Source organism: Lactonifactor sp. BIOML-A5 (assembly GCF_009677585.1).
In the GTDB taxonomy this organism is placed as follows: domain Bacteria; phylum Bacillota; class Clostridia; order Lachnospirales; family Lachnospiraceae; genus Lactonifactor.
This window is the reverse complement of sequence record NZ_WKYV01000008.1, coordinates 1-57,671: the sequence shown is the minus strand read 5'-3', so window position 1 is coordinate 57,671 and position 57,671 is coordinate 1. Positions and strand designations below refer to the sequence as shown.

The window sequence follows — 57,671 nt, the reverse complement described above, 5'->3', positions numbered from 1 at the left end:
CGGACATGTGATTGAAGATCTTCAGGGGAAGATTGATATGATTGTGGATGGAGGTATGGTAGGGATTGGCCTGGAGTCCACCATTGTGGACTGCACGGAAGAGGTACCTGTTATCTTAAGACCGGGTTATATTAACCAGGAGATGATTGAAAAGATTGTCGGCAGAGTAAAGATGGACAAAGGACTTCTGATTACAGATGAAACCGTAAAGCCCAAAGCCCCGGGGATGAAATACCGGCATTATGCCCCTAAGGCTGAGCTTACGATTGTTGAGGGTGAAAGTACTCTGGTGGTTCGCAGAATTAATGAGTTAACTGACGAATTCCGGAGACAAGGTGCAAGAGTGGGAATTATCGGGACAGATGAAACTGCCGGTCAGTATCGGGCGGATGTGGTGAAAAGCATTGGCACAAGAAAAGAAGAAGAAAGCATTGCTCTGCATTTATTTGGCATTTTGCGGGAATTTGATGAGGCAGATGTGGACTTTATATTTTCTGAATCATTCCGGACGCCCCAGATGGGACAGGCAATTATGAACCGGCTGCTGAAAGCTGCCGGTCACCGAATCATTTATGTGTAAGGAGCAAGGCGAATGAAGCAATATCTGAAAATTATCTTCGTGGATTCTAGTGATACCACACGGAGTCCTATGGCGGAGGTAGTATTAAAATCTATGAAAATGGATTACCCTATTTCCATACACTCCAGAGGACTTGTAGTCCTTTTTCCGGAACCTATGAATCAGAAGGCAGAGGCGATTCTAATCAGCAATGGATATGGTTCACAGAAACATATGTCAAAACCGCTGACACAGGATGATATTGGAGATGGATCCGGTGTGCTGCTTCTGACGATGGAAGACAGTCAGAAAGAAAAGGTGTTTCAGGAATACAGTAATTTAAAGCATGTGTATACAGTGCGTGAGTTTCTGGGACACAGCGGGGATTTGAGGGCACTTTATGGAGCTCCGCTCATCGAGTACGGTTTATTTTATGAAGTACTCAAAGGGTTGATGGAGGAACTGGTAATAAAACTAAGTGAGGAGGAAATACTAGAATGATAGCTTTAGGATGTGACCATGGAGGTTACGAATTAAAACAGGAAATTATCAAATATCTCAAAGAGAAGGAGATCCCTTTTAAGGATTTCGGCTGTGACAGTACAGAGGCAGTAGACTACCCTGTATATGCCAGAAAAGTGGGACGTGCCATCTTAGACGGAACATGTGAGAAAGGAATTATTATCTGCGGAACGGGGATTGGGATTTCAATCGCAGCCAACAAGATGCCCGGAATCCGGGCGGCCCTATGTACAGACTGTTTCTGTGCGGAAGCTACCAGGCAGCATAACGATGCCAATGTTCTTGCTCTGGGCGGAAGGGTAGTAGGCCCGGGCCTTGCTGTAAAAATTGTAGATACATTTTTAAATACTGAATTTTCCCATGCAGAGAGACATCAGAGGAGAATTGACTTAATTGAATCCGAAGAGGAATAATTAATAAGCATTTCTATAGACAAAGGAGGAAGCGTTGTGGCAAAGGTAATGGTGATGGAACACCCTTTAATTCAGCATAAGATTGGTATTATCCGCAGGTCTGGCACCAGTTCAAAGGAATTCCGGGAACTGGTTGGAGAAGTAGCTATGTTTATGGCCTATGAGGCAACCCGGGATCTGAAGCTTCGGGAGATTGAGATAGAGACTCCCCTGGCAAAGACAAAGGCTATGGAGCTGGCGGGAAAGAAACTGGCGGTTGTACCGATTTTAAGGGCAGGACTTGGAATGGTGGAGGGGATGCTTGCCATGATACCCGCAGCAAAGGTGGGACACATCGGTCTGTACCGGGATCCGGATACGCTGGAACCGGTAGAGTATTACTGCAAGCTTCCGGCAGATTCCAGCGAGCGGGAGGTCTTTGTAGTGGATCCTATGCTGGCAACCGGCGGTTCCGCTGTGGCTGCCATTGCCATGTTAAAGGAGAAAGGCGTTAAAAATATCCGCTTTCTCTGTCTTATAGCTGCGCCGGAGGGGCTAAAGAAACTGCAGGAAACCCATCCGGATGTTGATATCTATGTAGGTGCCCTGGACGATCACCTGAATGAACACGGCTACATAGTGCCGGGACTGGGAGATGCCGGGGATCGTATATTTGGCACGAAATAAGCAGGGAGGGCTAAGATGCAGGGCAAAAGAACAGATTATATCTCGTGGGATGAATATTTTATGGGGGTAGCCAAACTGGCCGGGATGCGCTCAAAGGACCCCAATTCTCAGGTGGGGTGCTGCATTGTCAGCGCGGACAATAAAATATTGTCCATGGGCTATAACGGCTTTCCCAGAGGATGCTCAGACGACGAATTTCCATGGGACAGGGAGGGAGAACCCTCAGATACAAAATACCTCTATGTTACCCACAGTGAACTGAATGCCATCCTGAACTACCGGGGGGGAAGCCTGGAAGGGTCTAAGCTGTATGTGTCCTTATTCCCGTGCAATGAGTGCGCCAAGGCCATTATCCAGGCAGGAATTAAAACGGTGGTATATGACAATGACAAATATGCAGATACCCCCTCCGTCGTTGGGTCAAAGCGAATGATGGATGCCGCGGGTGTGCGATATTATAAATACAGCAGAACCGGACGGGAGATCCGTTTTACCGTCTAGTTAAGAGAAGTGCCTGCGGGCACATGAGTGGGAATCAGCTATTTTCAATGGAAACAGAAATTGAAAATAGCTGTTTCCTTGTTTTTCATAAGGAGGTGAACGCATGCAGATAGATATGCCCAAAAAGGTTGAATCCATCATAGAAACACTCAGCAGCCATGGATATGAGGCTTATGCCGTGGGGGGGTGTGTGCGGGATACGATTCTTGGGAGAACTCCGGATGATTGGGATATCACCACCTCGGCCAGGCCTGAGGAGGTTAAAAAAATATTTGGAAGAACGGTAGATACAGGGCTGGTACACGGCACAGTGACGGTTATGATAGGAAAAGAAGGCTTTGAGGTGACAACCTACCGGATTGACGGAGCATATGAAGACAACAGGCATCCCCTGGAGGTGACTTTTACTCCCAGTCTGACAGAAGATTTAAAGCGCCGTGATTTTACTATAAATGCTATGGCCTATAATCACCGGGACGGGCTGATAGATATCTTTGATGGGATTGGAGACTTAGAAAAAAAGAGAATCCGCTGTGTGGGAGAACCTTTGGAACGGTTTCAGGAAGATGCCCTGCGCATGCTGAGGGCCGTCAGGTTTTCTGCTCAGCTGGGGTTTTCTATAGAGTCCGGAACAAGAGAAGGGGTTAAACTTCTGGCGCCCAACCTGAAGGCAATCAGCGCGGAGAGAATACAGACGGAACTGGTAAAACTTATCGTATCAGACCATCCGGATCTGCTGCGGGAAGCCTTTGCCACAGGGATGACAAAGCAGTTCTTACCGGAATTCGACAGTATGATGGAAACAGCTCAGAATAATCCTCATCACAAGTATTCGGTGGGGGAACATGTGATCCGCTCCATGGAGTATGTGGAAAATATAAAAATATTAAGGCTTACGATGCTTCTTCATGATGTGGGAAAGCCTATGGTTAAAACGACAGATGAGGAAGGAATCGATCATTTTAAGACCCACAATGCAGTGGGAGAAAAGCTTGCCGGAGAGATCCTCCGCCGTCTGAAATTCGATAATGATACCATTGCAAAAGTAAGCAGACTGGTAAAATGGCACGATTACTGGGTGCAGCCCAAATATCACGCAGTGCGCAGGGCTGTGAACAAAGTCGGGGAGGAACTGTACCCTTACTTATTAAAAGTGCAGAGGGCAGACGCTTTGGCCCAAAGCAATTATCAGCAGGAAGAAAAGCTGAGACGTCTGGATGAAGTAGAAGAGATGTACCAGCATATAATAGAAGAAAAACAATGCGTATCCCTGAAGGATCTGGCAGTGACAGGCAGGGATCTGATACAGTGCGGTATGAAGCCCGGAAAGGCGATTGGGGAAGAGCTGAACCGGCTCCTTGAACTTGTGTTGGAGAAGCCAGAAAGGAACCAGAGAGACTTCCTTCTTCAGGTAATGAGGGAAGACCTAAAAAGGGACAGGTCAAACTGAATATGGGACACCCTGAAGTCAAAAGGGGACGTGTTCTTTGTAAAAGGAACACGTCCCCTTTTGGCATTTTTGCGCTCTGGGGTTCATAAAATAAAAAGGACGCAAAATAAAGGGGGATGAACATAAGTGTATGACCGTGGGTTAAGTATATTGGAGCAGTATGATTTAACAGCGACTAATACATACCGGGGGAGAGGATCCCTCATCTGTAATACCCAGCAGGGACTTGTGCTGATCAAGGAGTTCCAGGGGTCTGCGAAAAAGCTGGTGCAGCAGGAAGTTCTGCAGAGACAGCTGGAGACAGGCGAACTGTTGATTGACACTGTGTACGCAAATCAGGAAGGGCAGCTGGTGTCCTTTGATAAGGATAATATCCCATATTATCTCAGGCGCTGGTATGAGGGCAGGGAATGCGATACAAAGGCAAAAGAGGATATACTGAGGAGCATTAAAGCTCTGGCTAGTTTACATAAAATTATGCACATGCCTGTGGAGGAGAATTATGTAAAGGAATCCCTGCTTCAGGAATACGGGAGACATAATGCTGAATTGAGAAAGATCCAGAAGTTTATCCGCAGCAAACGCCAGAAGAACAGATTTGAGCTCCGCTATTTGGAGAGTGTGGGATGGTATCTGGCTCAGGGGGAGGAAGTGATCCGCCAGCTGATTGCGTCTGATTATGATACCCTTAGGAAAGATGCAATGTCCAGGGGGGATATCTGCCACGGGGAATTTAACCAGCATAACGTACTGTTCGTGAATCAGAAAATTGCGGTTACGAATTTTGACAAGTGGAATTACGACATCCAGACAGCAGATCTCTACCAGTTTATGAGAAAAATTCTGGAAAAGCATAATTGGAATAAGGAACTGGGAACACTTATGCTGGAGGAATACAATAAGGAAAGACCCTTGTCCGGCATGGAGCTGGATAATCTGAGGCTGCGGTTTGCATATCCTGAAAAATTCTGGAAGCTGGCCAATTATTATTACAATCACAAGAAGGCCTGGGTCTCCCAAAAAAGCGAGGAAAAACTGGATACACTTATCGCTCAGAAGGGCGTTTGGCTGGGATTTTTAGATGAAATGTGCAAAATGCGGGGAAAAAACTAGGCATTATTACCTGAATCTGCTATAATAGAAAAAACATTATTGCAGGGAGGTACAAGAATATGGACTACAAAAAATTGTATGAAGAATGGCTGGATAATCCGTATTTCGATGATAAAACGAAAGCAGAATTGAAAGCAATTGCTGAAGATGAAAATGAAATTAAAGAACGTTTTTATATGGATCTGGAGTTTGGTACCGCAGGGCTTCGCGGGGTGATTGGTGCTGGTACAAACCGCATGAATATATATGTGGTGAGGAAGACCACACAAGGGCTGGCAAACTATATTGAATCTGTGGGGGCGAAAGGAAAAGGTGTGGCGATTGCCCATGATTCCCGCCGCATGTCCCCGGAGTTCGCGAAAGAAGCTGCCCTTTGCCTTGCTGCTAATGGAATTAAGGCTTATATTTTTGAATCCCTGCGGCCGACTCCGGAGCTTTCTTATGCAGTGCGCAAACTGGGGTGTGTAGCCGGTATTAATATTACAGCCAGCCATAACCCTCCGGAATATAATGGATATAAAGTATACTGGGAGGACGGCGCACAGATTACGCCTCCCCATGACTCCGGGATTATGGACGAAGTGAAAAAGGTTACGGATTACAGTAATGTAAAGACCATGGACGAAAAGGAAGCCATAAAAGCAGGTGTTTACGAGGTAATCGGCAAAGAGATAGACGATGCATACATGGAGGAGCTGAAGAGCCAGGTACTGCATATGGATGCCATTTCAAAGATGGCCGGGGAGCTTAAGATTGTGTACAGCCCTCTTCACGGAACCGGAAACATTCCTGTGAGACGGGTATTAAAGGAACTGGGCTTTGACAATGTATATGTGGTAAAAGAGCAGGAACTTCCGGACGGAGAATTTCCAACGGTGAGCTATCCCAATCCGGAGGCTGAGGAAGCCTTTGAGCTGGGATTGAAGCTGGCAAAGGAAGTGGATGCTGATATCGTTTTGGCTACAGACCCTGATGCAGACCGTCTGGGCGTGCGGGTAAAGGACAGCAGAACCGGAGAATATCACACACTCACAGGAAATATGTCCGGCTGTCTATTGGCGGAATATGAGATTAGCCAGAAGAAAGAACTCCAGGGCCTTCCCGATGACGGCGCACTGATTAAGACCATTGTTACCACCAATATGGCCAATGCAATTGCCAGACATTATGATATCCGTTTAATTGAAGTCCTTACAGGATTCAAATATATCGGCCAGCAGATTCTGGGCTTTGAGAAAAATAAAAGAGGAACGTATCTGTTCGGTTTTGAGGAGAGCTACGGCTGCCTTATAGGAACCTATGCCAGAGACAAGGATGCCATTGTAGCTACCATGGCTCTTTGTGAGGCTGCCGCTTACTATAAGACACAGGGCAAAACCCTCTGGGATGCCATGATAGATATGTATGAGAAATATGGATATTATAAGGATGATATCCAGTCCGTCACCTTAAAGGGAATCGAGGGACTGGCGAAGATCCAGTCCATCCTGGACACACTGAGGAAGGAGCCGCCCACAGAAATCGGTGGATATCAGGTAGTATCAGCGAGAGACTATAAGAGAGATACCATCACAGATCTGGAGACGGGGGAAGTTACCCCTACCGGCCTTCCAAGTTCTAATGTTCTCTACTATGACCTCACAGACGATGCGTGGGTATGCGTACGGCCTTCCGGAACCGAGCCAAAGGTTAAGTTCTATTATGGAATCAAGGGAACCTCTCTGGCCGATGCCGACGAAAAATCACAGGCTCTTGGAAAAGCCGTACTGGAAATGGTTGACAAAATGCTGTAGGAGACAAGCCTTTTATGGATAAACGATATTCATTCACAGATTTCAGAGAAATCATCCGCAGACTGCGGGCCCCTGACGGCTGTCCCTGGGACAGGGAACAGACCCATGAGAGCCTGATTCCGTGTATGCTGGAGGAGGCGCAGGAGGCAGTGGAGGGGATTCGTCTGCTGGAGGAGACAAAGGATGCGGACAACCTCTGCGAAGAACTTGGGGATGTGCTGCTTCAAGTGATGATGCACAGCCAGATCGCTGAGGAAGAGGGGCTGTTTACCATTGATGACGTGATACAGGGAATCAGTGAGAAGATGATCCGCCGCCATCCTCATGTCTTTGGCCGGGGCACAGCCAATTCTTCTGCCGAGGTGCTGCAGACCTGGGAAGAGATAAAAAAGAGAGAGAAAGAGGAAAAAGCCCGGAAAAACGCGGAAAAAAAGCTGTGAAAGAGCCGCTAAAATGCCTAAAAAACTTGACAAACACAGGGAAAGAGGTTATAACTATCAATAGAGTTATTAGAACTTCACGCTTGTTTTTGGGGCGTAGCCACTGATGCAGAGTAAGCATTGGGATATGGCATCGAAATTTATTGTAGACAAATCAATAGGAGGAAATACTCATGAACAAAACTGAATTGGTAGCGGCTATCGCTGAAAAAACTGAATTATCCAAGAAAGACGCAGAGGCGGCATTAAAAGCGTTCGTAGATGTAGTTTCTGATGAATTAAAAAAAGGTGAAAAGGTTCAATTAGTAGGTTTTGGTACTTTTGAAGTATCAGAGAGAGCTGCCAGGGAAGGAAGAAATCCTCAGACAGGAAAAACCATGAAGATCGAAGCTTCCAAATCTCCTAAGTTCAAAGCAGGAAAAGCATTAAAAGACTTAGTTAATGAAAAATAAGTATTGAGTGAATAAGGGGACTGATTCGTCAGTCCCTTTTTATATACCCCGGGGCTGGTGCCGACAGGCCCGAAGGCGGAAAAGGAAAGGAAGAGCAGACAATGAGATTGGATAAATTTTTAAAAGTTTCCCGGTTAATTAAAAGGCGTACCGTTGCCAACGAAGCATGCGATGCGGGACGTGTTCTGGTAAACGGCAAACCAGCCAAGGCATCTACAAAGGTTAAGCCTGGAGATATCCTGGAGATCCAGTTTGGAAGCAATGTTGTAAAAGCGGAGATACTGGAGGTAAAAGAGACCGTGAAAAAGGAAGATGCGGATAAAATGTTCCGCTATCTCTAGAGATATACAGTACTAATACAGCCCAATCCCCCATATAATGATGGAAGAAAGTATAGATGGAGGAAGCTGTATTGTGGATGAGAAGCAACCGACAATGCTCCATGGTTTCATACTGAAAAACCGCCAGACAGGCAATGTTACAGGCGTCAGGGATGTGGTATCCTTCGATATGAATGAGATTTTATTAGATACACAGCAGGGAATGCTGACGATCAAGGGAAAGGACCTCCATGTTACGAGACTGAATCTGGAAAAGCAGGAGGTAGACCTGGAGGGGACCATAGACAGTCTGACCTATACTGAGGGAGGAATCCACGGCCAGAAAGCAGGGGAGAATCTGCTGAAACGGCTGTTCAAATAAGCGCCTATGAGCGAGTATATGAATCAGGAGCTTATTTTATTTGCCAGCTCTGTCTGGGCAGGAGTTCTGATGGTGGCAGCTTATGATGTACTGCGGATTTTCCGGAGAGTCTGCGCTCACCCTGCCCTGTGGATCAGTATAGAAGACATCCTGTACTGGACGGCCGGCGGTGTTTTTCTGTTTTCCAGAATGTATGAGGAAAATGACGGTGTCATACGCCTGTACGCCCTTGCAGGCATTCTTCTGGGAGTTATTTTATATCATTACAGTGTCAGCGAAATATTAGTAAAATACATATCATTTTTTTTAAATAAAATAAAAGGTTTCCTTAAAATACCTCTGAAATTGACAGCACGATGGATAAAAAGGTTGAAATTTCCACTGTCACGAGGTAAAATTTTAGTATTGAACTATTTGTCAGCAAGGAAAGTCAGGAAGAAAAATGATGAGAGAACGGACAAAAAAAAGAATGCAGTCAAAAAAGAAAAAAAGAAAAGGCGTCCGAAACCGGATAGCCATGATTAGTATAACCTTTGTCGTGTGTGTTCTTCTTGGGGCACTCCTCTACGAAGGCGCGGCTCTGAAAAAAAAGGTTGCCGGCAACGAGGCGAAAAAGGTGGCGATTTCTGAAGAAATAAAGAAGGAAGAAGAGCGTACAAAAGAGATAGAAGAGACAAAAGAATACATGCAGTCAGATGAATACGCGGAAAAAGTCGCAAGAGATAAACTGGGATTGGTTAAGAACAATGAGATCGTATTCAAAGAGGAAAAGTAGCCGGCTCAGTAAATACCATATTTTGTCTAAAAGTTTTTAAGCACAGAGTAGTGTTTTTGACAAAGATTAAAGGAAAAAACATCTATAATACACCTTTGATAGCGAATGCTAATTCAGGGGAGGTAATCATAGATGCAGGAATGGATTATTGCCATGCTCGTAATCAGCGCGCTACTGATTATCCGGGACATGGCAAAAACTATTTTTTCAGGAATGAAAAAAAGTGCGGCAACCATTGTATATGACCAGCATCCACAGAAAGAGAAAATGGAACGATATGCAACCTCTTTTCAGCGTTTAGCTAATAGTTTTTACGGTATGCCTTACCGTAAAGATTATCTGAGCAATGGAGAAATAGAAGAACTGATTGGAGAAGTGGAACAGAACTTCTGCGAGAAATGCCATCTGCACCATGTGTGCTGGCAGAAGCAGTATCTGCAGACCCAGCAGAGAATATACAATCTTCTGAGAATCATGGAAGAAGGAGATGAGGAAAAAATCAGACGGGGGAAGGTAGAGCTCATGGGTATCTGTGTGAATCAGGGAAAGCTTGGGGACGAGCTGTACCGGATGATATCCAGGGAGCGGCAGAACCTGGTCTGGAGCAACAAACTTATTGAAAACCGCCTGGCAGTAGCGGAACAGCTCAGTGAGATGGCGCGGATCATGCAGCTTATGTCCAGAGATATGTTTGAGGTGACTGATGTACTGCCGGAATTCAAGGATGATCTGGAGCGGAGGCTGAAGAAGAAAAATATTGTGCTGAAAAGTATCTGGATGCTGGAGCTTCCGGATGGAAAACAGCAGTATTTTATGCGGCTTCGAAGCAGGGGAGGTCAGTGCATCCCGGTGAATGAGGCAGCGGCACAGCTCTCAAAGGAATGCGGATGTTCTATGGTGGCGCGCAAGGACAGCCGATCTCTGATCAACGGGGAATTTACTACATACAGTTTTGTGGAGGATGTTAATTTTAAGGTACTGTATGGTGCGGCCAAGATAACCAAGGATAAAGAGAGTGTATCCGGGGACAATTATATGTGTACTATGGAGGATACCGGCCAGTTTTTTATGTGTCTTTCGGATGGTATGGGTTCCGGTCTGGAGGCCTGTCAGGAGAGTGAGATGGTAGTGGACCTTCTGGAGGAGTTTGTAGATGCGGGATTCACAGGAGAGACGGCTGCAAAAATGGTAAACTCAGCCCTGGTTCTTCAGGGCAAAAACGGGCATTTCTCCACGGTAGACATCTGTGTGATGGATTTGTATTCCGGTATGGGGCATTTCCTGAAGGCCGGAGCGGCAACAACATTCATCAAACGCAACAACTGGGTAGAGGCGATTTCATCCACCAGCCTGGGACTGGGTCTGGTGCAGCAGATCGACTTCGAAACTACCACAAAGAAATTATACGACGGGGATTTTTTGATTATGGTGACCGACGGGGTGCTGGACGCGCTGCCCCTGGACCGCCAGGAAGAAGTAATGAAAGAAATTATACTGCAGACCCGGGGAAATGCCCCCAAAGAATTGGGGCGGGGGATTCTCGAGCGGGTGTTGGGATATAGTGAATACCGGGCAGTGGACGATATGACCGTACTGGTGGCCGGTATCTGGAAAAAGTAGGAGACAAAGGATGGAAAATAAGGTATTTGCTTATATCAGGCAATATCATATGATAGAGGAAGGGGACCGCATTGTGGCAGGAGTCTCCGGCGGGGCAGATTCGGTATGCCTTCTTGCGCTGTTAAAAGAATATCAGAAACAGGCGGACTTTGCGCTTGGTGTGGTCCATGTGAATCATCAGATTCGGGGATCGGAGGCAAAGAGAGATGCCAAATACGTGGACAGGCTCTGCAGGCAGTGGAAGATTCCCTGCATAGAGTATTCTTATCCGGTGGAGCAAATGGCAAAGGAAGGGCATATGACACTGGAGGAAGCGGGGAGAAAGGCCCGCTATGATGCGTTTCAGAGATTTATGGAGGAATGGAATGGAGATAAGGTGGCCTTGGCACACCATCAGAACGATGTGGCTGAGACATTTCTTTATCATTTGGCCAGAGGCAGTGGGATTCGGGGCCTGTGCGGGATACGACCTGTGCGGGAGCGGATTATCCGGCCTCTTCTTGGCGTGGAGAGAAAAGAAATTGAGAATTATCTGGAGCAGAAAGGCATAGAGTATCTTACAGACAGTACCAATCTGAGTCTGGATTATACAAGAAACAAGATACGCCATCAGGTTTTGCCGGTACTGGTTCATGATATTAACGAGCAGACAGTTTCACATATTGCCCGGACAGCCGGGATGCTTTTGGAAGCAGATAATTATCTGGATGAGCTGGCAGGGAAACTGAAAGAGGAATATGTAAGAGAAGAAAAGGGAAGAATTAGAGTCAGCAAAGAACTTTTTCAGGAAAGAGAGATCCTTCAGCAATATGTGCTTCGCAGGACACTGGGAGAACTGGCGGGGGGATTGAAGGACATAGGGGCAGACCATATCAAAAGTCTCATGGACCTTGCAAAAAGCGGCCCTGGAAAACGGGTTTCCCTCCCCGGAAGAATCCAGGGAGAAATGGAGTACCAGGCGCTTTGGCTGGCAAAGGAAGAGGCAGAGCTTCCCGGGACGCCCCGGCCTGCCTGGAGCTGGAGAAGGTTTTCCTACGAAAATCAGCCAATTCCGGAAAAAAAGTATACGAAATGGTTTGATTATGATAAAATAGAAGATAGTCTAAACGTACGGACGCGCAGACCAGGAGATTATCTCGTGATCAATGCCTCCGGCGGAAGGAAAAAAATAAAGGATTACCTTATTGACTGCAAGGTGCCCCGCAGAGAAAGGGAGGAGCTTCTTCTGCTTGCGGACGGCTCACATATTCTGTGGGTGGTGGGTTACCGGATCAGTGAATACTATAAAGTTACCCAAGAGACAAAAAATGTTTTAGAAGTACGGGTAGAAGGAGGAAATCAACATGAGTGAAAAAGTTCACGTGCTGCTCAGCGAGGAGGAAGTAGAGAAAAGAATACGGGAAATCGGAGAGCAGATCAGCAGGGACTACGAGGGCAGAAGCGTACATCTAATCTGTGTGCTGAAAGGCGGCGTATTTTTCACCTGTGAACTGGCAAAGAGACTCAAAGTACCGGTCAGCCTGGACTTTATGTCCGTGTCCAGCTATGGTGACGACACGAAATCCAGCGGAGTAGTGAGGATTGTAAAAGATCTGGATGAGCCGCTGGAGGGCAAGGATGTATTAATTGTGGAGGACATTATTGACTCCGGAAGAACGCTGAGCTATCTGATGGAGGTTCTGCGCCAGAGAGGACCAAAAAGCCTGAAGCTCTGTACGCTCCTGGATAAGCCGGAGCGCAGAGTGCGGGACGTGCAGGTGGATTACGTGTGCTTCAATATCCCGGACGAGTTCGTTGTGGGATACGGCCTGGATTATGCACAGAAATACAGAAATCTTCCATATATAGGTGTGGTAGAACTTTAGGGAAAAGGAGAGCAGGAAGTGAATAAGCAAACAAGAGGGTTAGGATTCTATCTGGTCCTTGGAGTTCTGATTATCGGGGCCTGGTGGTTCATTACCAATCAGGTGACAACGAATAATTCTTATACGTATCAGGATTTTGTGAAAGATGTAGACAGCCAAAATATAACAAAAGTAGCCATTCATCCCAACAATGCAGTGCCCACAGGACAGGTAGTGCTGGAATTAAAGGGAGGAGAACAGAGACAGTTTTATGTGAGCGATGTGGTAAAGGTAGAGGAATATCTGGAAGGGTCCTATATTGTGCCGACCCTGTACGATGTCCCCGGGGATAATGTGTTCATGTCATCTATTCTGCCCCTGCTGCTGACCGGAGGTCTGGTAATCTTTATGATTATGATGATGAACCGCCAGATGTCAGGAGGCGGCAGCAACGCCAAGATGATGAACTTTGGTAAGAGCCGTGCCAAGATGTCCGTGGACGCAGAGAAAAAAGTCACCTTTGCCAATGTAGCAGGACTTCAGGAAGAAAAAGAGGACTTAGTCGAGATAGTGGATTTCCTTAAAAATCCACAGAAGTATACAAAGGTGGGCGCCAGGATTCCCAAAGGGGTTCTTCTGGTTGGACCGCCGGGTACAGGTAAGACACTCCTCGCCAAGGCAGTAGCGGGAGAGGCGGGAGTTCCGTTTTTCAGCATCTCCGGGTCTGACTTTGTAGAGATGTTTGTGGGAGTGGGCGCTTCCCGTGTGAGAGATTTATTCGAAGAAGGAAAGAAGAATGCCCCATGTATTATTTTTATAGACGAGATTGATGCAGTGGCCAGACGCAGGGGCACAGGAATGGGCGGCGGCCATGACGAGAGGGAACAGACCCTCAACCAGCTGCTTGTGGAAATGGACGGCTTTGGGGTGAATGAGGGAATTATTGTAATGTCAGCCACAAACCGTGTGGACATTCTGGATCCCGCTATTCTGAGGCCAGGACGATTTGACCGAAAGGTTGGAGTGGGAAAACCAGATATTAAAGGCAGAGAAGAGATTCTTCATGTCCATGCCAAAGGGAAGCCTCTGGGAGACGACGTAAATCTGAAAGAGATTGCCCAGACTACTGCAGGATTTACCGGTGCGGATCTGGAAAACCTTATCAATGAAGCGGCTATTTTGGCGGCAAAAAAGGAACGGGCCTATATTGTGCAGGCGGATTTGAAGGAATCCTTTGTAAAGGTAGGAATCGGTTCTGAAAAGAAGAGCCGGATCATTTCTGAAAAAGAGAAACGGATTACAGCATATCACGAGGCAGGGCATGCCATATTGTTCCACCTCCTGCCGGATGTGGGGCCTGTCCACACCATCTCAATCATTCCTACCGGAATGGGGGCCGCCGGATATACCATGCCCCTTCCGGAAAAAGATGAGATGTTTAATACCAAGAATCAGATGCTGCAGCATATTGTTGTGGATCTGGGAGGGCGTGTGGCAGAGGAACTGGTATTTAAGGATGTGACTACAGGGGCCTCCCAGGATATCAAACAGGCAACAAAACTGGCCCGGGCTATGGTAACCAAGTATGGTATGTCCGAAAAAGTGGGACTTATCAATTATGGGGAAGACGATGAAGAAGTCTTTATCGGCAGAGATTTGGCCCATACCAGGGGCTACGGAGAAAATGTAGCTACCACTATTGATAGCGAAGTGAAGCGTATTATTGATGAAGCTTACGAGAAAGCAAAAACATTAATCCAGAGTCATGAGGATGTTCTTCATAAATGCGTGGATTTATTATTGGATAAAGAAAAAATCGGAAGAGAAGAGTTTGAAGCGCTGTTTGAAGAGAAGGCTATGGCTTAGAAGGTTTTTTACTGACAGAAAAGGGTTTTTGTATATTTTTTAGCAGGAGGCGGAAGAGGGAAATGGGACGGTGTAAAAAAACGCCCAAAAATGAACTGAAATATCAGTGAAGATTGTGCACACTTTTCCCTTGCCGCTTGCTATAATAATAACTGTAAAAACCCCCCAATACATTATATAGTTTTTGCTACACCCCATAAGAAGAAATACCTTCTCCAAAAAAGACAGCGTTCGGTAGCTGTCTTTTTTACGTTTGAAAATAGTTGTATTGGAGGATGTCAGCGTATAAAATGAAAAGAGGCATTTCCATCATTGAATAAAGGGGACGGAATATGATGCAACATGGAAATTATCAGGAAGTTCGTAAGATTCAGCAGTATGTATCAAATATGCGGCCGCTGTTTAACAAGGCTGCTTTATATAGCGACAGAACACAGAATTACAGAGAACCCTATGAGCCGGATCCGGGTGATACGGTAACGATCCGGTTTAGAACCCTGGAAAATAATGTGGACGGAGTCTACATTGTCCGGGGGGAACAGAAAACACTTATGGACTATGCGTATACAGAGTGCGGGTTTGATTTTTATGAGACACAGTTACAGGTAGATGAAGAACCCATCTATTACTATTTTGAAATAACCTCAGGCAGGATCCGCTGCTATTTCAGTGAGCAGGGATTGGCAAAGGAACAGCCCATTTACACCCAGTTTTCCATTGTCCCGGGATTCCATACCCCACAGTGGGCAAAAGGGGCTGTGATGTATCAAATTTATGTGGATCGCTTCTTCAACGGGGATCCCTCCAATGATGTGGAGACGGGAGAGTACTTCTACATCGGTGCCAAAAGCCAGAAGGTGCTGGATTGGTACGAAACACCTCAGCCCATGGACATTCACAGGTTTTACGGCGGTGATATTCAGGGCATTTGGGATAAACTGGATTACCTCCAGGAGCTGGGGGTGGATGTCCTGTATCTGAATCCCATATTTGTCTCCCCGTCCAATCATAAGTACGATTGCCAGGACTATGACTACATCGACCCCCATTATGGAAAAATTGTGGAAGACGGCGGCGAATTGCTGGCAGACTGGGATCGGGAAAATGCTCACGCCGGCAAATATATCAAAAGGGTCACAGACAAAAAGAACCTGGAGGCCAGCAACCAGTTTTTTGCGGAATTTGTGGAGGAGGTGCACCGGAGAGGAATGCGCATTATCCTGGATGGGGTCTTCAATCACTGCGGTTCCTTTAATAAATGGCTGGACAGAGAGCGGATTTATGAGTATGCGGAAGGATATGACAAGGGGGCTTATGTGGATGCATTCAGCCCGTACAGGAGCTTTTTCCACTTTTACAATGAAAATGCATGGCCTTACAACGATTCTTATGACGGATGGTGGGGGCATGACACCCTCCCGAAACTGAACTATGAACGATCGGATAAGCTTTATGAATATATTATGGAGGTTGCCAGGAAATGGGTATCTCCGCCCTATAATGTGGACGGATGGCGGCTGGATGTTGCTGCGGATCTGGGACACAGCAACGAATACAACCACAGATTCTGGAAGGATTTCCGAAAGAATGTGAAAGAGGCCAATCCCGACGCCATTATCTTGGCAGAGCATTACGGAGAGGCCGGAGAGTGGCTTCACGGAGATGAGTGGGATACCATAATGAATTATGATGCCTTCATGGAGCCCATCACCTGGTTTTTGACAGGGATGGAGAAGCACAGCGATGAGTATAACGGAGGCCTTTACGGAAACAGCGATGCGTTTAAGAATGCTATGACATATCATTTATCCAGAATGACAGAGCCGACTCTGGAGGTGGCAATGAATGAGTTATCCAATCATGACCACTCCAGGTTTCTTACCAGGACCAACAAAAAAGTGGGAAGAGTTGCACAGCTGGGCCCCCGGGCAGCAGAGGAGGGGGTAAGCAAAGCCGTCTTCAGGGAGGCCATTGTCATGCAGATGACATGGCCCGGAGCACCGACGATCTACTACGGTGATGAGGTGGGGCTCTGTGGATTTACAGATCCGGATAACAGAAGAACTTACCCCTGGGGAAGAGAAGATATGGAACTGCTGGAATTCTATAAAGGTATGATTCAGATACACAAAGGCAGTGAGTCTCTGCTCCACGGCTCCTTAAAATATCTTCACAACGATTATCAGAGACTTACCTATGGAAGATTCACCAGGCATTACAAGATGGTGATCAGCGTCAATAACCGGCAGGAATCGGCCTTCCTGACGATTCCTGTATGGCAGCTGGGGTCTGAAAGAGCGGGTGTGGATATCTACGAGCGGATAGCTCTTACCACTGCAGAGGGATATACCTTTGACAAAACCGTATACCAGAGTAATAATGGTATGCTTGAGATTGAACTTCCCCCGGTATCTGCGGTAGTACTCCGGAAAATACCGTCAAATAAAAGCTGAATTCCCCGGGAAAACAGAGGAAAAGTACTTGCATTCTCAAATGGATTGTGGTAAAATCGGATCTTGTCAGAAGCAATAACCATTGGTTTTCTTTGGAAAATCAATGCATGGATGGATTCCCGAGTGGCCAAAGGGGGCAGACTGTAAATCTGTTGGCAACGCCTTCGAAGGTTCGAATCCTTCTCCATCCACTGGATTGTTTATCCACTGCCGCAGTGGCGGAACTGGCAGACGCACAGGACTTAAAATCCTGCGAGGGTTAAACTTCGTACCGGTTCGATTCCGGTCTGCGGCACTAAAGTAAGGGAAACGTGAATTAGCAGCGTTTCCTTTATTTTATTTCAGGCTTAACGCAGTAAAGTCTTCAAACGCTTAGAGCAAAGCGTTTGAAGACTTTTTTATTTAAATATTTAAAACCTTTATGATATTATGGCAGTTATATAGGTAAAGGGAATAAGGAGGGATGTTTTATGGATGACGGCCAGATGATTGAGCAGATCCGGCAGGGCAGTAAAGAATACCTGAATACCATTGCTGAAAAGTACTACGATGACATATACCGCTTCTGCTGCTATCAGACCGGCAGCCCGGATCAGTCTTATGATCTTGCCCAGGAGACCTTCCTCCGATTCATACGGTATGTGGATCATTACCGCCACAAGAATCTGAAGGGGTACCTTCTTGCCATTGCCATGAATGTATGCAGAGACTATTTTCATTGTGAGAAAAAGAGGAGGTCAGTGCTTTGGGACTCGCTTCTGAATCCGGAGGGAGAGTGTATAGGCGGGGACGCTGCCAGTGAGAGGGTCTTGAGGGCTGAGCGGATAGGAAAAGTACGGGAGGCATTGTTGCGTCTGCCGCCTATGCAGCGGGAGGTAATTGTTCTGCACTGCTGCAGCGGGCTTACCTACAGGGAAATCGGAGCCGTCACAGGGGCAGGGACATCCACCGTAAAATCCCGGATGAAGCAGGGAACCGAGAAATTGAAAAAAATGCTGAGAAAGGAGGATTTTTATGGGGAATGACAAAATAAAGCTGCCGGAACTCCCGGTGGATCCCATAAGGAAAAAGGAGTCCCTTTACAAAATACAGGAGGCAGCCGCCTATAAGAGACTGGTGTACTGTCCCTCTTGGCTGGAGATTCTGAAAAGTCAGCTTTCCTATATATCCAGAGGGTATTGGATTGGCCAGGGAGCTTTTGCGGGAGTAGGGATAGTCTTATTTCTTCTGTTGGGAAATCTTTCCCGGGAGGATGCTCCCTATCTGTTCTACGCTTCCGTTCTTGCAGCAAGCATAGGCATAGTGACCGTGATGGAACTTGGCAGAAGCCAGTCTTTTCAGATGGGAGAGCTGGAAGAGAGCTGCTATTTTAACCTGGGACAGCTCTGGGCAATTAAAATGATACTATCAGGGAGTATAAACGTTGCTATTCTTACAGGAGTGATAGGGGGGCTTTCCAGAAAAACAGACTTTGGAATATTGGCCCTGTGCCTGTATATTCTTGTCCCCTTTGTGATCTCCCACGGGTGCTACCTGCTTCTGCTGTTCTGGGGCAGAAACATGGGGAAAAAGTGGCCTCAGATTACGGCTGCGGTCTTTATGGGTCTGGCAGCCATGATCCCCGGGGCGTTCCCGGGTGTATACCGACAGATGTATCTGCCGGTATGGGGGGGAGTGTTTCTCATGGGAGTGGTTCTTCTGGGGCTGGAGCTGCATTCTCTGTTTAAGAAACTGTCTGTGGGAGGAGAGAAAATATGCTGGAGTTAAAGCTGGATCGGGTGACAAAACAGTATAAGGAGAAAATGGCAGTAGATCACATCAGTGTTTCGTTTGCAAATGGGGTATACGGTCTGCTGGGAGAAAACGGTGCGGGAAAAACGACACTGCTGCGAATGATATGCAGTCTTCTCCCTTCCGGGGAGGGAGAAATCGTCTGCAACGGGATTCCTATACAGAATATGGGGAGGGAATACAGACGCCTTTTGGGATATCTGCCGCAGGAATTCGGGTATTACCCGGAGTTTACCCCATGGCGGTACCTTATGTACCTTGCATCGCTGAAGGCTCTGCCCAAGGCTATGGCCCAAGAGAGGTGCCGGGAACTCTTAAAGCTGGTAGGGCTTGAAGGAGAGGAAAGGCAGAAGATTAAAACCTTTTCCGGAGGAATGGTGAGAAGACTGGGAATCGCTCAGGCACTGCTCAACGATCCGGAGATTCTGATTCTGGATGAGCCTACCTCCGGGCTGGATCCCAGAGAACGCATCCGCTTCCGGAACATTATCAGCTCCCTTGGAAAAAACAGAATTGTGATTTTGTCTACCCATATTGTGGCAGATGTAGCCTATATCGCAGACGAGATTCTCCTTATGAAAAAGGGTAAGATTATCGGGAGAGGCAGCCCGGAAGAGTTGGTAAAGAGGATGTATGGCTGTGTATGGGAATGTATGATCCCCGGGGACAAAGTGGAAGAGTATACAGAAAGGTATCCGGTAAGCAATCTTAAAAATGTGGATAACCAGGTAAGACTCCGCATGCTTTCGGTGGATAAGCCCTGTGAAAATGCAGTACCGGCGGAACCGGGTCTGGAAGATGTTTATCTGTATGTTACAGAAGAGGGAAGGGGAGCGCATGAAGATATTGCAGACAGAAATATATAAGATTTGTACCAGAAAGATATTATACCTGGGACTCTTTGCGGGGCTTCTGTTTTTGGGGTTTTATTTTTGGACAGGTGTTCTGGGAGGTGAGTATGTATATGAGGACGGCATCTGTTACCGAAGGATGGAGGCCATTGAAAAGAACCTGGAGGCAGCCAAAAACTATGAAGGTCCCCTAACCCGCGAAAAGGCTGAGGATATCATTGATACTTTTGGGTGGACAGAATATGCAGACAATCTAAAGACAGATCCGGAGACAGGTGACACCAAAAAAGGGTATTATGAGAATGCCTGCAACCGGTTTGTGACAGAGTCCCTTTCTACCCGAAGATGGGGCTCCGAATTCCCTGCGCTGGTGAGGGCACAGGATGTTCCGGAAATCAGTGCGCTGATGGATGGGGGATTGGAGTATGCATATGGGGATGTATGGGGAAGTGATTTTCTTGAAATGCATATGATGGCCAGACTGATTCTGGCTGTGTTGACGGTGATTGCGGCAGCACCGGTATTTTCAGAAGAGTATGCCCTTGGAACCGTAAATGTGCTGATGACAACAGAGTATGGGCGGGGAAAAAATGCCGTCTGTAAGGCAGGGGCCGTGCTGGGACTTACGGGTATTCTTTATCTGGCGGTGTCCGGGGCACTTTTTGCCCTTTTCGCAGGAGTTTACGGCACAGAGGGATTAAGGGCAAGCGGGGAATTGGTTTTCCCTGATTTATACTATATGGGAGCCTCCAGGGGAACGGCAGGGGGACTTCTTTTAAGATATTTGCTGGCGGGGTTTCTGGCCAACATCGGGACAGGAGGGATTACACTTTTTATATCGTCCCGGTGCCGGCAGACGTTTAAATCCCTCCTGTGGTCCCTTTTCTTTTATGTGCTTCCTCTGATAATGTACAGTATTATATTAACTATGCTGGGTCCCTCCAGAACCGTAATCCTTCTCCGGGGAATCATTGGTTCCCTGACACTTTTTATGCCTATGGCGGAACTGTCCAGCGCATCGGCTGTGTTCCGGTGGAGTGAATACGGAATTGTGGCTGTTGTAACCGTATTCTGTGTGCTGAAAGGGTGCCGACGCTACAGCAGATATCAGATCACTTGAATTGCCGGTAGAATTCTTTTAACTCTGTTTTTGTGTCCAATGGAAGCTGGCTTTTTTTGATACCCAGGACTGCACCTTCCAGGGCGTAAAGTCTTTGGATACAGGCAGAATCATCAATGGCCTTAATCTTCAGCCATGCCTGCCGGCTGCCGGTTTCTCTTAGCTGCTCCGGTGTGGTAATGCCTACTTCTTCCAGCTGTGCCTCCACGGCTGGGCCGATGTTGGGAAGTTTAGATAGTTCACCCATAATCATCCTCCTTTCTTACTTGGCAGTTAAATTTATATCGCAGAAGCTCTGCAGGATCCTTGAGAAGAAATTCTCCCTGCCCCTGGCCAGATAGTGCCAGAGACTAAAGGCAACGGCAAAGGAGCCGAGAAGGCAGGCGATGATATCCTGCATGGTATCATTTACCCCTGTGGTAAATACATTCTGGGGGTCATTGTGTAGAATAAAGTTAATAACGTATTCAAAAATTTCCCAGAAGCAGGCTACAGCCAGAGAAAAACAGAGGGAAAACAGGCTGGTGAGAGGGGCATCCTCTCTCTCCAGCTTTTTTCTTGGCTTAAAGATGTAGAAAATACAGCACCCGATAAGCGTAAAAACGATACCGGATAAAAAGTGTACAAACTTATCATAGCCGGGTACAAGGTGGTAGCCGTTTAAAATCATGCCGATTCCAAAAGCAAGGGTAGAGAAGGCGTAGATAGCAAAGTGTATAATATAGGTCGGGCGAAGGCGAAATACCTTGTTAAATACAAAAGGTATGAAGGCAAAGGCGCAGAAAGAGAAGGCCAGCATTACGTAATAGGATGTAGAATTTATTATATTATAGATTCCTGTCAGGATACCCGCCAGGATAATGGCGGCCCCATAATAGCCGCAGATTTTTTTGTAGCGTTCATTTACATCAATGGTATTCATTTATAACCTCCGATTTATGCAGATACTGTGAGACGTCCGGCCGGAATGTCGGCCAGAACCTCGTGTTCCCCGTAACTGGTCACCAGCTCCTGCAGATGCCGGATGGATGGGGTCAGGAATTTATCTTTGTGGTATACAAAGCTGAAGGACCGGTTCCAGTCCTGGCGGGCATTGACAAATATGTATACCTTATTTTCCCGAAGCTCTGACTCCAGCAGGCGGGGTGAGATTACGGTAAGACAGTTGTTAATTAAAACCGCTTTCCGGATGGAATCCGGAGAGTGCTCCTCAAAGACAGTATGGATCTTTATCTTGTGTTTTTCAAGGTATTTTTCGAAAAGCTCTCTGGTGCCGCTTCCCGGCTCCCGCATAACGAATTCCTGGCCCTCCAGTTCATGGATAGATACGGAGGCCCTGCCTGCAAAGGGGTGCTCATTGCTGCAGGCCAAAACCAGACGGTCTTTGATGAGAGGAATAGACACCAGATCATGGTGCTTTACCTGTCCTTCCACAATGGCCACATCCAGCTCCATATTCAGTAATTTCTGTTCAATGTCCTGCGTATTATCTACACAGGCAAAAATATTTATTTCAGGATGCTCCTCCCGAAAGTCTTTTACAAGAGGGGACAGGATACTGCCCCCAATGGTGAGAGTGGCTCCGATCCTGAGTTTTTCTTTCAGATTGTCCGGTGCCATATTATCTTCCATCAGGTCAAACTGGGAGACGACTTGTTTTGCGTATCCGTAGAGGAGTTTACCTGCCTCTGTAATATACAGCCGTTTCGACAGACGCTCAAACAGAAGGGTGGTGTAGTGCTCCTCCAGCTCGCGGATAGCCTGGCTGACAGAGGGCTGAGTGATAAAAAGCGCCTCTGCCGCTGCACTCATCTTTCCTTTTTCTGCCACTTCTATAAATACTTTCAGATGTCTGATTGTCATAAATGGCCTCCTTATCCAATACAATAACATATAGGTAATGCCTATGTTTTATATAGTATTATATTAGTTTACCTATGATAAATCAAGTGTTATCATAGGAATAGATAAAAAAGCCGGAATGCAGTCGGCAGAATCACTGGAACTGCAAAATAAAAGAAAAGAGGCGTATTTTCGTGAAAGTATTAATTATTGGCGGGGTAGCAGCCGGTACAAAGGTTGCGGCAAAATTAAAACGATTGGACAGAAGTGCTGAGGTTACGATTTTAACAATGAGCAAAGAGATCTCTTATGCAGGCTGCGGCCTTCCTTATTATGTGGGAAATGTCATCCAGGACAGGGATTTGCTGATTGCAAATACACCGGATAGCTTTGCAAAGCTTACAGGAACGGAAGTCCTGACAGGGATTGAAGTGACTGGTTTAGACAGAGATAAGAAGTGTGTGACTGGGGTAAATGTGGACACCGGTGAAGTAAAAGTGTATACATATGATAAACTGGTGATTTCCACAGGAGCGTCCCCCGTAAAACCTCCTATTGAGGGGATTGACCTGGAGAATGTATTTTTTATGCGTACACCGGAGGATGCGGATGCTTTAAAAGCTGCAGTGGACGGAGGAAGCATTAAGCGCGCGGTAGTAGCCGGAGGCGGCTTTATCGGGCTTGAGGTGGCAGAGAATCTGAAGGAAAAAGGGGTAAAGGTATCTGTCATTGATATGGCAGAGCATATTATGCCGGGATTTGATCCGGAGATTACAGAGTACGTGGAGGACCATCTGGCAGATGAGGGAATTATGGCATTTACCAATACAAAGCTGGAGGCCATTGTGGGCACAGATAAGGTGGAAAAGGTACAGACCAGCCGCAAGGCTATGAAGGCAGACGCTATTGTTATGTCTCTGGGAATCCGGGCAAACACAGGCTTTCTGGCAGACACAGGAATTGAGATGATGCCAAACCGCACCATTAAGGTGAATGAGTATCTGCAGACAAACGATGAGAATATCTATGCGCTGGGTGACTGTGCCATGGTCTGCAACCGTCTGACAAAGGCGGCCGCCTGGTCTCCTATGGGTTCCTCCGCAAATATTGAAGGAAGAATCGCAGCTAAAAACATTGCCGGAGAAAAGGTTGCCTATCCGGGGGTTCTTGGAACAGGAATTGTAAAACTTCCGGGGCTGAATGCAGGGCGGACAGGACTGTCCGAGACAGACGCGGCAAAAGCCGGATTCCAACCGGTCAGCGTAATGGCAGTAGTGGATGACAAAGCTCACTATTATCCGGGTGCTTCCAGCTTCATCGTCAAATTAGTGGCAGATGCGAAGTCCAGAAAGTTCTTGGGCATCCAGTGCCTGGGAACCGGCGCCGTGGATAAGATGGTGGATATTGCTGTGATGGCATTAAGCATGAATGCAGCAGTAGATGATTTGGAGCATCTTGACTTTGCTTATGCACCGCCGTTTTCAACTGCCATTCATCCCTTTGAACATACCGTAAATGTTCTTCTTAACAAGATGGAAGGTGAATTCGATACCTTTACACCGGTGCAGTACAGAGAGGGAGCAGCCGACGGATATCAGGTGATTGATGTTTCCATTCAGCCGTCGCTGGAGAACGCAGTCTATGTTGATCTTTCCAGTGTGAACGGAGAACTTCCTCAGTTTGGAAAAGACGATAAACTGCTTCTGGTCTGCTCCAAAGGAAAGAGAGCATATATGCTTCAGAACCGCCTGAAATACTATGGATATACTAATACCAAGGCACTTGAGGGAGGAACTATTTTTAACGGGTCAGATTTTTAAGAGAAATTCTTTTAAAAAGGGTATCTATTTAGAGGTCGCTGTATTAATATTAATATAGAATAAATGTAAAAATAGGAGGAAATACAGAATGGCAACATTAACAATTAGCCCGGAAGAGGAAAAAAGAGTAAAAGGTCTGGGGTTTTTAAGCAACAAAGGCACAGATAACTTTTCAGGAAGAATTATCACAAAAAATGGAAAGATCACAGCAGAGCAGCAGATCTGTCTGGGAGAGGCGGCAAAATTATTTGGAAATGGAAATGTGGTGTATACCACCCGGCTGACGGTAGAAATACAGGGGATTCCATTTGATAAGATTGAAGAGTTTCGGGCCTACATTGCAAAGGCCGGACTGGAAACCGGAGGAACCGGCTCCAAAGTACGTCCGGTAGTATCCTGCAAGGGTACTACCTGCCAATACGGGTTAATTGATACATACGCAATTTCAGAAGAGATCCATGAGAAGTTCTATAAAGGCTATGAAAAAGTAAAACTGCCGCACAAGTTTAAAATAGCTGTAGGCGGATGTCCTAACAACTGCGTAAAGCCGGATCTGAACGATCTTGGAATCGTGGGTCAGCTGATTCCAAACTATGATGAAGATTGCTGCAACGGCTGTAAAAAATGTCCGGTGGAGAAAGTCTGTCCTCCCCAGGCAGCTAAGGTTGTAGACGGGGTACTGGAAATCGACGAAGAGAAATGTACAAACTGCGGCCTCTGTGTAGGAAAGTGCAACTTTGATGCCATTGAAGACGGCAAAGTCGGATACAAAATCTACCTGGGAGGGAGATGGGGCAAACGGATTGCTCTGGGACAGCCGCTGTCAAAAGTATTTACCTCCAAAGAAGAATTAATGGAAATAATAGAAAAAGTAATTCTCCTGTATCGGGAGCAGGGTAAAACCGGGGAACGGTTTGCTTCCACCATTGAAAGGCTTGGCTTTGAGAACGTGGAAGAACAGCTTATGGGGAATGGGCTTATGGAAAGAAAGCAGGAAATCCTGGATGCAAAACTTCATCTGGTAGGAGGAGCAACCTGCTAAAAATCAAAAAGGGACAGGGCGGTCTTGAAAAGGGACACCCTGAGTGCAAAAGGGGACGTGTACTTTCTAGGAAGAACACGTCCCCTTTTTATACCTTTTCCTGGGCCGCCTTGGTCCCCTCGGCAATTCTATCTTTGCCACATCATTGGTAAAGTCTACAAACGGCTTCCTGGAAAATATCCACACCAGGAAGATACAGAGTCCAAACAGAGCCAGAACTTCCCACCAGGTATAGATATGCTCCAATAAATCGGTGGCCTGCTTAAAACTGGAGTAAACCAAACCATGAAACAAATAGATAGACATGGTACGGTTGCCCAGACAGGAACACAAGATTTTTCTGTCCGGGATCAGGAACATGAGAAGATATGTAAGGGCAAATGATATCCCATAGCAGAGCAGGCGGATGCACATTCCGTCCATATCTGACAATTCCAGATATTCATAATTATATCTTCCGTAGAATATCTTGGGGGATAGATTACGGTGTATTGGATCTGCATACAGGTATACACATCCAAGGCACAAAAGCAGACCCGCCAGGACTTTTGTTATTTTGCTTCTGTATTTTGAAAGCCATTCCCTGTTAAAATGAATTCCTGCCAGGAAGAAGGGGTAGAATACCACAATCCGGGGTATAGACAGGAAGTTGTCATCCATGCTGCTGCACCCCATCAAAAGGCCTGCCAGGATGGCAAAGGGAATATGGATGGCAGCGGGAATCCTGCGGATATATGGCGTTATAAACCGCCAGACAAACAGTGCCATAAGATACCACAGTGAAAATTTAGGATATAACAGGTATAGCTTTGTCTCTTTATGTATGATCAGTGTGTATAAAAGGTAATACATGACTTCATATACCAGATAAGGAATGATAAGCCTTTGAATCAGTCTTCCAAGAGATGCCTGCTTCTTGGAAAAGTATCCGGATACAAAGATAAAGGCTGGCATATGAAAGGATACGATGAACCATTTCAGCTCGTATAAAAAGGGGTTGGAATCGTATCCCTCTTCTATAAAGTGTCCTACTACCACAAGAAAAATAAGCAGGGCTTTATAGTTATCTAAGAGAAAATCTCTTGTTTTGGGGGTATTCATTGCTTGCTCCTTGTTAAACTTAGATATTTCTGGCTGTGCTAAAAGTAATCTTACTACGGGTTTATTACTTTTGCAAGCGCAGTTATGTAAAAAAATGGATGGGGGATCTGACGGAAATTCATGGTAAAAAAGTTGCATAATTCACTCAGATGTGAAAAAATAAGGGTAGATATAGACAGGGGGGATAGTATGCCGGATTTTATAGAAAATGTAAGGCTGAGCGATGACGGGAAAGCTGTTGTCATTTTGGATCAGACACAGCTCCCTAACCGGAAGGTTTACCTGCGGCTGGAAACTGCCGAAGACATATACGATGCGATCTATCTTTTAAAGGTCAGAGGTGCGCCTGCCATAGGGATCTGCGGTGCATACGGTATGTATTGCCTGGCTCTGCAGATGCGGGGGAAGGATAAGCCGGAATTCGTCAGGGAGTTTGACAGATACAAGAAGTATCTGATGGCTTCCCGCCCTACTGCTGTTAATCTAAGCTGGGGCCTGAACCGTATGGAAGCGGTAATTAAGAAGCACAGGGAGGAAAATACGGAAGAGATCTGCAGGCATCTGAGAGAGGAAGCCCTGGCGATTCAGAGAGAGGACGTGGAAATGTGCCGGTCTATTTCAGAATATGGCCTGAGTCTCATTCGGGACGGGGATGGGATTCTGACGCACTGTAATGCAGGTCCTCTGGCAACCTCCAGGTATGGTACCGCTCTGGGACCTCTCCTTTTGGGAAGAGAGAAAGGGATGAACTTCAGAGTATTTGCAGATGAGACAAGACCCCTGCTGCAGGGGGCCAGGCTGACGTGCTATGAACTGCAGAATGCGGGGGTGGATGTGACGCTGATCTGTGATAATATGGCAGGAACGGTTATGAAAAACGGCTGGGTCCAGGCTTGTTTTGTGGGCTGTGACCGGGTGGCGGCCAATGGGGACACCGCTAATAAGATAGGTACCAGCCAGGTGGCAATCCTCGCAGCCTATTACAAGATACCCTTTTATGTGCTGGGTCCGACCTCTACCATTGATTTAGAATGCCCGTCCGGCGACAGCATACCCGTAGAAATTCGAGACGGCCGTGAGATAAAGGACAAATTTTATCGGGAGTCAATGGCACCCCTTTCGGTGAAATGCTACAATCCGGCGTTTGACATAACGGATCACAGACTGATTTCAGGAATAGTCACAGAATACGGGATCTGCAGGCCGCCTTATACAGACAGTCTGCGGATGATTTTCCAGAAAAAAGGAGAGACAAGATGAAGATACGCTTTTATAATGTAAGAATTCTGACCATGGCTGACGATTTCCAGGTTACCCGGGGCGAAGTACAGATAAAGGGAAACCGGATCGCTTATGTGGGGGAGGAGAAACACAGAGAGGAAGAATGGGACCGGGAAATAGACGGAAACGGAAATCTCATTATGCCCGGCTTTAAAGATGCACATACCCATTCTGCCATGACGTTTCTGCGTTCCTATGCAGATGATATGCCGCTTCTGGATTGGCTGAATAAGCAGGTATTTCCCATGGAGGCCAAATTAACACCAGAGGATATCTACCATTTGTCAAAGCTGGCTATTATGGAATACCTGACCAGCGGGATCACGGCTAATTTTGATATGTATCTGACGCCGGACACTATTGCTGAGGCATCTGTGGACTGTGGTTTCCGTACAGTCATGACAGGAGGAATGAATGACTTCAGCCAGTCTCTGGAGGAAATAGAAGAGTGGTATCACATGTATAATCATTACCATTCTCTCATTTCTTTCCGGCTGGGATTTCATGCAGAGTATACTACATCCGAAAAGCTTCTGGCAGGGCTGGCAAAACTCTCTCATAAATATAAGGCGCCTGTGTATACCCACAATTCTGAAAGCCTGTCGGAGGTACAGCAGTGTCTTGATAGAAACCACATGACTCCCACCCAATACCTGGACAGTCTGGGGCTCTTTGACTATGGGGGAGGAGGGTACCATTGTGTTCATATGACAGAAGAAGATTTAAGAATCTTTAAAAAGCGGGGGTTGTATGTTATAACCAATCCAGGATCCAACGTGAAGCTGGCCAGCGGGATTCCCCCGGTAAAGAGAATGCTGGATATGGGGATCCCTTTGGCCATAGGAACAGACGGTCCGGCCAGCAACAACTGCCTGGACATGTTCCGGGAGATGTTTCTCACCACAGGTCTGGCAAAGATACGGGAGAGGGATGCGTCGGTGGTGGATGCCAACCAGGTATTGTATATGGCTACTGTTGGAGGCGCCAGGGCCATGGGGCTTGGGGAGTGTGACACACTGGAGGAAGGAAAGCTGGCAGATTTAATTCTTGTGGATCTTCATCAGCCCAATATGCAGCCTCTCAACTGCATCACCAAAAACCTGGTATACAGCGGAAGCAAACAGAATATTAAGCTGACTATGGTAAACGGACGGATTTTATATGAGGACGGATGTTTTAATATCGGCACAGATGCGGAGGAAGTTTATAAAAAAGCAAACGAAATTATTGCCAGAATACAGTAAATTTGCTATAATACATTCCTGAGACTAAATGAAAAGATTATGCTGCCCGTATCTATCGCCGGATAGATGCAGGTATAGGAGCATCAGACACGGATTCCAGCAGGCCAGAGGGAATCCGGGACTGGTGCTTTTTCTGTTGGCAGGGCGGCCACGCATAATCCGGAATAAGAAAGGGAGAGAATGATGAAACAAAAAGCAGAATGGGGACCGGGAGCCTTTTGGAAATATGTGTCCTTTAATATTTTAAGCATGATAGGTCTGTCATGCTTTGTCTTTGTGGATACTTTATGTATTGCAAACGGAGTGGGAAGCGACGGCCTGGCAGCCCTTAACCTTGTAATACCTGTGTATTCACTGGTAAACGGCGTGGGTCTGATGCTGGGCATGGGAGGCGCCACCTTGTATTCCATGGAGCAGGGGATGGGGCAGGGCCAAAAAGCCAATATTGCCTTTACCAGAGCCTGCAGGACAGCGCTTATCCTGGGGATACTTTTTACGGTATCCGGCGTAGCTTTTACGAAGCCTCTGGGGATACTTTTAGGGGCAGAAGGGAAGGTAATGGAATGCCTGATCCCTTATATGAGGACGCTTCTGGCTTTCTCTGTCCCCTTCCTGTTTAACAATGTTCTGGTGTGCTTTGTGAGAAATGACAGAAATCCCAGGCTGGCTATGGCGGCGATGCTGACAGGCAGTTTCAGCAACATACTATTGGATACTCTTTTTATCTTTGGTTTCGGATGGGGGATGTTCGGAGCAGCATTTGCAACAGGGCTGGCTCCCCTGTTCAGCATGCTGGTGGCATCTGCCCATATCTGGAAGGGTAAGAATCAATTCCGCCTGGAGAAGTGCCGGTTCCAGGGAAAAGCTCTGGTGAAGCTGATGTCCCTGGGCGGCGCTTCCTTTGTGACAGAGATATCCTCCGGGATTGTAATACTTTTATTTAATTATGTGATTCTGAATCTGACAGGAAGTGTAGGAGTTGCCGCCTACGGGGTGATTGCAAATCTGGCCATTATAGTTATGTCCATATTTAATGGGATTGCCCAGGGGATCCAGCCTTTGGTCAGCCGCGGCTACGGGAGCGGGGATATCAAAGCAGTCTTTTCCTATGTTAGGCGTGCATTGATTCTGGCCGGGATTCTGGGCGTCCTCTGCTGTCTGCCGGGAATCCTTTTCACCCATGAGCTGATAGGAATTTTTAATGGGGGAGGGGATGCAGCTTTCGAAGGGATTGCGGCGAAAGGAATGCCGGTTTATTTTACCGCCTTTCTGACAATGGGACTCAATATTGTGGCAGCAGCAGTCCTGGCTTCCGTTGACCGGGCGCGGGAATCCCTCTCCATTGCTCTGCTGCGGGGGATTGTCCTTAACGCGGTACTTGTATTTCTGCTGCCGGGCTTTTGGGGTATGCAGGGGATCTGGCTGGTAGTGCCTATTGCAGAGAGCGGGACCATTTTATTGAGTTTTTATTACATTTTTAAATATTGGAAATACAGCTGTCTTGTCAGCTGTAAAAACATGTGATATACTATCGCCAATATGATAATATATGGGAGGATAAGTATGAATGAGAAGATAGCTGCTGTTGAGCGGCTGAAAAAAGAGAAAGATGCTGTTATATTGGCGCACTATTACGTGAGAGACGAGGTACAGGAGGTGGCTGACTATATTGGAGACTCCTACTATCTAAGTGAGATTGCCACAAAAGTAAAAGAGAAAACAATCGTACTGTGCGGCGTATCCTTTATGGGGGAGAGCGCGAAGATCCTGAATCCGGATAAGGTTGTACTGCTTCCGGATGCCCATGCGGACTGCCCGATGGCTCATATGGCTACAGTAGAAAAGATCGGGGAGATGCGTGAGAAATACCAGGATTTGGCGGTGGTATGCTATGTGAATTCTACAGCGGAACTGAAAACGCATGCGGACGTCTGTGTGACGTCTTCCAATGCCCTGAAAATCGTGAGGGCACTGCCAAATAAAAATATCTATTTTATTCCCGATGAGAATCTTGGCCGGTATATTGCAGGTCAGCTTCCGGAAAAAAATTTTATATTTAACGACGGCTATTGCCATGTACATACTGCCATCCGGAGAGAAGATCTGGAAAGGATTAAGGCGTCAAGGCCTAAGGCAAAGATCCTGGTGCATCCGGAATGCAGAGAAGAGATCACAGAACTGGCAGATTATGTGGGAAGTACGTCAGGGATAATACAGTATGCCACTGAGAGCGATGGGGAGGAATTCATCATAGGGACGGAGATGGGCGTGATGTATGAGCTTCAGAAACGGAACCCGAACAAGAGATTCTATGCTGCCGGCAACACGCAGATATGTCCGAATATGAAGAAGATAACACTTGAAAAGATTATCGGAGCACTGGAAAGCGGACAGCCCCGGATAGAACTTGAGGAGGAATTTGGGAGGAAAGCACACGCGCCGTTGATCCGTATGCTGGAACTGGCCAAATAGTTAGGAGACCGTATGGAAGAGAAGTATGATGTCATCATAGTGGGGACTGGGGTGGCAGGCTGTTTTGCGGCGCTGCACCTGCCGGATGACAAAAGTATATTGATGATAACCAAAGGGGAATTAGAAGAGAGTGATTCCTTTCTGGCGCAGGGGGGGATCTGTGTCCAAAAAGAGGAGGAGGACTACGAAAGCTTTATGGAGGATACCCTCCGGGCAGGGCATTATGAGAACCGCCGGGAATCTGTGGAGGTTATGATTCGTTCCTCCAGAGATGTGATCCGGGAACTGATGGAATATGGCGTTGAATTTGCACAGAAGGACGGAAGCCTTCTCTATACAAGAGAAGGTGCTCATTCTACCAACCGTATCCTTTATCACGATGATATAACCGGGAAAGAGATTACCTCCCATCTTTTAAACCAGGTAAGAAAAAGGAAAAATATCACAGTACTCACCAGAACGACTATGATGGATATTCTTGCCAGAGAGAACCGCTGTGAGGGAATCCTGATGAAAACCAGCACGGGAGACCTTCGTCCTGTTATGGCCCGGGATGTACTGTGGGCTACGGGAGGTATCGGGGGAATCTATGACAATTCCACAAACTATCCCCATCTCACCGGTGATGCCCTGGGGATCGCTCTTCGCAGGGGAGTAGATCTGGAGCATGTGAATTATGTACAGATACACCCTACAACCCTATATTCTCAAAAAAAAGGACGTCGGTTCCTGATCTCTGAATCTGTAAGGGGGGAAGGCGCGGTTCTCTATAACAAAAAGGGTGAGCGGTTTGTTAATGAGCTGCTGCCGCGGGATCTTCTCACCAAAGAGATTCTGAAACAGATGAAAAAGGACAGAACTCAGCATGTGTGGCTGTCCATGATGACAATAACCAGGCACGATGTGTGGAAGAGGTTCCCCAATATCTGCCAGAAGTGCAGGGAAGAGGGCTATGAGGTGACAAAAGAATGGATTCCGGTTGTGCCTTCTCAGCATTATTTCATGGGAGGCGTGGATGTGGACCTGTCCAGCCGTACTTCTATGAAGCATCTCTATGCAGCCGGCGAGACCAGCTGCAACGGGGTCCATGGCGCCAACCGGCTGGCCAGCAATTCCCTGCTGGAAAGCCTTGTCTTTGCCAAACGGGCAGCCTGTGCAATTCTATCGGGAACCGAAGAAAATTCTCAGGTACAGGGATGCCGGGACTGGACAGAGCTGGAGCGTAGGTACGGGATACAGAAAAAGGATTATGAGAATGAGGAACATTATTTCGGAGGCCTGAAAAAGGCGATTCTGGAAGAGATAGAAAAGAAGAACAGAGAGGTAGAAGAGAATGAATCCAATCACAACCAAGCTAAATGTGGATAACCTGCTGCTCCAGGCACTGGCAGAGGACATATCCAGCGAAGACGTAACCACCAATGCAGTTATGAGGGAGGCAAAGCAGGGAACTGCGCAGCTCATATGCAAACAAGACGGTGTGATTGCAGGAATGGATATATTTAAGCGGGTATTCCAGCTTTTGGACGAGTCTGTCAAAGTGACTATGTACTGTAAAGACGGAGATGAGGTAAAGGATAAAGATCTCCTGGCTGTTGTGGAGGGGGACATCCGTGCCATTCTGTCCGGGGAGAGGACCGCCCTTAATTTCCTGCAGCGGATGAGCGGGATCGCCACCTATACAAGGAGTGTGGCTGAGCTTTTAAAAGGGACCGGGACGAAGCTGCTGGATACCAGAAAGACAACACCTAATATGCGTATTTTTGAAAAATACGCGGTAAAAATAGGAGGAGGATATAACCACCGATATAATCTCTCGGACGGCGTTCTCATCAAAGACAATCATATCGGGGCCGCGGGAGGCGTTGCCAGAGCCGTACAGATGGCAAAGGAATATGCGCCGTTTGTCCGCAAGATAGAGATAGAGGTTGAAAACCTGGAAATGATGCAGGAGGCGCTGGATGCGGGGGCGGATATTATCATGCTGGATAATATGCCTCCCGAGATGATGAAAAAGGCTGTGGAGATGGCAGCAGGGAGAGCAGAGACAGAATGTTCCGGCAATGTTACCAGGGAAAACATTAAAAAGATAACAGATATAGGGGTAGACTATGTATCCAGCGGAGCTTTGACCCACTCTGCTCCCATCCTGGACGTTTCTCTCAAAAATCTTCATGCATTATAAACAGCAGGCAGCAAAGCCAACGTATAGAAACATAAAAAAGAAAGGAAGTTTCTATGACTGGGGAAGAAAGACGCAGTGAAATATTGCAGGCAATACAGGAAGCGGATGTGCCGATCTCCGGTACCGCTCTGGCGAAAAGGTTCCATGTGAGCCGGCAGGTGGTAGTACAGGACATTGCCCTCCTTCGGGCTGCCAATTATGATATCTTCTCAACTACGAAAGGATATCTGATTCATATGCCTGTGTCCGTTACCAGGGTGGTGGAGGTCTGCCATGCGGATGAGGAGATTGAAGATGAACTGAATACCATTGTAGATCTGGGAGGAAAGGTAATTGATGTCTTTATCAGACACGAGGTATATGGTTCCCTGAGGGCGCCCATTGGGGTAAGCTCCCGGAGAAACGTACAGGAGTTCGTATCCGGCATCTCCGGCGGGAAGTCAAGTCCGCTGAAAAACCTTACTTCCGGCAAACACTGGCATACCATAGAGGCAGACAGCAGGGAGACACTGGATATGATAGAAGAAGAGCTGAGAAAAAAGAAGTATCTCATTGAGGAAGACCGCAGATAAAAAGAAATTGCATTCTGACTGTATTGTGCCTATAATGTAAAAAAGCAAAGATGATTCAGAATTTGGAGGGATACCTATGGGCATGAATCAAACCCCTGCTTCCGAACGGATCCACATCGGATTCTTCGGGCGGAGAAATGCAGGAAAATCTAGTGTAATCAATGCAGTGACAGGGCAGAATCTGGCAATCGTCTCTCAGGTAAGGGGAACCACTACAGACCCTGTATATAAAACCATGGAGCTCCTTCCCATGGGACCGGTTATGGTAATAGACACTCCGGGGATTGATGACGAAGGTGACCTGGGAGCGCTTCGCGTAAAGCGGAGCTATCAGGTGCTGAATAAGACCGACGTGGCAGTCCTGGTGGTGGACGGATGCCTTGGAAAGACAAGGGAAGATGAGGCTCTGATTGAGAGGTTTAGAAAAAAGGGAATCCCCTTTATTGTGGCCTATAATAAGGCGGACCAGTGTGAGGAACCTGCCCCGGTCAAAGAAAATGAGATCTGGGTCAGTGCCAAAGAAGGAAGCAATATCCATGAATTGAAGGAGATGATTGCCAGACAGGGGAGCAAGGAGGACAAAGAGAGAAGGATTGTGGGGGATCTCATAAAGCCTTCGGACTTTATTGTTCTTGTTGTGCCTATAGACAAGGCGGCTCCCAAGGGGCGGCTGATCCTGCCCCAGCAGCAGACGATCCGTGATATTCTGGAATCTGATGCAGTTTCTATTGTAGTAAAGGAAAATGAATTGAAAAATACCCTGAACCAGCTGGGAAAGAAGCCGGCTCTTGTCATTACGGACAGTCAGGTGTTTAGCCGGGTGTCTGAGGATACCCCTGAGGATATTCTGTTAACCTCATTCTCCATCCTGTTTGCCCGGTATAAGGGCAGCCTTAAGGACAATGTGGAGGGGGCAAAATGCCTGGAGACGCTGAGGGACGGGGATAAGATACTGATCAGTGAGGGGTGTACCCACCACAGGCAGTGCAATGATATCGGCACTGTTAAGATCCCTGGCTGGATCCGGAAGTATACGGGAAAGAGTCTGGAATTTGAGTTTACGTCGGGGACAGAGTTTCAGGAGGAACTGGGAGAGTACAGACTGATTGTCCACTGCGGAGGATGCATGCTGAATGAAAGAGAAATGAAGTACCGCATGTCCTGTGCCAGGGATCAGAAGGTTCCCATGACAAATTATGGGATTCTGATTGCGTACATAAAGGGGATTCTGAAACGAAGTCTTCAGCCTTTTCCGGAAATATGAAAAAACGACAATATTTGACATTCAGGTGTAATTTCGTGAGGTAGTATTCCGTATTATTTTATAAGGACCTCTTCAGCGGCTGTATGCGCAGAAGAAAAGAGACAAAAGAGGGGGAATACTATGGAAGGAAAGCAGACAGAGATTTGGAGCAGGATAGGGTCCAATCTGAGAAACTGCAGGCAGGACCAGGGGCTTACCCAGGAAGAGCTGGGAAACAGGCTCGGGGTTACCAGAAACTATATCTGCAGCCTGGAGAAGGGAAAGTGCAATCCAACAGTTGAGAAGATATGGAAGATTTCTAAGATCCTGGATGTAAGTATGGAAACCATACTCCGGGAGACAGAAGACGCAGTTGAGGATTGACAAAGTATGGATCGACTGCTATTATGAAACAGAACAAGGGCGTTCTTTCTGGGGAAAGAGTGCCTTTTTTCTGTATGAAAAGAGATAGGCCCTGTGGCAATGAAACAGAGAGGAGTGTATAAGATGGCGAAATATACAAAAAAGGAAATCATGGAACTGGTGGAGCAAGAGGATGTGGAGTTTATCCGTCTCCAGTTTACAGATATGTTCGGGATGTTTAAAAATGTAGCAATTACCTCCAGTCAGCTGAAAAAAGCCCTGGACAATCAATGCATGTTTGACGGATCTTCCATCGATGGATTTGTGCGCATTGAGGAATCGGATATGTATCTGTATCCGGATCTGGATACTCTGGAAATTTTTCCCTGGAGGCCCCAGCAGGGCAAAGTAGCCCGGCTGATCTGTGATATTTACCGCCCTGACGGAACCCCTTTTGAGGGAGATCCCCGGTATATTCTCAAGAGGACGTTAAAGGAGGCGGCGTCAATGGGGTATACGTTTAATGCCGGACCTGAGTGCGAATTCTTCCTGTATCACTCAGACGATGACGGACTGCCCACCACACTCAGCCACGAAAAGGCCGGCTATTTTGATATGGCTCCATTGGATCTGGGTGAGAATGCCAGACGGGATATGGTTCTGACGCTGGAAGAGATGGGCTTTGAGATAGAGGCATCCCACCATGAGGTAGCTCCGGCACAGCATGAGATTGATTTCCGGTATGACGAAGCCCTCTCCACAGCAGATAATATCATGACCTTTAAACTGGCTGTAAAAACAATTGCCAAACGCCATGGGCTCCATGCCACATTTATGCCCAAGCCGAAGTATGGAATGAATGGGTCCGGAATGCATATAAATATGTCTCTGTCTAAAGCGGGAAAGAATGCATTTGCGGATCCGGCTGACGCAATGGGCTTGAGTGAGGACGCCTATTACTTTATTGGGGGAATTATCCGACATATGAAAGGGATGACAGCTATCACCAATCCCCTGGTGAACTCCTACAAAAGGCTGGTGCCGGGCTATGAAGCTCCGGTTTATATCGCCTGGTCGGCTACAAACAGAAGCCCGCTTATCCGTATTCCTGCAGCGAGGGGGGAGGAGACAAGAATAGAACTGAGAAGCCCGGATCCCACGGCAAATCCGTATCTTGCACTGGCAGTCTGTCTGGCAGCAGGATTGGATGGAATTAAGAATAAGATGAAGCCACCCAGAAGCGTGGATAAGAATATATTCCGTATGTCTGTGGACGAGAAGGAAGAGGAGGGGATCGATTCTCTCCCCTCCAATCTGAGAGAGGCCGTCAGGGAGCTGGAAAAGGATGAATTCATCCGGGGGGTCCTTGGAGAACATCTGGCGAAACGCTACATTCAGGCGAAAAAAGCAGAGTGGCAGGATTACACCATACAGGTAACTGACTGGGAGGTAGATCATTATCTCAGCAAATTCTGATGCTTCCTATCGCAATTGGTACTATTTAATGGTAGAATAGACAGGAGGCGTAAGAATGAGCAATATGATTGTACTTTTTCCAAAACAGGAAGACGGAAAAAATATAAGGAATCTGCTCGTACGCCATGGATATGAGGTGACGGCGGTGTGCACAACAGGTGCACAGGCCCTGAATCATGCCAATACCCTGAATGATGGAATTGTGGTATGCGGATACCGTTATGCGGATATGCTTTATACAGAGCTGGCAGAATGTCTGCCCAGGCATTTTGAGATGCTGCTGGTGGCTTCCCCCCGGGTTTTAAGTCAATGGGATCCCAATGGGATTGTCTCAGTGGCGATGCCTCTGAAGGTGCATGAGCTGCTGGAAACCGTGGATATGATGGAGAGGAACATCAGCAGGTGGAGGAAAAGACGCCCCTCCATGCCTAAGGCAAGGCGTCCGGAGGAACAGGCGGTAATAGACGAAGCCAAAAAGCTTCTGATAGAGCGGAACCATATGACAGAGGAGGAGGCACACCGTTATATCCAGAAGTGCAGTATGGACAGCGGCACAAATATGGCAGAGATGGCACAGATGGTGCTGAGCATGATGAAGTAATTAATGGAGGAAACCGATATGAAATTCACAAAGATGCATGGCATCGGGAATGACTATGTGTATGTAAATTGCCTGGAGGAAAAGGTAGAGGATCCGGGAAGGGTGGCAAGGCTTGTCAGTGACAGGCACTTTGGCATTGGCTCTGACGGCCTGATATTAATAAAACCTTCAAAGAATGCAGATTTTGAGATGGATATGTATAATGCAGACGGTTCCCAGGGAGCTATGTGCGGCAACGGGATCCGCTGTGTGGCCAAGTATGTCTATGACTATGGACTTACCCATAAGACAAACATCAGCATTGATACAAAGAGCGGGGTGAAATATCTGGATCTGACCATAGAAAATGGAAAAGTTAGCCTGGTGAAAGTAAATATGGGAAGGCCTGAATTTAAGGCGTCTCAGATTCCCATACACAGTGACCGGGAACAGGTGATACGACAGCCCATTGACGTGGATGGCAGGGAGTATTATATTACCGGTGTTTCTATGGGAAATCCTCATGCTGTAGTCTACATGGACGACATTAAGAACCTGGAGATTGAAAGAATCGGCCCTGCATTTGAGCACCACCCTGCATTTCCGGATCGGATTAATACAGAGTTTGTGCATGTCCTGGATCGAAGCTCCGTCGAGATGCGGGTCTGGGAGCGGGGCGCAGGGGAGACGCTGGCATGTGGAACCGGAGCCTGCGCAGTGGCTGTTGCCTCTATAGTAAACGGTTATACGGACGAGGAGGTTACTGTGAAGCTTCTGGGGGGAGATCTCAGGATATACTGGGACAGAAAAGAAGATCTGGTGTATATGACGGGGCCTGCGGCCGTGGTATTTGAAGGAGAAATTTTACTGTAGCTGCCCTATTGCCAGAAGAAGGAGTTTATATTAGAATAGGAACAGAAACAGTTACCTAGGAGGAAATATATGTTTAAGATTAATGATAATTATTTGAAACTGCCGGGCAGTTATTTGTTTTCTACCATTGCCAAAAAAGTGAATGCTTTCACAGAGGCCAATCCGGATAAAAAGATTATCCGTCTGGGAATTGGAGATGTTACCCAGCCTCTGGCTCCGGCTATTATCGGCAAACTGCATGACGCAGTGGAAGATATGGCACATGCAGAGACGTTTCACGGATATGCGCCGGACCTGGGATATGAGTTCCTGAGAAGTGCAATTGCCAGGAATGACTATGCAGACAGGGGCTGTGACATTGGTGCGGATGAAATCTTCGTGTCTGACGGGGCAAAATGCGACTCCAGCAATATACAGGAAATTTTTGCGCTGGATAATAAAATTGCAGTCTGTGATCCTGTGTATCCGGTTTATGTTGACTCCAACGTAATGGCAGGGAGAACAGGAACCTATGATCCAAAGGCGGAGACGTGGAGCGATGTAATCTACATGCCATGTACGGCTGAGAACGATTTTGCCCCCCAATTGCCGGGAGAGACGCCGGATCTTATCTATCTCTGCTACCCCAATAATCCCACGGGATCTACGATAACAAAAGCACAGCTTCAGGAGTGGGTAGATTATGCCAATAAAGTTGGGGCTGTGATTATTTATGATGCCGCTTATGAGGCATACATTTCAGAGCCGGATGTTCCCCACTCTATCTATGAATGTGAAGGGGCAAGAACCTGCGCCATCGAGCTTAGAAGCTTCTCTAAGAATGCCGGATTTACAGGAGTCCGTCTGGGATTCACCGTAATCCCCAAAGATTTGAAGTGCGGGGATGTGGCACTACACTCTCTGTGGGCAAGACGTCATGGCACTAAGTACAACGGGGCTCCCTATATTGTACAGCGCGCCGGAGAAGCGGTATACTCACCGGAGGGTAAAGCCCAGTTAAAGGAACAAGTTGCCTATTATATGAATAATGCCAAAGTGATCTATGAAGGCCTGAAATCCGCAGGCTACACCGTGTCCGGAGGCGTTAACGCTCCCTATATCTGGCTGAAGACGCCGGATGGAATGACATCATGGGAATTCTTTGATCATCTTCTGGAAAAGGCCAACGTAGTGGGCACGCCAGGCTCTGGCTTTGGTCCAAGCGGAGAGGGATACTTCCGTCTTACTGCATTTGGAAACTATGAAAATACGGTGGAAGCTGTTGAGAGAATAAAAGCATTATAGAAAAGTAGATAACGGGGTCGGACTGCATACTTTTAGCCTGCGGTCCGGCCCGTTATGTTTATGGAAAAGGGGGATAACGATGTATTGTCAGCATTGCGGAAAAGAACTGCCGGAGGGTTCGGCCTTCTGCAGTTACTGCGGAGCTTCCCTGGAGGCCGGAGGTGGGCGGAAGCCGGAGAAGAAGAAAATAGCAGCAGTTGGTATCGTTGCCGGCGCAGCAGTTTTTCTGGTCATTTTGTTTTGCGTAATCCTGGGCGGAAAAAAGGAAAAAGGCCCCGGGCCGGCTGAAGAACCCAAAACAGCCCAAAAGATACAGGCAGAAAAACAGGCAGCAGAGGAGAAGGAGACAGAGAACGCGAAGGAGACTGCCAAAGAGAAAGAACCTGCGGTTACACTGGGAACCTTTGTGTTACAAAGGGGGAACCGCACAGCTGCTCTGGGAGATATGGAGCTGATTCTCTACGAGGAGGATCAGGAGGTCTGGAGCACACAGGGAACCGTTGGGAACAGGCTGATGATGACGGAGGAGGGTCTGTATTATGCCAGGGAGCAGACCGGCAGTTCTCTTGAATACTATGATTTTGAAGAGAGAACGCAGTCCGTGATTCTTGGGAATTATATGGGGATGGAGCCAGTCGGACTGATAGGCAGCAAGTTATATGTTAAGGCCGCAGGGAAAAATGATATGGATGACCATATAATCGTAGAGAAGGATTTGCGTGAAGGTACCGTCAGGGAGCTGGCCTTTCCTGACATGTGGGGGGATTTCAGTATACTCACATGTGGGGACAGGCTGTACTATCTGGGAGGCAGGACGGATGTGAGCGCATCCCCTCTCTACGAGGGAGATCCTGCTACAGGGAATGCGGTTATCCTGGAGCAGCAGGCAGCAGGCGGCCCGTTTGTCTGGGAGGGCAAGCTTTATTATGTACACTGCAATGAACCGGGGTATGACACGGAGAGTATCTTTGAACTCACAGAGAAAGAACCGGGGAGCAGTGAAAGCAGGGTGCTTTTAACGGACACCTACGGAGAGATGGGATGGCTGAAAAGTGTGGAGAATGGTTATGCTGTCTTTGACTGCTATAATGATACAGAGAGCTTCCAGAAGGTGCTGGATCTGGCCGCAGGAACTGTTGAAAGGACAGACAATCACGGGGAAAAGAGTACCGAGCTTATTGGAAACGACAAGGAGGGATTCTATTATTCCGCGTATTCCGGGGAATATGCCAACGGAACCTGGTATCCTCCCAAGGTGTATCATGTATACTACTATAATTATGCCGGAGGACAGACAAAAGAGATTGGATCTGTCACCGGCAGAGCCGTGGGTGTGGACAGGAATTACATTTATTATACTTCTTCAGACGGTACAATGGATGCAGTCTACAGCAGAGCGCCCTTTGGCAGTACGGCGCCGGAACCGGTAAAGACAGAGGACCCTCCCAAGAGCAGTGACGGGGAGTATATCCTTCCGGGGAGTGACAGCCGCTATTACCGGAAGCTGGATCTGGAAGGACTGACGGCAGAGGAAATACGTATTGCCAGAAATGAGATCTATGCCCGTCATGGCTATATTTTCAGTGCGCAGGATCTGCAGGAATATTTCAGCGGGAAATCCTGGTATACTCCATCAGTGCCGGCGGAAGAGTTCAGTGAGGGGATGCTCAACCAGACAGAGCGGGCTAATCTGGACATGATTAAAGAATATGAGCGGAATACAGGGATTAACCAGTAATCAAAAAGCGGGTTCACAGGGAACCCGCTTCCTTTGTATATAAATGTGGTTATTTTCTGGCGAGAGCATGTGGGAATCGAACCCACCCAGGACGCTGTTAACGCCCAACACTGGTTTTGAAGACCAGGAGGCACACCAGTTACCTTTCTACTCCCATAGTCAAAGCAAATGCTTTTAAGCTATATCATTATAGCAGACAGACGTTAAAGTGGCAAGCTGAAAATCCAATACAGGACCATTACAGGGTATTCTTTTTCTTCGCATAGTAGATCAGTCCGGTAAGATCCGCCAGCAGCCAGCCGATGGGGATGGCACTCCAGATTCCGGTCAGCCCGATTGCCGGCACAGGAGCCAAAAGATATGCCAGGAGTACCCTGGTGCCCAGAGAGATCACGGTTAGGACCACGGACATACCCGGGTGTCCCAGTCCCCTGTAAAGACCATACAGAAGAAACAAAAGTCCTATACCCAGATAAAAGACTCCCTCGATTCTGAGATAATTGGACCCAATCCTTAAAATCTCTGTCTGATCCGGGGCAATGAAGATCGTGAGCAGGGGTCTGGCAAAGAAAAAGATAATAAAGGAAATCAGGAGGCTGAAAATAGTGGATAACTGGATGGCGGACCGGATTCCCCTGTGGATTCGTTCTGTTTTGCCGGCTCCCTTATTCTGTGCTATGTAAGTGGAGAATGCATTCCCGAAGTCCTGAAGGGGCATATAGGCAAAGGCGTCAATCTTTACTCCTGCGGCAAAGGCAGCCATGACAGATACCCCGAAGCTGTTTACCAGACCCTGCACCATGAGGATTCCCAGATTCATAATGGACTGCTGGACGCTGGTGAGAGCGGAGCAGCCTGCAATCTCTTTGGCAAGGGCGCGGTCGAAATGCATATTATCCCTTGAGATCCTGGCCTGAGGCACCTTTGTCAGTGTATAAACCATGATTAAAAGGGCGGATACTCCCTGTGCGGTGATCGTTGCCCAGGCGGCTCCCGCAATGCCCCAATGGAAGCCTACTACAAACAAAAGATCCAGGCCAATGTTCAAAACTGCGGATACCCCGATACAGATAACAGGTACCGTGGAATTCCCCATACTTCTTAAAATGGCCGCGAAAAAATTGTATAGAAAGATGAAGCAGATACCGCCGAAAATGACGACCAGATATTCTTTTGTCATGGAACGTATGGAGCTGTCAATCCGAAGAACGTGTATGATTCCATCTGTAAAAACATAAGTGAGAAGGTTAATTACCACGGTAAACAGGGCAATCAGGAGAAAAGCCACAAAAAAGCTGTCCCCCATTCTCTTTTCGTCTTTGGCACCGTAAAACATAGAAAAGACGACGCTGCTTCCCATGCAGAGACCTATAATTGCCGAGGTCAGGAATGTCATGAGTGCAAAAGAGGTGCCCACGGCTGCCAGTGCTTCCGGACCAATAAAACGGCCCACAATAAAAGAATCCGCAATATTATAAAATTGCTGCAGCAGGTTGCCCACGATCATGGGGAGTGCGAACTGCAGCATAACCTTTTTTTCATTTCCTACCGTTAAATCACGTTCCATAGCTACCTCTCCGAATATAGTAATCATATAGTTCTAACTATTGTACCTTATAAACAACACAATGACAATATTAACGGCACCTTAACGCCATAGGAAATGCAAATGAGATATAATACAGAAAAAGGCCTTTTGTTATAAATTTATCATGCATTGCAGTGTTAACTTGTTGTTATGAAAATAGGAGAATGCAGAGATGGGAAAAAATAAGAATAAAAATAAGATTGTTGTGGTTGGTGCAGGGAATGTAGGGGAAGCGATTGCATATACTCTTATGCTGCGCAAACAGGCCAGTGACATCGTCCTGGTGGATCTCAATGAGGACAGGGCAAAGGGCAGTGCCCTGGATATCGCCCATGCCACAGCCTTTTTCCGTCAGATCAAGGTCAGAAAAGGCGGATATGAGGAATGTGAGGACGCGGCAATTATTGTAATCACAGCCGGTATGGCAAGAAAACCGGGGCAGACCAGGCTGGACCTGGCAAAGTCTAATGTGGCAATTGTCAGGAGCATTACCCGGAATATCATGAAATATGCTGAGAATCCTATTTTAATCGTAGTTTCGAATCCGGTAGATATTTCTACTTATGTTGCATGCCAGGAATCCGGCCTCCCGTCAGAACGGGTGATCGGTACAGGCACAACGCTGGATACCGCACGCTTCCGTTATCTGATCAGCGAAGAGCTGGGGGCGGATGTCTGTGATGTAAACGCATATATTCTGGGAGAACACGGAGACAGCCAGGTGCCGGTATGGAGCAGCGCTACCATTGCCGGGGAACCTGTAGATCAGTTTAGAAAAGCCATGGGCTGTAAGGGGGAACTGAACCATGAAGCCCTTGGAGAGAGGGCCCGGGATTCGGGTGCGGAGGTGATTCAGCTTAAAGGTGCAACCTTTTACGGAATCGCCATGATGACATCCAGAATCGCTGAGGCAATCCTGTCAGACGGGAATACGGTGCTTCCGGTATCCCATGTACTGGGAGAGGAGTTCCCCTCCTACCGGGGAATTGCATTCAGCCTTCCCTGTGTGATTAATGGAAAAGGAATTCAGAGGGTACTGGATATTCCTATGGACGAGGCAGAAAAGAAGAAGATGGAAGATTCAGCGGAAACGCTGCGGGAATTTCTTACAAAGGCATTAGAGGCCCCCAAGAAGGCGGCCAGCTAAAAGGAGCAAAAACATGGACAAAAAAGAATTTGCATTACAGGAACATGAAAAATGGCAGGGAAAAATTGAAGTTATCAGCAGAGCAAAGGTAGATTCCGCAGAGGCGCTCTCCGTGGCTTATACACCAGGAGTGGCAGAGCCCTGTTTGAAGATCGCTGAGAATGCAGAGCTTTCTTATAAATATACCAGACGTCACAATATGGTAGCTGTTGTGACAGATGGAAGTGCAGTACTGGGTCTGGGCGATATAGGCCCTGAGGCAGGGATGCCGGTTATGGAGGGGAAATGTGTCTTATTTAAAAGCTTTGGCAATGTAGATGCTTTTCCATTATGTATCCGCAGTAAAGATGTAGATGATATTGTAAATACTGTGCGCCTTCTGGCGGGAAGCTTCGGGGGCGTGAATCTGGAGGACATCTCTGCCCCCAGATGCTTTGAAATTGAAAGGCGGCTGAAAGAGTGCTGTGATATTCCGGTCTTCCATGATGATCAGCATGGTACCGCAGTTGTGACCGTCGCAGCGCTATTGAATGCATTAAAACTCACCGGCCGCAGGCTGGAGGATATAAAGGTGGTTACTTCAGGGGCCGGTGCGGCGGGGATCGCCATCATTAAACTGCTGGTAAGTCTTGGACTGAAGCATGTTGTAATGTGTGACCGAAACGGGGCAATTTATGAAGGCCGGGAAGGGCAAAACCCGGTTAAGGAAGAGATGGCTCTGATTACCAATCAAGAGAAGAGAAAAGGTAACCTTCAGGATATGCTTAAGGGAACGGATGTATTTATCGGAGTATCCGCACCGGGTACTGTGACCAAAGAAATGGTGGCGTCCATGGCAAAGGATCCCATTCTTTTCCCAATGGCCAATCCTACACCGGAGATTATGCCGGATCTTGCGCTGGAAGCCGGCGCAGCTGTTGTGGGAACCGGACGGAGCGATTTTCCCAATCAGATTAACAATGTGCTTGCTTTCCCCGGCATCTTCCGGGGCGCCTTGGATGTAAGAGCGAAGGATATCAACGATGAGATGAAGCTTGCGGCGGCTTATGCTATAGCCGGTCTGGTGTCTGAGGAGGAATTGAAGGCAGATTATATTATTCCAAATGCCTTTGACCCAAGGGTTGCGCCTGCAGTGGCCAGGGCCGTAGGGGAGGCATGGAAGCGAAGCTGCAGGTAATATAAACGGAAGCACTGGATCTGCACGCCATTCTATGCTACTATAAACCTTGACATGACAGCGGCTGCAGCCAATCCAAAGTTACCTTTGGCCGGATGGCGAGTCGCCTCCCCGGAATTAATCAAACAGTATCAGGTGCAGTGCACTGCACCCCGAAAGCTGCTTGCAAGGTACTTCGGCACACTTCGTGTGCTTTGGCCTTCGGCCTGGTACCTTTCCGCAACTTTCGGTATCTCCTTATTGTGCTGCCGCTGTCTTTGTTAAAAAGGATAAAAGGCAGAGAATACAGCCGGAGGCAGGATATGGGGAATACAGATATCTGGAAATATTGTACAGGGGAACAGTGCAGAGATATGCTGCTGGATTTTAGACTATTGGGCGATGTTAACTGGAGCAGGGAGAAACAGCTGGCCTGTCTTTATTCCCTGAGCAACCATGCGGAGGAACACTATCACCTGAAAAAAATCACAGGAAAAAGCGGCAGGCAAAGGACCCTCCAGATACCGGATGCCTTCTTAAAAAAGGTTCAGAAAAATCTGCTCAGAAATGTCTTGGATGATCTGCCTGTATCTTCATATGCGACGGCCTATGGAAGGGGAAAAAGTATCCTCTCCAACGCAGTTCCCCATACTGGAAAAGAAAAAATACTGAAGTTGGATATGAGGGACTTTTTTGGAAACATTACTTTTTTTCAGGTTCGGCAGAACGTGTTTGGAGGTCTGCTGTTTCCGGGAAGCGTGGGAACCCTTCTCACACACCTCTGCTGTTACAGAGACTATCTGCCCCAGGGAGCGCCTACATCCGGTGCAGTATCCAATCTGGTACTGAAAAGCTTTGACGAATCTTTGGGAAACTGGTGTAGCATACGCAAGATAACATATACCAGGTACTGCGACGATATGACATTTTCCGGCTCCTTTGACAGCCGGGAAGTAAAGAATAAGGTGGAGAGTTACCTGAGGGTTTTGGGATTTGAACTCAATACCAGAAAAACAAAAGTACTTGAATCCGGAACCAGACAGATGGTGACAGGGATCGTAGTAAATGAAAAGCCTCAGGCAGACAGAGACTACAGAAGAAGACTACGGCAGGAGTGCCACTACTGTCTGAAATACGGTCCGGATCCGGTCCGGGTTTCAAGCAATAAACCAAAAGAAGCATATCTGACAGGACTTCTGGGAAAGGTGAACTATGTGCTTCAGATTAATCCGGAGGATATGTATTTTAAAGAAATAAAAAGACAGCTCACACAGCTGCAGAGAGAAGCGGGAGAGTTTCCGGATGCAGCAAAAAGGCCGCCCCAAGAATAAAATGAGGCGGCTTTATAAATGAACTGTTTTATTTACACAGGATCAAAAAAAGCGCGAGACGGGACTCGAACCCGCGGCCTCGACCTTGGCAAGGTCGCGCTCCACCAACTGAGCCACTCGCGCATATACATCTTTCGATGAAAGCGGGTGATGGGAATCGAACCCACGTATCTAGCTTGGAAGGCTAGTGTTCTACCATTGAACTACACCCGCAAATGAAGTTTTTTATCACTGTTTCGTTCAGCGACTTGTATATAATACTATGATTCGGTAAAAAAGTCAAGGGCATTTTTGAAAAAATTTCTATTGGAATTTAGGATAGGAACCTTTATCCTCTCTCCCACTGAACAATAGGGTATAGTTTTTTTAACTTTATTATGGTAAAATATATCCAAATATAGGGCTAATTTCATCATATCAATTATGTACAAAACAGGAGGGGGAACGAGTTATGAAATTATTAACCTACAAGCTGAACAAAGATGACAAGGAACGTCTGGGAGTAATGTGCAAGCTGGAGCCGAGAAGATTTTATCCTCTGGAACAGTTTGGGCTGCGGTTCCAAGACATGAACGATTTGATTGACCATATTACCCGGCAGGAGCTTCTGATGCTGGAGCAGGAAGCCGGGACCGGGAACCACGAATACCTTAATTATGATGAGGTGGAACACTGTGCTCCCATCCCCCGTCCAAAGCAGGACATTATCTGTCTGGGAATGAATTATATGGAACACGCAATTGAGTCAACCAGATATAAGAATGAGGCATTCGGCGGCAAAGCGCCATATTCCGTGTATTTTTCTAAAAGGGTAAATGAGGCTGTGCCAGACGGAGGCATCGTTCCCTCCTATCCCGGACTGGTGGACAGCTTGGACTATGAGGCCGAGCTGGCCGTGATTATTGGAAAAAATGCTAAGAATGTTTCAAAAGAAGATGCATTTGACTATGTGTTTGGATATACAATTATCAACGACATCAGCGCGCGGAATATCCAGACAAGACACCAGCAGTGGTATTTTGGAAAAAGCCTGGACGGTTTTACTCCTATGGGACCATTTATCAAGACTGCTAATGAGACACCCAATCCTCCGATCTTCGGAATTAAAAGCAGGGTGAACGGAGAACTGCGGCAGAACAGTACTACAGATCTTCTTATCTTTGACATCCCTCATGTCATTGAGGAACTGTCATCCGGGATGCTGCTGCAGGCAGGAACGATTATCTCTATGGGAACGCCTGCCGGGGTGGGGATGGGATTTGTCCCCCCGAAGTTTCTGCGCAAAGGAGATGTGGTGGAATGCGGCATAGAGGGGATTGGAACAATTACGAATACGATCGGGTAAGAGAGGACTTCTATGAAGAAATATATTATGGCACTGGATCAGGGGACAACCAGCTCCAGGTGCATTTTGTTCAATCGGGAAGGTAAGATATGCAGCATGGCGCAAAAGGAGTTTACCCAGTATTTTCCTAAACCGGGCTGGGTAGAGCATGATCCCATGGAAATATGGTCTTCCCAGATTAGTGTTGCCACGGAGGCTATGAGCCGTATCGGCGTTGCCTCCCGGGAGATTGGAGCCATAGGCATTACAAACCAGAGGGAGACAACCATTGTATGGGACAAGGCAACGGGAGAACCAGTGTATCCTGCCATTGTATGGCAGTGCAGGAGAACCGCGGATATTATAGAAGAATTAAAGGCAGATGGATTTGACCGCCTGATTCTGGAGAAAACAGGCTTGATTCCCGATGCTTATTTTTCAGGGAGTAAGGTGAAGTGGATCCTGGATCACGTGGAAGGGGCGAGAGAACGTGCCCAAAAAGGTGAGCTTTTGTTCGGAACAGTAGATACCTGGCTGATCTGGAAGCTCACCCAGGGAGCAGTACATGTTACCGACTATACCAACGCCTCAAGAACTATGCTCTTCGACATTCATAAGCTGGTCTGGGATAAGGAAATCCTTGACCGTCTGGATATTCCGGAGAGTATGCTTCCCCAGGTAAAGCCCTCCAGCTGTATCTACGGCTATACCGATGAGAGTGTGCTGCAGGGGGGGATTCCCATCGCAGGTGCGGCGGGAGATCAACAGGCTGCATTATTCGGTCAGTGCTGTCTGGAAAAAGGAGACGTGAAAAATACGTACGGTACCGGATGCTTCCTTCTGATGAACACAGGGGAGCAGGCCGTACGATCCAGAAACGGACTCCTGACTACCATAGCTGCAAGCTTCTCAGATAAGGTGGAATATGCACTGGAGGGCAGTGTGTTTGTGGCGGGAGCGGCCATTCAATGGCTGCGGGATGATCTTGAGATGCTAAAAAACGCCGGGGAATCGGAAAAGTACTGTCTGTCTGTGGAGGACAGCAACGATATCTATGTGGTTCCGGCATTTACGGGGCTGGGTGCACCCTACTGGGATCAGTATGCCAGGGGTGTGGTAGTTGGAATTACCAGAGGAACCGGAAAAGCGCATTTGATAAGGGCAACTGTGGAGTCGCTGGCTTATCAGGTATATGATGTGATAAAAGCAATGGAACAGGACGCGGGTGTGCCGCTGAATAGTCTAAAAGTAGACGGGGGCGCCTGTGCCAACAATTTCTTAATGCAGTTTCAGTCAGATATTCTGAATGCCCGGGTAGAACGTCCGCAGTGTATTGAGACAACTGCTCTAGGTGCAGCTTATCTTGCCGGGATTGCAGTGGGATTTTGGAAGGACAGAGAGGAGATTCGGAAGTATTGGGACCTGGAACGTGCATTTGAACCTGACATGGAGGAGGAAAAAAGGTCCGGCCTTTTAAAAGGATGGAAGAAGGCAGTGAGATGCTCCTTTGACTGGGCCAGGGAATAGAAGAAATCCGTGCTTATATAACTATCAAGGAAAAAACTCCGCCCGGAACCTGCGTTTGGCAGTTTGTTCCGGATGGAGTTTCTCTTTCTTTGAGCTATTATCGGACTTAGATTGGATGCTCCAAGGCATACTGGCGTCCGTAGGAGGCCAGTTCATCCATCACGATGCTGTTGTTCCATTCAAGGAAACAGATTCCGTTGGGGATGGAAGGATAGAATCTGCCGCCGGGACAATAGGTGTCAATGGCACGCCGAACCTCGGAACGGATTGCCTCTTCGGTTATATTGGCGATATCCACCTTAGGCCCGTCGATGCCGCCAACCATGGCCAGCTTCCCTTCAGTGACACGCTGAATCTTAACAATATCATTCTGTGCGATGACGCCCTGCCAGATATCCACACCAATTTCCACCATATCGGTTACAATAGGTTCGCAAATGCAATCCGCATGATGCATATAAATCATGCCGCATTCGTGGATCGTATCAGCAATTTCTTTCTGTAAAGGCTTGATAATCTTGCGCCATACACCGGGCGGAAGAAAAACATTCTGTTTGGATCCCCAGTCATCGTGATAGAAAATGATATCGGGGTGAAAGTGTTTGGCGGCCAGTCGAATCAGTTTGATCTTGTAATCCGCAACCACACGGAGAAGCGCCGCCATTTCCTCAGGGTATTCCAGGTAGTTTACCAGCGCATTTTCCATTCCCATTAGGTGATGGGAGCGTTCAAACAGGCCGCCTGCACAAAAGAATCCTACGAACTTTTCATTTCTGTCCACTGCGGCTGCCTGTGACTTGGCCATGGACCAGTCATATTGATCCAGAGAAGGAACCTTTAACTGGGCTTCCCAGTTTTCAATATCCTTAATCACGGCATTTTCCGGAGTCACATGGGGATGAGGGCCAGGAGCTCCCGGCTTATAGACATAAACTGTGCCCCAGGAATCTGCATGCTCCAGGCCATCCTGCGGTGCCATATCCCCCATGAGAACCGGGTCGCCAATCAATTCGACAGCATTCATAAGATCACCGTAAAAATCCGGCTGCTGACGATTGTAAATGGCTAATGCATTTTCTTTTAAAGTCATTGACATTGTGAAATCCTCCTTTCAATTCTGAAACTTATTTTTTATTTCACGCCCTTGATGGTGCATACACCGACCAGTCCGCCCAAGGTAATAACAGCGAAAACAATGAATGTGGTGGTATAGCCTGCGCTTTGTACCAGTACGCCGAAGAGGGTCGCCGCCACCAGACCGCCCAGACCTATAAACATATTGACAGCGGAAATACCAACGCTTGCTATGCGGGGCTCAAACGTTTCACCGGCAACGGTGTAGATCAGACCCATACATACAGCAGGAATGCCTTGTCCCCAAAGCGTCAGATTCAGAAGTATGCCGTCAGGAAGTATTACGATCAGTACCCGGGAGACTGCCATCCAGAGAAGGGCGATTAGAAAAATCCACTTTCTGGTTTTCAACAGATCCGACAGGGTACCGCCCAGTGCTGTGGAGATAGCGCCTACGACGGCAGAGCCGCTGACCAGGGTAGAAGCGGTTACCGGATCATAGCCGCGTCCCAGCGTCAGATAGGCGGGAGCAAAATTCATAACCGCCATAGTACTCATCATAAAAGCAAAGCCGCCGATGGAAAGCTGAAGAACCTTGGGATCTTTCAGTGCAGCAAGCAGAGAAGAACCTTTTCCTGCGGAGCCTGTATCGGCAGGCTGCAGTTTGGACGCTGGGGGTGCAACCTCATCAGTAATGAAGATTGCCCAGAGAATCAGTATGACAACGCCGTAGAGTGTGGTAAACCACCAGGCTGGGGTTACATTATCGGCTGTTGTGATACGCGGGACCAGGTTAAACATAACCAGCTGTGCAATGGTTCCGGCAGTAATGTACCACCCGTTGGCGCGGCCCCGAAGCTCCGGCTTAAACAGGCAGGCGATGATATAGGGGCCAAGAATACCGGCGCCGCAGATACCAACTCCGACAATCAGCTGGGAGGCGAAAAGTCCATAGAAGTTAGTTGTAAAAAATGTTCCGGCAAATGAGCCCAGAATGACCATTCCTGTAGCAATAAAACCGGTCTTTCTCGGCCCAATCCTGCCCATCAGGACGCCGAAAGGAACAGCCAGGAATACGCTGAGAATACTGAGCGCCGAGATCAGCAGGCCTGCCTCTGTCTCTGTAATTGACATCCCTCTCATCAAGTAGGTCAGGACGGGCTGCAGCTTATACTGGCAAAAGCCGGCAGTCAAATATTGCAGAATAACAATTAGAAGATAGAAATAGGGCGAAAAACGATGCTTTGTTTTGGGAATAGAGTTTGACATATATATCCCTCCTCGCAATTTTTTGATAGGGATAGTATACGTCTTTATCTAAAAACAAGAAATATTCATACTGGCTATAGATTTTTTTATAAAATGGGCAGGCTTTCCAACTTTATCGACAATATTATTCAGTGGATATGTGCGGCAGGGAGACATAATGTCTCTCGAATCAGACAAAAAATGTGCAGCCTGCACATTGCACATTTGTGCTATCATTTGAAATACAATTGTGAAAAGAGTATAATTATTACAGAGTTAGAAAGCTAGGCTTTTTTCCGAATTTGGTTTAAGGAGGTGCTGCCGTTTTGAATCTTTGTCTGGAACTCGTTGCGGATGAGTTGGCCCATTATCCATCTCATATACTACGCAGGAACAAAATAAGTCAGCGCAGACTGCAAATGAAGGGAGTGGGAATTTATCGGAGAGGCATGAACTTTTCCTCTGATATTTGCTATATGGTGTCTGCAAAAAATGTGACGGATAGGTTTAACTGCCCCAACAATACTACACTGATTGTAATAGGCTCAGTGAATGATGGGATTTTCGAACGTGCCAATTCAGACATTCTCATTTTGGAAGGGGAGATGCGCAAAGAGGACTTCTATGATATTTTCAATGAGATTTCAGATATTTTCGTTAAATATCAGGAAATCGATCATCGGCTGTATGAAGCTGTCTCCAAAAACGAAGGATTTGAAAAGGTAGTTACCATCGGGCAAGAGCTTTTTAATAACCCAGTCATTATCTTTGATCAGAATTATTGTGTTATGAATAATCTGGACTATGAGATTCCCGGAATTACGTGGTCGGTAGACCCCTGGTCAGGCTCCAAAATCCTGCCTCTGGATGCTATTAACACGATCAAGACTTCTCCGGAATATATACATAAAAAAGCCGATGACGGCATTTTTTTTATCTCTGAGGACTATTTCCCCTGCAATATGATCTTAGCATCTGTCAAAAAAAAGCTGCGTATTACGGTGGCTGTGCTGGAGACGCAAGCGCCGTTGATGGAAAGTCACCGCATTCTGGCGAAATATTTTGCAGATTTCATTCACCTGACATTTAATAAAAATTATATTCATACAGGTCATCCAGTCAGATTTGAAAATTTTTTGAAAGAATTATTGGATAATCATCAGATGGAACAAGCGTGCATTGACCGTTATCTTCTCTCTATGAACTGGAAAAATACGGATACTTATATCTGTATGACCTATCAAACCAGCCGGTGGGATAAGGTTGGCGTAGTATACTACAATGTATGCACTAATTTAGAACTGCAGTTTCCTGGAAGTTTTGCCTTTTATTACGATGATGCTATTATTTTTCTGGTGAACCTGACCCAACAGGGATTGGAGCGGCAGCAGCTCATTTACTGGTTGTCCTCTTTTTTAACTGAGGGAGTGTTCCGTGTGGGAATTAGTTATGACTTCTTTGAATTTCACACCTTTCCAAGCTATTACCTGCAGACTCTTGGAGCACTGGAGATGGGAACAAAGTATGCCCCCGATGAGTGGTGCTATGACTTTCGGGATTATGTATTTTATTACTTTCTCCACTATGGAACCAGCAGGATTGACGGCAGACATCTGTGTTTCCCGGGTATTGTACAGTTGTATATTTACGATACAAAGAATCAAACGGATCTACTGCATACCCTGAGGGTATATATTCAATGTGAGCGTAATGTGGCATTGACGGTTAAAAACCTGTATATTCACAGAAATACCTTGTATCAAAGACTGAGAAAGATCGAAGCGATTTTAGACGCAGATCTGAATGACGAGAAAGTCCGCCTGTTTATTCATTTATCGTATCAATTCGTGGAACATTTATCACTGGAACCAGTATTATAAGATGGGCTAAACAGCGCCCTGTTAACGTTTCTTTTACGAGCTTTAGCGCAGAGATAAGAACAATTTGGGTATTGAAATTTAATGAAAATTGTGTTATTATTCCAAATGTGTGATGCGAAGGCGTCCGCAAAATGCCCAGATAGCTCAGTTGGTAGAGCAGAGGACTGAAAATCCTCGTGTCGCTGGTTCGATTCCGGCTCTGGGCATTTATTTTTTTATCAAAAGTAAGGAGCCAAAAAAGCTAAATAGAATACCAGGAGATAAAATGAGAAAATCCAGATACAGATTTAAGGGAAAAGAGTATAAAAGAAAAAAGATTCTGTTGGGTATTGGAGGAGGTATCCTCTTTGTAATTCTTATTTTGGCTATTTCAATGGGAGTAAAAAGCTGTGCCACCAAGTCAGAGGAGTCCTCAGGGAAAAAAGGAGGGGCTGTGGCTGCAGACAGCCAGGAGGTAGATGGTCAGGAAGAGGAAAAGAAGGAAGATTCTGTTAAGGCAGAGCCGGTTCAGATTACCGTGAGCACTGCCGGGGACTGTACCTTGGGTACAGACGAAGGATTTGACCAGAGTACCAGCCTCAACGCATATTACAATGAACAGGGGGGCGCATATTTCTTCCAGAATGTAAAAAATATATTCGAGGCCGATGACCTCACCATTGTTAATATGGAGGGAACCCTTACCACCTCAGACAGCCGGGCAGAAAAGCTTTATGCCTTTAAGGGAGACCCATCCTATGTGGATATTCTTACCAACGGTTCGGTAGAGGCTACCAACATGGCTAATAACCACAGCAAAGATTATGGAGAGTCCAGCTATGAGGATACGGTAAAGTATCTGGAGGAAGCGAATATCACAACCTTTGGATACGACAAAACCGCAGTGATGGAGATCAAAGGGCTGAAGGTCGGCCTGGTGGGTATCTACGTACTAGCCGACGGGATGGAGAGAGAAGAGCAGCTGAAGGCAAACATCGCGGCGGTAAAAGAACAGGGTGCCAATCTTGTAATAGTAAGTTTCCACTGGGGAGAAGAAAGGGCCACTGTGCCTAATGAAATACAAAAAGATCTTGCCCACATAGCAGTAGACAATGGTGCGGATCTTGTAGTAGGCCACCATCCTCATGTATTGCAGGGAATTGAAACCTATAATGGAAAGAAAATTGTATACAGCTTGGGAAATTTCTGCTTCGGCGGAAATAAAAATCCCAGCGATAAGGACACTATGATTTTCCAGCAGACCTTTACCTTTCTGGACGGGAAGCTCCAGGAGGATGAGACAGTGAATATTATTCCATGTTCCATATCTTCCTCCTCAAGCCGGAATAATTATCAGCCCACGCCGGCGGAAGGGGATGAGAAAACAAGGATTATGGAAAAAATAGAAAAGTTAAGCGGCCAGATTTAGAATACACAAAAACGGCGGGAAAGCCATAAGATGCTTCCCCGCCGTTTTTGTGTATTCAGTATATTCTGGCATAACTTATTAATAAATTGAAGAAATTTTGAAATATATTTTTTACTTTTGTAAAAAACCCTGACCCTGGTGTAACAGCAGTGTAACCAATATATTATACAAACGTGGACAAAAAGTAAAAGATATAATACAGTATGTTAATTTAAAAATGGTATACTTTGGGAGTCAAAGCAAGAAACGCCGGGATTCCCTTTCGGACCGGCAAAAGGTAGGCGGGGTGACTTCAGATGAAAGAAGTGGTTAGAAAATCAAAATACGGTAATCCGAGAATCAGGCAGCAGCAGAGAAGGGCGCTTGCGGTTAAAATGTTAAAGCTGTTCCTGGCCGCAGGGGCAGGAGCTATGATTTGTTTTTTCTTTCATTTTCTCAGGGTAAACAGTATGCCTGGAGAACCAGCTGATGGAGCAGTCGCAGCGGCAAAGGAGTATACAGATTCCATTACACTACGCGCTATTCCAAGCTGCAGTCTGGAAGAAGAAGCTGCTGCAAAGCTGAAACATCTGAATCTTGCCTCCGAAAAGGGAGAAATTATTATCACAAATTTGGAAAGCGTTCTGACGGAAGAGGACCTGGAGAAGGAAAGTAAGGATGCCGTGAAAGCATCTCCAAAACAGGTAGAACTTCTTCACAAGGGCGGTATCAATGCAGTGAATCTTGCTAACAGTCACAGCAAAGGCTATGGGGAGGAAGGATACCTGGACACAGTGCACCATCTTACAAAATCAGGTATCACCAGTTTTGGCTATGACAGAGTCACTGTAAAGGAGGTGAGGGGAATAAAAATTGCATTCACAGGGATTGATGCAGCAGATGGGATACCAGGAAGCCGGGAAGCAATAAAAAAGAATATACTGGCCGGAAGAAATATGGATGCCCAGCTGGTTATTCTCTGTATTAACTGGGGAGCGGATAATACGGAGGAACAGCAGAGAGAACTGGGACATGCAGCGATTGAAGAAGGGGCAGATCTGGTACTTGGGTATCACTCGGAAGATTTACAGGAAATAGAGAATTACAAGGGGAAGTATATTGCATATAGTCTAGACCATATCCGGGAGACTGAAACTCTGGAGCAGACCTTTATCTTCCAAAAGGGGGAATTGGAAAGCTGTTCCGAGGCTAAGATTATAAGCCGGTCTGCCGTTCAATCGTAGGGGTATGTTAAGAAGAAATGGAGACGTTGTAATACAGGCGGGAGACTGGCTGCAGTGCGGCGTTTCTTTTTCTGCGCATAGGGGAAATTGGGATTTAACTTCCAAAGCTTGAGACTGCCCAGTCGGAAGGCATGGGGTGGCAGGGGGACGGTGAGACAAATCCCGCGGCAGCGGGCCGGCTGGTTCGGACGGGAGGAAGGCTTAAGTTCCGGGGACACCTCCGTCGCGAAGAGAGTCTAAGACAAAACCGGAATCCCCGCCGGAGCACCGTTCGTATGTGCAAAGAATGCTTGATGTGCATTCTCTGCACATGCTCACTTTTTTTCGGCCTGGACTGCCGAAAAAATCTCCAGCGTGAATCCCGGTTTTGCCTAAGACTCTCTAGTCACTCCTGCGGAATCGTCCGCGGAACTTAAGCCTCCCTCCCGCCCGAACCAGCCGGCCCGCTGCCGCGGGATTTCTCTAACCTGGGTATAGGGAAGTTCAAGGGGGAGCTATTTATCCAAAACATCGAGCCACCAATAGTGCGAAACAAGAGGAAAAGTGTACAACGTTCGACCTTCCCCGCCCGTTTTCCGTGAATGTGAAGTGAGTCTCTGCCAGGATATAGGAGGGAGCACCGGGGGGACAGGGCCAGGCCAGGGGCCGGGGTATAGGGACAAGTCAGCTCGAGGCTCCGTTCCCCTCAGCTAAGTCCTACCAGCTGCTAAACTCGTCA

Annotated in this window: 53 protein-coding genes and 6 tRNA genes (1 of these 59 running past the window's edge); 49 read left to right on the top strand and 10 right to left on the bottom strand. The window is 47.1% G+C overall.

Translation table 11 applies throughout. The features are described from left to right. The 24 genes from GKG41_RS08670 to GKG41_RS08550 form a co-directional block, all read left to right on the top strand. Positions 1-580, top strand: partial view of an L-threonylcarbamoyladenylate synthase gene (locus tag GKG41_RS08670; protein WP_154258121.1) — the 3' portion only. 470 nt of this gene lie to the left of the window's left edge; 580 of the gene's 1,050 nt are visible here — the last part of the coding sequence; its start codon lies off the left edge, out of view; its stop codon occupies positions 578-580. 12 nt (positions 581-592) lie between these two features. Further along, a complete protein-coding gene (locus tag GKG41_RS08665; RefSeq protein ID WP_154258120.1) occupies positions 593-1,060 on the top strand; it encodes a phosphotyrosine protein phosphatase in 468 nt (155 codons plus the stop codon). Continuing rightward, entirely contained in the window at positions 1,057-1,494 is a 438-nt protein-coding gene (rpiB, locus tag GKG41_RS08660; RefSeq protein ID WP_154258119.1) for a ribose 5-phosphate isomerase B, read from the top strand. Before GKG41_RS08665 ends, rpiB begins: the two co-directional genes overlap by 4 nt. Before the next feature lie 36 nt (positions 1,495-1,530). Further along, entirely contained in the window at positions 1,531-2,160 is a 630-nt protein-coding gene (upp, locus tag GKG41_RS08655; RefSeq protein ID WP_226904212.1) for a uracil phosphoribosyltransferase, read from the top strand. Between the two features lie 15 nt (positions 2,161-2,175). Continuing rightward, a complete protein-coding gene (locus tag GKG41_RS08650; protein ID WP_154258118.1) occupies positions 2,176-2,661 on the top strand; it encodes a dCMP deaminase family protein in 486 nt (161 codons plus the stop codon). Between the two features lie 103 nt (positions 2,662-2,764). After that, positions 2,765-4,111 carry a CCA tRNA nucleotidyltransferase gene (locus GKG41_RS08645; protein WP_154258117.1) on the top strand — a complete coding sequence of 449 codons (1,347 nt, stop codon included), beginning with the start codon at positions 2,765-2,767 and terminating at the stop codon, positions 4,109-4,111. A gap of 126 nt (positions 4,112-4,237) precedes the next feature. Further along, positions 4,238-5,224 carry a hypothetical protein gene (locus tag GKG41_RS08640; protein WP_347563347.1) on the top strand — a complete coding sequence of 329 codons (987 nt, stop codon included), beginning with the start codon at positions 4,238-4,240 and terminating at the stop codon, positions 5,222-5,224. A 59-nt stretch (positions 5,225-5,283) separates the two neighbouring features. Then, the gene (locus GKG41_RS08635; protein WP_154258116.1) at positions 5,284-7,017 is read left to right on the top strand and encodes a phospho-sugar mutase; all 1,734 of its coding nucleotides are present in this window, start codon (positions 5,284-5,286) and stop codon (positions 7,015-7,017) included. 14 nt (positions 7,018-7,031) lie between these two features. Next, a complete protein-coding gene (locus GKG41_RS08630) occupies positions 7,032-7,457 on the top strand; it encodes a MazG family protein (RefSeq protein WP_154258115.1) in 426 nt (141 codons plus the stop codon). Between the two features lie 173 nt (positions 7,458-7,630). Beyond that, positions 7,631-7,909 carry an HU family DNA-binding protein gene (locus GKG41_RS08625; RefSeq protein ID WP_072851679.1) on the top strand — a complete coding sequence of 93 codons (279 nt, stop codon included), beginning with the start codon at positions 7,631-7,633 and terminating at the stop codon, positions 7,907-7,909. Between the two features lie 101 nt (positions 7,910-8,010). Then, positions 8,011-8,250, top strand: coding sequence for an RNA-binding S4 domain-containing protein (locus GKG41_RS08620; protein ID WP_072851681.1), 240 nt, complete (start codon positions 8,011-8,013; stop codon positions 8,248-8,250). 94 nt (positions 8,251-8,344) lie between these two features. After that, positions 8,345-8,611 carry a sporulation protein YabP gene (gene yabP / locus GKG41_RS08615; RefSeq protein WP_072851774.1) on the top strand — a complete coding sequence of 89 codons (267 nt, stop codon included), beginning with the start codon at positions 8,345-8,347 and terminating at the stop codon, positions 8,609-8,611. Between the two features lie 442 nt (positions 8,612-9,053). Further along, positions 9,054-9,386, top strand: a complete 333-nt coding sequence (locus tag GKG41_RS08605; protein ID WP_226904218.1) for a septum formation initiator family protein — start codon at positions 9,054-9,056, stop codon at positions 9,384-9,386. 132 nt (positions 9,387-9,518) lie between these two features. Continuing rightward, positions 9,519-11,006 (top strand): SpoIIE family protein phosphatase, encoded by a 1,488-nt coding sequence (locus GKG41_RS08600; protein ID WP_154258113.1) that lies wholly within the window; start codon positions 9,519-9,521, stop codon positions 11,004-11,006. Between the two features lie 10 nt (positions 11,007-11,016). Continuing rightward, positions 11,017-12,357: a tRNA lysidine(34) synthetase TilS gene (tilS, locus tag GKG41_RS08595; RefSeq protein WP_154258112.1), complete on the top strand. Its 1,341-nt coding sequence runs from the start codon at positions 11,017-11,019 to the stop codon at positions 12,355-12,357. Beyond that, positions 12,350-12,871: a hypoxanthine phosphoribosyltransferase gene (gene hpt / locus GKG41_RS08590; RefSeq protein ID WP_154258111.1), complete on the top strand. Its 522-nt coding sequence runs from the start codon at positions 12,350-12,352 to the stop codon at positions 12,869-12,871. Before tilS ends, hpt begins: the two co-directional genes overlap by 8 nt. Positions 12,872-12,889: 18 nt before the next feature. Beyond that, positions 12,890-14,716 (top strand): ATP-dependent zinc metalloprotease FtsH, encoded by a 1,827-nt coding sequence (ftsH, locus tag GKG41_RS08585; protein ID WP_226904220.1) that lies wholly within the window; start codon positions 12,890-12,892, stop codon positions 14,714-14,716. Positions 14,717-15,048: 332 nt separating this feature from the next. After that, positions 15,049-17,169, top strand: coding sequence for a glycoside hydrolase family 13 protein (locus GKG41_RS08580; RefSeq protein WP_347563346.1), 2,121 nt, complete (start codon positions 15,049-15,051; stop codon positions 17,167-17,169). 109 nt (positions 17,170-17,278) lie between these two features. Then, positions 17,279-17,360, top strand: a tRNA-Tyr gene (locus GKG41_RS08575). A gap of 18 nt (positions 17,361-17,378) precedes the next feature. Continuing rightward, positions 17,379-17,464: transfer RNA gene (locus GKG41_RS08570), tRNA-Leu, on the top strand. A 175-nt stretch (positions 17,465-17,639) separates the two neighbouring features. Further along, a complete protein-coding gene (locus GKG41_RS08565) occupies positions 17,640-18,194 on the top strand; it encodes an RNA polymerase sigma factor (protein WP_154258110.1) in 555 nt (184 codons plus the stop codon). Then, entirely contained in the window at positions 18,184-18,936 is a 753-nt protein-coding gene (locus tag GKG41_RS08560; RefSeq protein WP_154258109.1) for a hypothetical protein, read from the top strand. The genes GKG41_RS08565 and GKG41_RS08560 overlap by 11 nt, the downstream gene beginning before the upstream one ends. Next, positions 18,924-19,826: an ABC transporter ATP-binding protein gene (locus GKG41_RS08555; protein WP_154258108.1), complete on the top strand. Its 903-nt coding sequence runs from the start codon at positions 18,924-18,926 to the stop codon at positions 19,824-19,826. Before GKG41_RS08560 ends, GKG41_RS08555 begins: the two co-directional genes overlap by 13 nt. Further along, positions 19,798-20,931 carry an ABC transporter permease subunit gene (locus GKG41_RS08550; RefSeq protein WP_173015622.1) on the top strand — a complete coding sequence of 378 codons (1,134 nt, stop codon included), beginning with the start codon at positions 19,798-19,800 and terminating at the stop codon, positions 20,929-20,931. The genes GKG41_RS08555 and GKG41_RS08550 overlap by 29 nt, the downstream gene beginning before the upstream one ends. Here GKG41_RS08550 and GKG41_RS08545 read toward each other — a convergent pair. The 3 genes from GKG41_RS08545 to GKG41_RS08535 are packed head-to-tail and all read right to left on the bottom strand — an operon-like array spanning position 20,924 to position 22,794. Further along, on the bottom strand, positions 20,924-21,178 hold the full coding sequence (locus tag GKG41_RS08545) for a TfoX/Sxy family protein (RefSeq protein WP_154258106.1): 255 nt from the start codon (positions 21,176-21,178) through the stop codon (positions 20,924-20,926). The genes GKG41_RS08550 and GKG41_RS08545 overlap by 8 nt on opposite strands. 15 nt (positions 21,179-21,193) lie before the next feature. Beyond that, positions 21,194-21,853 (bottom strand): DUF2238 domain-containing protein, encoded by a 660-nt coding sequence (locus GKG41_RS08540; protein WP_154258105.1) that lies wholly within the window; start codon positions 21,851-21,853, stop codon positions 21,194-21,196. A 14-nt stretch (positions 21,854-21,867) separates the two neighbouring features. Next, entirely contained in the window at positions 21,868-22,794 is a 927-nt protein-coding gene (locus GKG41_RS08535) for a LysR substrate-binding domain-containing protein (RefSeq protein ID WP_154258104.1), read from the bottom strand. A gap of 173 nt (positions 22,795-22,967) precedes the next feature. Between GKG41_RS08535 and GKG41_RS08530 the strand changes: the two genes are divergently transcribed. Next, positions 22,968-24,593 carry an FAD-dependent oxidoreductase gene (locus tag GKG41_RS08530; protein WP_347563345.1) on the top strand — a complete coding sequence of 542 codons (1,626 nt, stop codon included), beginning with the start codon at positions 22,968-22,970 and terminating at the stop codon, positions 24,591-24,593. 88 nt (positions 24,594-24,681) lie between these two features. Further along, the gene (locus tag GKG41_RS08525; protein ID WP_154258103.1) at positions 24,682-25,635 is read left to right on the top strand and encodes a 4Fe-4S binding protein; all 954 of its coding nucleotides are present in this window, start codon (positions 24,682-24,684) and stop codon (positions 25,633-25,635) included. A gap of 66 nt (positions 25,636-25,701) precedes the next feature. Here GKG41_RS08525 and GKG41_RS08520 read toward each other — a convergent pair whose 3' ends face one another. Beyond that, a complete protein-coding gene (locus tag GKG41_RS08520; RefSeq protein ID WP_154258102.1) occupies positions 25,702-26,736 on the bottom strand; it encodes an acyltransferase family protein in 1,035 nt (344 codons plus the stop codon). A gap of 189 nt (positions 26,737-26,925) precedes the next feature. On the opposite strand from GKG41_RS08520, the gene mtnA reads away from it, so the two are divergent. From mtnA to GKG41_RS08450, 14 genes are all read left to right on the top strand, one after another. Further along, complete coding sequence (gene mtnA / locus GKG41_RS08515; protein WP_154258101.1) at positions 26,926-27,996, top strand: S-methyl-5-thioribose-1-phosphate isomerase; 1,071 nt, start codon at positions 26,926-26,928, stop codon at positions 27,994-27,996. Beyond that, the gene (locus GKG41_RS08510; RefSeq protein ID WP_173015621.1) at positions 27,993-29,261 is read left to right on the top strand and encodes an amidohydrolase; all 1,269 of its coding nucleotides are present in this window, start codon (positions 27,993-27,995) and stop codon (positions 29,259-29,261) included. The genes mtnA and GKG41_RS08510 overlap by 4 nt, the downstream gene beginning before the upstream one ends. 180 nt (positions 29,262-29,441) lie before the next feature. Then, a complete protein-coding gene (locus tag GKG41_RS08505; RefSeq protein WP_154258100.1) occupies positions 29,442-30,785 on the top strand; it encodes an MATE family efflux transporter in 1,344 nt (447 codons plus the stop codon). A gap of 39 nt (positions 30,786-30,824) precedes the next feature. Further along, positions 30,825-31,733, top strand: a complete 909-nt coding sequence (gene nadA / locus GKG41_RS08500; protein WP_154258099.1) for a quinolinate synthase NadA — start codon at positions 30,825-30,827, stop codon at positions 31,731-31,733. A 12-nt stretch (positions 31,734-31,745) separates the two neighbouring features. Continuing rightward, positions 31,746-33,101 carry an L-aspartate oxidase gene (locus GKG41_RS08495; RefSeq protein WP_154258098.1) on the top strand — a complete coding sequence of 452 codons (1,356 nt, stop codon included), beginning with the start codon at positions 31,746-31,748 and terminating at the stop codon, positions 33,099-33,101. Further along, entirely contained in the window at positions 33,067-33,918 is an 852-nt protein-coding gene (nadC, locus tag GKG41_RS08490) for a carboxylating nicotinate-nucleotide diphosphorylase (protein ID WP_154258097.1), read from the top strand. Before GKG41_RS08495 ends, nadC begins: the two co-directional genes overlap by 35 nt. A 53-nt stretch (positions 33,919-33,971) precedes the next feature. Next, complete coding sequence (locus tag GKG41_RS08485) at positions 33,972-34,490, top strand: transcription repressor NadR (protein WP_154258096.1); 519 nt, start codon at positions 33,972-33,974, stop codon at positions 34,488-34,490. 76 nt (positions 34,491-34,566) lie between these two features. Further along, a complete protein-coding gene (hydF, locus tag GKG41_RS08480) occupies positions 34,567-35,754 on the top strand; it encodes a [FeFe] hydrogenase H-cluster maturation GTPase HydF (RefSeq protein WP_154258095.1) in 1,188 nt (395 codons plus the stop codon). A 120-nt stretch (positions 35,755-35,874) separates the two neighbouring features. Then, a complete protein-coding gene (locus GKG41_RS08475) occupies positions 35,875-36,117 on the top strand; it encodes a helix-turn-helix transcriptional regulator (RefSeq protein ID WP_154258094.1) in 243 nt (80 codons plus the stop codon). Between the two features lie 123 nt (positions 36,118-36,240). Beyond that, entirely contained in the window at positions 36,241-37,572 is a 1,332-nt protein-coding gene (gene glnA / locus GKG41_RS08470) for a type I glutamate--ammonia ligase (RefSeq protein ID WP_154258093.1), read from the top strand. Positions 37,573-37,627: 55 nt separating this feature from the next. Then, positions 37,628-38,173: an ANTAR domain-containing protein gene (locus GKG41_RS08465; protein ID WP_154258092.1), complete on the top strand. Its 546-nt coding sequence runs from the start codon at positions 37,628-37,630 to the stop codon at positions 38,171-38,173. Between the two features lie 18 nt (positions 38,174-38,191). After that, the gene (gene dapF / locus GKG41_RS08460) at positions 38,192-39,025 is read left to right on the top strand and encodes a diaminopimelate epimerase (RefSeq protein ID WP_154258091.1); all 834 of its coding nucleotides are present in this window, start codon (positions 38,192-38,194) and stop codon (positions 39,023-39,025) included. A gap of 69 nt (positions 39,026-39,094) precedes the next feature. Continuing rightward, positions 39,095-40,309, top strand: a complete 1,215-nt coding sequence (locus GKG41_RS08455; RefSeq protein ID WP_154258090.1) for an LL-diaminopimelate aminotransferase — start codon at positions 39,095-39,097, stop codon at positions 40,307-40,309. 79 nt (positions 40,310-40,388) lie between these two features. Beyond that, positions 40,389-42,047: a YARHG domain-containing protein gene (locus tag GKG41_RS08450; RefSeq protein WP_154258089.1), complete on the top strand. Its 1,659-nt coding sequence runs from the start codon at positions 40,389-40,391 to the stop codon at positions 42,045-42,047. A 57-nt stretch (positions 42,048-42,104) separates the two neighbouring features. Here the strand turns inward: GKG41_RS08450 and GKG41_RS08445 are convergent. Together GKG41_RS08445 and GKG41_RS08440 are read right to left on the bottom strand one after the other, a co-directional pair. Continuing rightward, positions 42,105-42,202, bottom strand: a tRNA-Sec gene (locus tag GKG41_RS08445). An 83-nt stretch (positions 42,203-42,285) separates the two neighbouring features. Further along, positions 42,286-43,614 (bottom strand): MATE family efflux transporter, encoded by a 1,329-nt coding sequence (locus tag GKG41_RS08440; protein WP_154258088.1) that lies wholly within the window; start codon positions 43,612-43,614, stop codon positions 42,286-42,288. 193 nt (positions 43,615-43,807) lie between these two features. On the opposite strand from GKG41_RS08440, the gene GKG41_RS08435 reads away from it, so the two are divergent. From GKG41_RS08435 to GKG41_RS08425, 3 genes are all read left to right on the top strand, one after another. Further along, positions 43,808-44,782: an L-lactate dehydrogenase gene (locus tag GKG41_RS08435; protein ID WP_154258087.1), complete on the top strand. Its 975-nt coding sequence runs from the start codon at positions 43,808-43,810 to the stop codon at positions 44,780-44,782. Between the two features lie 13 nt (positions 44,783-44,795). Beyond that, complete coding sequence (locus tag GKG41_RS08430) at positions 44,796-45,959, top strand: malic enzyme-like NAD(P)-binding protein (RefSeq protein ID WP_154258086.1); 1,164 nt, start codon at positions 44,796-44,798, stop codon at positions 45,957-45,959. A 302-nt stretch (positions 45,960-46,261) separates the two neighbouring features. Next, a complete protein-coding gene (locus GKG41_RS08425) occupies positions 46,262-47,269 on the top strand; it encodes a reverse transcriptase family protein (protein ID WP_154258085.1) in 1,008 nt (335 codons plus the stop codon). Between the two features lie 50 nt (positions 47,270-47,319). Here GKG41_RS08425 and GKG41_RS08420 read toward each other — a convergent pair. Both GKG41_RS08420 and GKG41_RS08415 read right to left on the bottom strand, forming a co-directional pair. Further along, positions 47,320-47,392, bottom strand: a tRNA-Gly gene (locus GKG41_RS08420). Positions 47,393-47,411: 19 nt separating this feature from the next. After that, positions 47,412-47,482: transfer RNA gene (locus GKG41_RS08415), tRNA-Gly, on the bottom strand. A 238-nt stretch (positions 47,483-47,720) separates the two neighbouring features. Here GKG41_RS08415 and GKG41_RS08410 point away from each other — a divergent pair. Together GKG41_RS08410 and glpK are read left to right on the top strand one after the other, a co-directional pair. Continuing rightward, the gene (locus GKG41_RS08410; protein ID WP_154258084.1) at positions 47,721-48,614 is read left to right on the top strand and encodes a fumarylacetoacetate hydrolase family protein; all 894 of its coding nucleotides are present in this window, start codon (positions 47,721-47,723) and stop codon (positions 48,612-48,614) included. Positions 48,615-48,626: 12 nt separating this feature from the next. After that, entirely contained in the window at positions 48,627-50,120 is a 1,494-nt protein-coding gene (gene glpK / locus GKG41_RS08405; protein WP_154258083.1) for a glycerol kinase GlpK, read from the top strand. 106 nt (positions 50,121-50,226) lie between these two features. Here glpK and GKG41_RS08400 read toward each other — a convergent pair whose 3' ends face one another. Together GKG41_RS08400 and GKG41_RS08395 are read right to left on the bottom strand one after the other, a co-directional pair. Then, complete coding sequence (locus GKG41_RS08400) at positions 50,227-51,216, bottom strand: uroporphyrinogen decarboxylase family protein (RefSeq protein ID WP_226904240.1); 990 nt, start codon at positions 51,214-51,216, stop codon at positions 50,227-50,229. Between the two features lie 35 nt (positions 51,217-51,251). Beyond that, complete coding sequence (locus GKG41_RS08395; protein WP_154258082.1) at positions 51,252-52,463, bottom strand: MFS transporter; 1,212 nt, start codon at positions 52,461-52,463, stop codon at positions 51,252-51,254. Between the two features lie 305 nt (positions 52,464-52,768). Here GKG41_RS08395 and GKG41_RS08390 point away from each other — a divergent pair, with 305 nt between their 5' ends. From GKG41_RS08390 to GKG41_RS08375, 4 genes are all read left to right on the top strand, one after another. Continuing rightward, positions 52,769-54,322, top strand: a complete 1,554-nt coding sequence (locus tag GKG41_RS08390; protein WP_154258081.1) for a helix-turn-helix domain-containing protein — start codon at positions 52,769-52,771, stop codon at positions 54,320-54,322. 133 nt (positions 54,323-54,455) lie between these two features. Then, positions 54,456-54,528: transfer RNA gene (locus GKG41_RS08385), tRNA-Phe, on the top strand. A gap of 59 nt (positions 54,529-54,587) precedes the next feature. Further along, positions 54,588-55,730, top strand: coding sequence for a CapA family protein (locus GKG41_RS08380; RefSeq protein WP_154258080.1), 1,143 nt, complete (start codon positions 54,588-54,590; stop codon positions 55,728-55,730). Positions 55,731-56,026: 296 nt separating this feature from the next. Beyond that, complete coding sequence (locus GKG41_RS08375; RefSeq protein ID WP_154258079.1) at positions 56,027-56,953, top strand: CapA family protein; 927 nt, start codon at positions 56,027-56,029, stop codon at positions 56,951-56,953. Positions 56,954-57,671 lie beyond the last annotated feature (718 nt).

Excerpts from the sequence above, each read along its gene's own strand:
- GKG41_RS08665 (WP_154258120.1), top strand. The coding sequence starts at position 593 with ATGAAGCAATATCTGAAAATTATCTTCGTGGATTCTAGTGATACCACA.
- rpiB (WP_154258119.1), top strand. The coding sequence starts at position 1,057 with ATGATAGCTTTAGGATGTGACCATGGAGGTTACGAATTAAAACAGGAA.
- GKG41_RS08650 (WP_154258118.1), top strand. The coding sequence starts at position 2,176 with ATGCAGGGCAAAAGAACAGATTATATCTCGTGGGATGAATATTTTATG.
- GKG41_RS08645 (WP_154258117.1), top strand. The coding sequence starts at position 2,765 with ATGCAGATAGATATGCCCAAAAAGGTTGAATCCATCATAGAAACACTC.
- GKG41_RS08635 (WP_154258116.1), top strand. The coding sequence starts at position 5,284 with ATGGACTACAAAAAATTGTATGAAGAATGGCTGGATAATCCGTATTTC.
- GKG41_RS08630 (WP_154258115.1), top strand. The coding sequence starts at position 7,032 with ATGGATAAACGATATTCATTCACAGATTTCAGAGAAATCATCCGCAGA.
- GKG41_RS08625 (WP_072851679.1), top strand. The coding sequence starts at position 7,631 with ATGAACAAAACTGAATTGGTAGCGGCTATCGCTGAAAAAACTGAATTA.
- GKG41_RS08620 (WP_072851681.1), top strand. The coding sequence starts at position 8,011 with ATGAGATTGGATAAATTTTTAAAAGTTTCCCGGTTAATTAAAAGGCGT.
- yabP (WP_072851774.1), top strand. The coding sequence starts at position 8,345 with ATGCTCCATGGTTTCATACTGAAAAACCGCCAGACAGGCAATGTTACA.
- GKG41_RS08605 (WP_226904218.1), top strand. The coding sequence starts at position 9,054 with ATGATGAGAGAACGGACAAAAAAAAGAATGCAGTCAAAAAAGAAAAAA.
- GKG41_RS08600 (WP_154258113.1), top strand. The coding sequence starts at position 9,519 with ATGCAGGAATGGATTATTGCCATGCTCGTAATCAGCGCGCTACTGATT.
- tilS (WP_154258112.1), top strand. The coding sequence starts at position 11,017 with ATGGAAAATAAGGTATTTGCTTATATCAGGCAATATCATATGATAGAG.
- hpt (WP_154258111.1), top strand. The coding sequence starts at position 12,350 with ATGAGTGAAAAAGTTCACGTGCTGCTCAGCGAGGAGGAAGTAGAGAAA.
- GKG41_RS08580 (WP_347563346.1), top strand. The coding sequence starts at position 15,049 with ATGATGCAACATGGAAATTATCAGGAAGTTCGTAAGATTCAGCAGTAT.
- GKG41_RS08565 (WP_154258110.1), top strand. The coding sequence starts at position 17,640 with ATGGATGACGGCCAGATGATTGAGCAGATCCGGCAGGGCAGTAAAGAA.
- GKG41_RS08560 (WP_154258109.1), top strand. The coding sequence starts at position 18,184 with ATGGGGAATGACAAAATAAAGCTGCCGGAACTCCCGGTGGATCCCATA.
- GKG41_RS08555 (WP_154258108.1), top strand. The coding sequence starts at position 18,924 with ATGCTGGAGTTAAAGCTGGATCGGGTGACAAAACAGTATAAGGAGAAA.
- GKG41_RS08550 (WP_173015622.1), top strand. The coding sequence starts at position 19,798 with ATGAAGATATTGCAGACAGAAATATATAAGATTTGTACCAGAAAGATA.
- GKG41_RS08545 (WP_154258106.1), bottom strand. The coding sequence starts at position 21,178 with ATGGGTGAACTATCTAAACTTCCCAACATCGGCCCAGCCGTGGAGGCA.
- GKG41_RS08540 (WP_154258105.1), bottom strand. The coding sequence starts at position 21,853 with ATGAATACCATTGATGTAAATGAACGCTACAAAAAAATCTGCGGCTAT.
- GKG41_RS08535 (WP_154258104.1), bottom strand. The coding sequence starts at position 22,794 with ATGACAATCAGACATCTGAAAGTATTTATAGAAGTGGCAGAAAAAGGA.
- GKG41_RS08525 (WP_154258103.1), top strand. The coding sequence starts at position 24,682 with ATGGCAACATTAACAATTAGCCCGGAAGAGGAAAAAAGAGTAAAAGGT.
- GKG41_RS08520 (WP_154258102.1), bottom strand. The coding sequence starts at position 26,736 with ATGAATACCCCCAAAACAAGAGATTTTCTCTTAGATAACTATAAAGCC.
- mtnA (WP_154258101.1), top strand. The coding sequence starts at position 26,926 with ATGCCGGATTTTATAGAAAATGTAAGGCTGAGCGATGACGGGAAAGCT.
- GKG41_RS08510 (WP_173015621.1), top strand. The coding sequence starts at position 27,993 with ATGAAGATACGCTTTTATAATGTAAGAATTCTGACCATGGCTGACGAT.
- GKG41_RS08505 (WP_154258100.1), top strand. The coding sequence starts at position 29,442 with ATGATGAAACAAAAAGCAGAATGGGGACCGGGAGCCTTTTGGAAATAT.
- nadA (WP_154258099.1), top strand. The coding sequence starts at position 30,825 with ATGAATGAGAAGATAGCTGCTGTTGAGCGGCTGAAAAAAGAGAAAGAT.
- GKG41_RS08495 (WP_154258098.1), top strand. The coding sequence starts at position 31,746 with ATGGAAGAGAAGTATGATGTCATCATAGTGGGGACTGGGGTGGCAGGC.
- nadC (WP_154258097.1), top strand. The coding sequence starts at position 33,067 with ATGAATCCAATCACAACCAAGCTAAATGTGGATAACCTGCTGCTCCAG.
- GKG41_RS08485 (WP_154258096.1), top strand. The coding sequence starts at position 33,972 with ATGACTGGGGAAGAAAGACGCAGTGAAATATTGCAGGCAATACAGGAA.
- hydF (WP_154258095.1), top strand. The coding sequence starts at position 34,567 with ATGGGCATGAATCAAACCCCTGCTTCCGAACGGATCCACATCGGATTC.
- GKG41_RS08475 (WP_154258094.1), top strand. The coding sequence starts at position 35,875 with ATGGAAGGAAAGCAGACAGAGATTTGGAGCAGGATAGGGTCCAATCTG.
- glnA (WP_154258093.1), top strand. The coding sequence starts at position 36,241 with ATGGCGAAATATACAAAAAAGGAAATCATGGAACTGGTGGAGCAAGAG.
- GKG41_RS08465 (WP_154258092.1), top strand. The coding sequence starts at position 37,628 with ATGAGCAATATGATTGTACTTTTTCCAAAACAGGAAGACGGAAAAAAT.
- dapF (WP_154258091.1), top strand. The coding sequence starts at position 38,192 with ATGAAATTCACAAAGATGCATGGCATCGGGAATGACTATGTGTATGTA.
- GKG41_RS08455 (WP_154258090.1), top strand. The coding sequence starts at position 39,095 with ATGTTTAAGATTAATGATAATTATTTGAAACTGCCGGGCAGTTATTTG.
- GKG41_RS08450 (WP_154258089.1), top strand. The coding sequence starts at position 40,389 with ATGTATTGTCAGCATTGCGGAAAAGAACTGCCGGAGGGTTCGGCCTTC.
- GKG41_RS08440 (WP_154258088.1), bottom strand. The coding sequence starts at position 43,614 with ATGGAACGTGATTTAACGGTAGGAAATGAAAAAAAGGTTATGCTGCAG.
- GKG41_RS08435 (WP_154258087.1), top strand. The coding sequence starts at position 43,808 with ATGGGAAAAAATAAGAATAAAAATAAGATTGTTGTGGTTGGTGCAGGG.
- GKG41_RS08430 (WP_154258086.1), top strand. The coding sequence starts at position 44,796 with ATGGACAAAAAAGAATTTGCATTACAGGAACATGAAAAATGGCAGGGA.
- GKG41_RS08425 (WP_154258085.1), top strand. The coding sequence starts at position 46,262 with ATGGGGAATACAGATATCTGGAAATATTGTACAGGGGAACAGTGCAGA.
- GKG41_RS08410 (WP_154258084.1), top strand. The coding sequence starts at position 47,721 with ATGAAATTATTAACCTACAAGCTGAACAAAGATGACAAGGAACGTCTG.
- glpK (WP_154258083.1), top strand. The coding sequence starts at position 48,627 with ATGAAGAAATATATTATGGCACTGGATCAGGGGACAACCAGCTCCAGG.
- GKG41_RS08400 (WP_226904240.1), bottom strand. The coding sequence starts at position 51,216 with ATGTCAATGACTTTAAAAGAAAATGCATTAGCCATTTACAATCGTCAG.
- GKG41_RS08395 (WP_154258082.1), bottom strand. The coding sequence starts at position 52,463 with ATGTCAAACTCTATTCCCAAAACAAAGCATCGTTTTTCGCCCTATTTC.
- GKG41_RS08380 (WP_154258080.1), top strand. The coding sequence starts at position 54,588 with ATGAGAAAATCCAGATACAGATTTAAGGGAAAAGAGTATAAAAGAAAA.
- GKG41_RS08375 (WP_154258079.1), top strand. The coding sequence starts at position 56,027 with ATGAAAGAAGTGGTTAGAAAATCAAAATACGGTAATCCGAGAATCAGG.